The 57,671-nt window shown below is 61.7% G+C and carries 45 protein-coding genes, 1 tRNA gene and 1 pseudogene (2 of these 47 running past the window's edge); 21 read left to right on the top strand and 26 right to left on the bottom strand.

Translation table 11 applies throughout. The features are described from left to right. Positions 1-591, bottom strand: partial view of a DNA polymerase III subunit gamma/tau gene (dnaX, locus tag ACTQ05_RS00505; RefSeq protein WP_441537694.1) — the 5' portion only. The gene continues 1,905 nt to the left of window position 1, outside the view; only the first 591 of its 2,496 coding nucleotides appear in the window; it begins with the start codon at positions 589-591; the stop codon falls past the left edge of the window. A gap of 115 nt (positions 592-706) precedes the next feature. Between dnaX and ACTQ05_RS00510 the strand changes: the two genes are divergently transcribed. The 7 genes from ACTQ05_RS00510 to pknB all read left to right on the top strand — a co-directional run bounded on the left by ACTQ05_RS00510 (position 707) and on the right by pknB (position 11,761). Next, the gene (locus ACTQ05_RS00510) at positions 707-1,432 is read left to right on the top strand and encodes a hypothetical protein (protein WP_427719328.1); all 726 of its coding nucleotides are present in this window, start codon (positions 707-709) and stop codon (positions 1,430-1,432) included. Between the two features lie 144 nt (positions 1,433-1,576). Then, positions 1,577-3,430, top strand: coding sequence for a serine/threonine-protein kinase (locus ACTQ05_RS00515; protein ID WP_441537695.1), 1,854 nt, complete (start codon positions 1,577-1,579; stop codon positions 3,428-3,430). Beyond that, positions 3,427-4,434, top strand: coding sequence for an FhaA domain-containing protein (locus ACTQ05_RS00520; protein ID WP_427719325.1), 1,008 nt, complete (start codon positions 3,427-3,429; stop codon positions 4,432-4,434). Before ACTQ05_RS00515 ends, ACTQ05_RS00520 begins: the two co-directional genes overlap by 4 nt. A gap of 6 nt (positions 4,435-4,440) precedes the next feature. Then, positions 4,441-4,857, top strand: a complete 417-nt coding sequence (locus ACTQ05_RS00525; RefSeq protein ID WP_055250779.1) for an FHA domain-containing protein — start codon at positions 4,441-4,443, stop codon at positions 4,855-4,857. Continuing rightward, a complete protein-coding gene (locus ACTQ05_RS00530) occupies positions 4,854-6,791 on the top strand; it encodes a Stp1/IreP family PP2C-type Ser/Thr phosphatase (protein ID WP_441063848.1) in 1,938 nt (645 codons plus the stop codon). The genes ACTQ05_RS00525 and ACTQ05_RS00530 overlap by 4 nt, the downstream gene beginning before the upstream one ends. 16 nt (positions 6,792-6,807) lie before the next feature. After that, the gene (locus tag ACTQ05_RS00535) at positions 6,808-9,678 is read left to right on the top strand and encodes an FtsW/RodA/SpoVE family cell cycle protein (protein WP_441041749.1); all 2,871 of its coding nucleotides are present in this window, start codon (positions 6,808-6,810) and stop codon (positions 9,676-9,678) included. Positions 9,679-9,811: 133 nt separating this feature from the next. Further along, entirely contained in the window at positions 9,812-11,761 is a 1,950-nt protein-coding gene (gene pknB, locus ACTQ05_RS00540; RefSeq protein ID WP_427795137.1) for a Stk1 family PASTA domain-containing Ser/Thr kinase, read from the top strand. Positions 11,762-11,931: 170 nt separating this feature from the next. Here the strand turns inward: pknB and ACTQ05_RS00545 are convergent. The 7 genes from ACTQ05_RS00545 to ACTQ05_RS00575 form a co-directional block, all read right to left on the bottom strand. Next, positions 11,932-12,007, bottom strand: a tRNA-Arg gene (locus ACTQ05_RS00545). A gap of 135 nt (positions 12,008-12,142) precedes the next feature. Continuing rightward, complete coding sequence (locus ACTQ05_RS00550) at positions 12,143-12,541, bottom strand: DUF956 family protein (protein WP_427719318.1); 399 nt, start codon at positions 12,539-12,541, stop codon at positions 12,143-12,145. 122 nt (positions 12,542-12,663) lie between these two features. Continuing rightward, a complete protein-coding gene (locus ACTQ05_RS00555) occupies positions 12,664-13,584 on the bottom strand; it encodes a PTS system mannose/fructose/sorbose family transporter subunit IID (RefSeq protein WP_154518429.1) in 921 nt (306 codons plus the stop codon). Positions 13,585-13,600: 16 nt separating this feature from the next. Then, positions 13,601-14,419, bottom strand: a complete 819-nt coding sequence (locus ACTQ05_RS00560; RefSeq protein ID WP_055285302.1) for a PTS mannose/fructose/sorbose transporter subunit IIC — start codon at positions 14,417-14,419, stop codon at positions 13,601-13,603. A gap of 18 nt (positions 14,420-14,437) precedes the next feature. Continuing rightward, positions 14,438-15,427 (bottom strand): PTS sugar transporter subunit IIB, encoded by a 990-nt coding sequence (locus ACTQ05_RS00565; protein ID WP_154518426.1) that lies wholly within the window; start codon positions 15,425-15,427, stop codon positions 14,438-14,440. Between the two features lie 378 nt (positions 15,428-15,805). Beyond that, positions 15,806-16,225: a hydrogenase maturation nickel metallochaperone HypA/HybF gene (locus ACTQ05_RS00570; RefSeq protein ID WP_441537696.1), complete on the bottom strand. Its 420-nt coding sequence runs from the start codon at positions 16,223-16,225 to the stop codon at positions 15,806-15,808. A 197-nt stretch (positions 16,226-16,422) separates the two neighbouring features. Further along, positions 16,423-19,200 (bottom strand): FAD-dependent oxidoreductase, encoded by a 2,778-nt coding sequence (locus tag ACTQ05_RS00575; protein ID WP_441537697.1) that lies wholly within the window; start codon positions 19,198-19,200, stop codon positions 16,423-16,425. A 189-nt stretch (positions 19,201-19,389) separates the two neighbouring features. Between ACTQ05_RS00575 and ACTQ05_RS00580 the strand changes: the two genes are divergently transcribed. The 3 genes from ACTQ05_RS00580 to ACTQ05_RS00590 all read left to right on the top strand — a co-directional run bounded on the left by ACTQ05_RS00580 (position 19,390) and on the right by ACTQ05_RS00590 (position 22,842). Continuing rightward, entirely contained in the window at positions 19,390-20,052 is a 663-nt protein-coding gene (locus ACTQ05_RS00580; RefSeq protein ID WP_427727359.1) for a TetR/AcrR family transcriptional regulator, read from the top strand. Between the two features lie 62 nt (positions 20,053-20,114). After that, a complete protein-coding gene (locus ACTQ05_RS00585) occupies positions 20,115-21,122 on the top strand; it encodes a DUF5692 family protein (protein ID WP_154518417.1) in 1,008 nt (335 codons plus the stop codon). Positions 21,123-21,354: 232 nt separating this feature from the next. Further along, complete coding sequence (locus ACTQ05_RS00590) at positions 21,355-22,842, top strand: hypothetical protein (protein WP_441537698.1); 1,488 nt, start codon at positions 21,355-21,357, stop codon at positions 22,840-22,842. 132 nt (positions 22,843-22,974) lie between these two features. On the opposite strand, the gene ACTQ05_RS00595 is transcribed toward ACTQ05_RS00590, so the two are convergent. The 7 genes from ACTQ05_RS00595 to dnaK all read right to left on the bottom strand — a co-directional run bounded on the left by ACTQ05_RS00595 (position 22,975) and on the right by dnaK (position 33,691). Further along, a complete protein-coding gene (locus tag ACTQ05_RS00595; RefSeq protein WP_441537699.1) occupies positions 22,975-23,178 on the bottom strand; it encodes a hypothetical protein in 204 nt (67 codons plus the stop codon). A gap of 133 nt (positions 23,179-23,311) precedes the next feature. Then, positions 23,312-25,939, bottom strand: coding sequence for an ATP-dependent chaperone ClpB (gene clpB / locus ACTQ05_RS00600; RefSeq protein ID WP_441537700.1), 2,628 nt, complete (start codon positions 25,937-25,939; stop codon positions 23,312-23,314). Positions 25,940-26,555: 616 nt separating this feature from the next. Further along, positions 26,556-28,856: a hydratase gene (locus ACTQ05_RS00605; protein WP_441537701.1), complete on the bottom strand. Its 2,301-nt coding sequence runs from the start codon at positions 28,854-28,856 to the stop codon at positions 26,556-26,558. Positions 28,857-29,391: 535 nt separating this feature from the next. Next, entirely contained in the window at positions 29,392-29,808 is a 417-nt protein-coding gene (locus ACTQ05_RS00610; RefSeq protein ID WP_427719306.1) for a heat shock protein transcriptional repressor HspR, read from the bottom strand. 72 nt (positions 29,809-29,880) lie between these two features. Next, positions 29,881-30,846, bottom strand: a complete 966-nt coding sequence (locus tag ACTQ05_RS00615) for a DnaJ C-terminal domain-containing protein (RefSeq protein ID WP_154518131.1) — start codon at positions 30,844-30,846, stop codon at positions 29,881-29,883. A gap of 107 nt (positions 30,847-30,953) precedes the next feature. Continuing rightward, positions 30,954-31,796: a nucleotide exchange factor GrpE gene (locus ACTQ05_RS00620; RefSeq protein ID WP_441537702.1), complete on the bottom strand. Its 843-nt coding sequence runs from the start codon at positions 31,794-31,796 to the stop codon at positions 30,954-30,956. Positions 31,797-31,798: 2 nt separating this feature from the next. Continuing rightward, positions 31,799-33,691, bottom strand: coding sequence for a molecular chaperone DnaK (gene dnaK / locus ACTQ05_RS00625; protein WP_154518137.1), 1,893 nt, complete (start codon positions 33,689-33,691; stop codon positions 31,799-31,801). A 590-nt stretch (positions 33,692-34,281) separates the two neighbouring features. Between dnaK and ACTQ05_RS00630 the strand changes: the two genes are divergently transcribed. Continuing rightward, positions 34,282-34,533, top strand: a complete 252-nt coding sequence (locus ACTQ05_RS00630) for an indolepyruvate ferredoxin oxidoreductase subunit alpha (protein WP_158564522.1) — start codon at positions 34,282-34,284, stop codon at positions 34,531-34,533. Positions 34,534-34,770: 237 nt separating this feature from the next. Here the strand turns inward: ACTQ05_RS00630 and ACTQ05_RS00635 are convergent, their stop codons facing one another. The 5 genes from ACTQ05_RS00635 to ACTQ05_RS00655 all read right to left on the bottom strand — a co-directional run bounded on the left by ACTQ05_RS00635 (position 34,771) and on the right by ACTQ05_RS00655 (position 43,706). Next, positions 34,771-35,316 carry a transcription repressor NadR gene (locus tag ACTQ05_RS00635; protein WP_441537703.1) on the bottom strand — a complete coding sequence of 182 codons (546 nt, stop codon included), beginning with the start codon at positions 35,314-35,316 and terminating at the stop codon, positions 34,771-34,773. Next, on the bottom strand, positions 35,316-36,176 hold the full coding sequence (nadC, locus tag ACTQ05_RS00640; protein WP_427719300.1) for a carboxylating nicotinate-nucleotide diphosphorylase: 861 nt from the start codon (positions 36,174-36,176) through the stop codon (positions 35,316-35,318). The genes ACTQ05_RS00635 and nadC overlap by 1 nt, the downstream gene beginning before the upstream one ends. A gap of 3 nt (positions 36,177-36,179) precedes the next feature. After that, positions 36,180-37,556, bottom strand: coding sequence for an L-aspartate oxidase (locus ACTQ05_RS00645; protein WP_441537704.1), 1,377 nt, complete (start codon positions 37,554-37,556; stop codon positions 36,180-36,182). 56 nt (positions 37,557-37,612) lie between these two features. Then, a complete protein-coding gene (nadA, locus tag ACTQ05_RS00650; protein ID WP_441015368.1) occupies positions 37,613-38,638 on the bottom strand; it encodes a quinolinate synthase NadA in 1,026 nt (341 codons plus the stop codon). A 265-nt stretch (positions 38,639-38,903) separates the two neighbouring features. Beyond that, complete coding sequence (locus ACTQ05_RS00655; RefSeq protein ID WP_441537705.1) at positions 38,904-43,706, bottom strand: MBG domain-containing protein; 4,803 nt, start codon at positions 43,704-43,706, stop codon at positions 38,904-38,906. A 242-nt stretch (positions 43,707-43,948) separates the two neighbouring features. On the opposite strand from ACTQ05_RS00655, the gene ACTQ05_RS00660 reads away from it, so the two are divergent. Then, a complete protein-coding gene (locus ACTQ05_RS00660; protein ID WP_427727330.1) occupies positions 43,949-44,671 on the top strand; it encodes a LytR/AlgR family response regulator transcription factor in 723 nt (240 codons plus the stop codon). After that, positions 44,671-45,948, top strand: coding sequence for a sensor histidine kinase (locus ACTQ05_RS00665; RefSeq protein ID WP_441537706.1), 1,278 nt, complete (start codon positions 44,671-44,673; stop codon positions 45,946-45,948). The genes ACTQ05_RS00660 and ACTQ05_RS00665 overlap by 1 nt, the downstream gene beginning before the upstream one ends. 60 nt (positions 45,949-46,008) lie before the next feature. On the opposite strand, the gene ACTQ05_RS00670 is transcribed toward ACTQ05_RS00665, so the two are convergent. Continuing rightward, positions 46,009-46,584, bottom strand: a complete 576-nt coding sequence (locus ACTQ05_RS00670; protein WP_441041769.1) for a hypothetical protein — start codon at positions 46,582-46,584, stop codon at positions 46,009-46,011. Between the two features lie 136 nt (positions 46,585-46,720). On the opposite strand from ACTQ05_RS00670, the gene trxA reads away from it, so the two are divergent. The 8 genes from trxA to ACTQ05_RS00710 all read left to right on the top strand — a co-directional run bounded on the left by trxA (position 46,721) and on the right by ACTQ05_RS00710 (position 54,212). Beyond that, positions 46,721-47,041, top strand: a complete 321-nt coding sequence (gene trxA, locus ACTQ05_RS00675) for a thioredoxin (protein WP_427719294.1) — start codon at positions 46,721-46,723, stop codon at positions 47,039-47,041. A gap of 220 nt (positions 47,042-47,261) precedes the next feature. After that, positions 47,262-47,510, top strand: coding sequence for a hypothetical protein (locus tag ACTQ05_RS00680; RefSeq protein WP_006235225.1), 249 nt, complete (start codon positions 47,262-47,264; stop codon positions 47,508-47,510). Position 47,511: 1 nt separating this feature from the next. Beyond that, positions 47,512-48,018 carry a nickel-responsive transcriptional regulator NikR gene (gene nikR / locus ACTQ05_RS00685; protein ID WP_441537707.1) on the top strand — a complete coding sequence of 169 codons (507 nt, stop codon included), beginning with the start codon at positions 47,512-47,514 and terminating at the stop codon, positions 48,016-48,018. 117 nt (positions 48,019-48,135) lie between these two features. Continuing rightward, positions 48,136-50,793 (top strand): carbamoyltransferase HypF, encoded by a 2,658-nt coding sequence (gene hypF, locus ACTQ05_RS00690; RefSeq protein ID WP_441537708.1) that lies wholly within the window; start codon positions 48,136-48,138, stop codon positions 50,791-50,793. A gap of 134 nt (positions 50,794-50,927) precedes the next feature. Further along, a complete protein-coding gene (locus ACTQ05_RS00695; protein WP_441537709.1) occupies positions 50,928-51,188 on the top strand; it encodes a HypC/HybG/HupF family hydrogenase formation chaperone in 261 nt (86 codons plus the stop codon). Continuing rightward, a complete protein-coding gene (gene hypD / locus ACTQ05_RS00700; protein ID WP_441537710.1) occupies positions 51,188-52,303 on the top strand; it encodes a hydrogenase formation protein HypD in 1,116 nt (371 codons plus the stop codon). The genes ACTQ05_RS00695 and hypD overlap by 1 nt, the downstream gene beginning before the upstream one ends. Positions 52,304-52,384: 81 nt before the next feature. Further along, on the top strand, positions 52,385-53,419 hold the full coding sequence (gene hypE / locus ACTQ05_RS00705; RefSeq protein ID WP_441041778.1) for a hydrogenase expression/formation protein HypE: 1,035 nt from the start codon (positions 52,385-52,387) through the stop codon (positions 53,417-53,419). A 124-nt stretch (positions 53,420-53,543) separates the two neighbouring features. Then, positions 53,544-54,212, top strand: coding sequence for an HAD family hydrolase (locus tag ACTQ05_RS00710; protein WP_441537711.1), 669 nt, complete (start codon positions 53,544-53,546; stop codon positions 54,210-54,212). A 147-nt stretch (positions 54,213-54,359) separates the two neighbouring features. Here the strand turns inward: ACTQ05_RS00710 and ACTQ05_RS00715 are convergent, their stop codons facing one another. From ACTQ05_RS00715 to ACTQ05_RS00735, 5 genes and pseudogenes are all read right to left on the bottom strand, one after another. Beyond that, positions 54,360-54,917 carry a hypothetical protein gene (locus tag ACTQ05_RS00715; protein ID WP_441537712.1) on the bottom strand — a complete coding sequence of 186 codons (558 nt, stop codon included), beginning with the start codon at positions 54,915-54,917 and terminating at the stop codon, positions 54,360-54,362. A gap of 233 nt (positions 54,918-55,150) precedes the next feature. Next, entirely contained in the window at positions 55,151-55,687 is a 537-nt protein-coding gene (locus ACTQ05_RS00720; RefSeq protein ID WP_427719835.1) for a PTS sugar transporter subunit IIA, read from the bottom strand. 263 nt (positions 55,688-55,950) lie between these two features. Further along, positions 55,951-56,355, bottom strand: a pseudogene (locus ACTQ05_RS00725) (family 1 glycosylhydrolase); the annotation flags it as partial. 284 nt (positions 56,356-56,639) lie between these two features. Continuing rightward, a complete protein-coding gene (pyrE, locus tag ACTQ05_RS00730) occupies positions 56,640-57,323 on the bottom strand; it encodes an orotate phosphoribosyltransferase (RefSeq protein WP_006236284.1) in 684 nt (227 codons plus the stop codon). A 126-nt stretch (positions 57,324-57,449) separates the two neighbouring features. Further along, positions 57,450-57,671 carry the final stretch of a LuxR C-terminal-related transcriptional regulator gene (locus ACTQ05_RS00735; protein WP_441537713.1) on the bottom strand. 1,323 nt of this gene lie beyond the right edge of the window, so 222 of the gene's 1,545 nt are visible here — the last part of the coding sequence; its start codon lies off the right edge, out of view — the gene reads right to left on this strand; the stop codon is at positions 57,450-57,452.

The raw sequence follows: 57,671 nt of genomic DNA on the forward strand, positions 1-57,671 counted from the left end.
CACGTAGGACAGACGATGCTCGATATCCACGTTGCCGATGCGGTGGAAATCGAAGCGCTGGCAGCGCGAGAGGATGGTCTCCAGAATCTTTTGCGGATCGGTGGTGCACAACACAAAGATCACGTGCGCCGGCGGCTCCTCGAGCGTCTTGAGCAGCGCGTTAAACGCCGCCGTCGTGAGCATATGGACCTCGTCGATGATATAGATCTTGTACTTGCCACGCACCGGGGCAAAGTTAACGGAGTTGATGATCTCCTCGCGCACATTGTCCACGCCCGTACGGCTTGCGGCATCGAGCTCGTAGACATCGGGGTGGTTGCCCTCGGCGATGAGCTCGCACTCTTCGCAAGTGCCATCGGGCATGCAGCCGCTTGCGCCCTCGGCGCGCGCCGCCTCGGCATTGCGGCATAGCAGCGCCTTGGCCAGAATGCGCGCCATGGTGGTCTTGCCCGTGCCGCGCGGTCCGCAGAACAGGTACGCGTGGGACAGGCGTCCCTCGGTGATGGCGTGCTCGAGCGTCGAGACGATATGCTGCTGGCCCACCACGGAGTCGAAGGTGAGCGGGCGATACTTTCGGTACAACGATTCCATGGGTGCTCCCCCGGGTATACTGAGTTTTGTTGCCGCGACGGCCATGCGGTCGCACGGCATACTGCACTCATAATAACCCGTACGGCGAGCCCGCCGCGATAGGAGTCCAAAGAGCATGGCAGACGCAGAGAGCAACCTCGTTCCCTCCGAAGCAGCCGACCAGGTCGAGGTCGCGCTCGAGAAACAGGCAGCAGCCGACGACGGCATCCTGTACCTCAACGAGTATCAGTACGAAAACGACCTCGTCACCGACTTCGCCCGCTTGGTCGCCTCGCCCAGGCGTCGCGGCTCGCTGTATGTCGCCGCGGCAATTGCCGCGCTGCTCGGCATCGGCATGTTGGTGGCCGGCGGCAACTGGATCAAGTTTGGCGTCGTCCTGATCGTGTTCGGCGCCTTTTTGGCCTGGTGGAGCAAAAACCTGCACCACACGCTCGCCCGCGACTTTATCGACGCCGTCGAGGCCGACAAGTCCATGGGTGGCCGCTATCGCCGCGTCGCCGCCAACGAGGACGGCTTGATGGTTTGGGGCAAGAGCGGCAAGTCGCAGTTCTTCCCGTTTGAGAAGCTCGACCATGTACTCGACGGCGAGCGCATCTTTGTTGCCATGTTCGCAGACCAGGGCGTGACGATCCCCAAGGACACCTTTGTTCGCGGCGACGCCGAGCAGTTTGGCTCCTTCCTTAAGGCGCGCATCAACAAAAAGCTCCGCATCGAAACCAAGAAGAAGAAAATGAAGGCCGAGAAGGCTGCAGCCGAGGCCAAGCAGGGAGACAAGGCAGACAAGCCCCAGGACAACAAGGGCAAGCAGTGCAAGCAGAAGAAGGGCAAGAAGAAGCGCTAAGGCCAAGTCAGACAGGCAGCCTCGCATCCCGCTATCCTCCCCATGCACCAGAGCGTGCTACACTAGCAGCATCTATGCCACCGCGAATGGCTCGGCCCCGCGCCCGCCGCTCGCAAACGAACTTTAAACGCACGAGGGTTGGCCATGCCGCTTTTCTCGCAACATACCGCCCGGTTCTCGCCGGACGTCCCTTTGGAGGGCACCAGCTCTCGCGAGCTGCTCAAGCGGTACCAGCCGCTCGAGACGCTTGCGACCGGCGGTTTTGGCTCCATCGAGATTTGCCGCGACACGCACCTGCGTCGTCGCGTGGCCATTAAGCGCATCCCTCTTATCAACGGCTCCGGCATGCCCGCCAGCGACATCATGGATGTACTGCGCGAGGCGCATACCGCCGCCATGCTTCAACATCCCAATATCGTGCAGGTTATCGACTTTACGCATGACACCGCCTATGCCTACCTGGTCATGGAGTATGTCGACGGCATGTCGCTGGCCGAGTTTTTGCATCGCGTGGACGGCCACTCGCTCACCTTTGACGAGGCAGCGACCATTGCCGACGCGTTGGGTCAGGCGCTCACCTTTGCCCATGCAAACGGCGTGCTTCATCTGGACATAAAGCCCGCCAATGTGCTCATTGACCACTCGGGCAATGTAAAGCTCACCGACTTTGGCATGGCGCGGCTGTCATCTGCCGGCGGCTTTGGCGGATCGCGCGGCGGCACCATCGGCTACATGCCGCCCGAACAACTCGATATCGAGACCGGCACGGTCGACGAGCGCGCCGATGTCTTTGCCCTTGCCTGCGTGATCTACGAGGGCCTGTGCGGCAGCGCCCCCTTTATGGCGGCAACGCCTGCCGACTCGCTCGACCGCATCATCGGCGGCGCCACCTACCCCAGCGAGCTGATCCCGCACTTTCCCCCGGGAGCCGAGGCAGCGCTCATGAGCGCCCTCTCCCCTATGCCGCAAGACCGCCCCGATAGCATCGAGGCATTCTGCGACCAACTCCTTGCCGGCTTGGGGAGCGTGCGCGAAGGCCGTCGCAGCTTGGAGCAGATGGTAAGCGAGCTATCGGACGACGAGCACGCGGCAGACGATATGGAGTCGCTGCCTTACGAGGATAACGCCATCGAAGTCGACCCCGCGCTCGGTTGGGCGGGCACGCGCTGGAGCTGCGCGCGCGATTACACCATGCGCGGCATCTCGGCGCTAACGTGTGCAACCTTCAGCTTTTTGTTTATGCAGACAGCGGGCGTCGCGGCGCTTCCCGGGCTGGTCGCCGCGGCCATCGCTATTGGCGCGGCGGCAGGCTTGGCACCGCAGATCGGCTCGGCTATCTCGGCCGTAGGCTTTTTGGTGCTCATGGCCAACGCCACCATGCAGGCGCAGGGCATCCTGTCGATGCTGCCGGTCGCGGTCATTTTTGCCGCCGCCATGTCCGGATGGTGGATTGCCTGGGGACGCACCGAAGCGGCCGCGAGCGCGGCACTCACCTGCACGCTTGCGCTAGGTTGTCTAACCGGCGACGCCATCCTTGCCGCCGGGGCCGCCGCGGGCTTCGCGGCGTTTTGGCTCGGCCCGGCAAGCGCCGCTGCCGCCACGGGTATAGGCGCGCTTTTTGCCCGCCTGGCCGCAGCTGCCCTCCCTACGGGAGGCGTGCTGGGGCTTGGCAATGTCGCCGCAGCGCTGGGCGACGCGTTCCTCTGGGCCGCCTTCGCACTGATTGCAGCAGCAGCCGCGGCAACGTCGCTGCTGCTCAATGCCCATGCCAAGCGCGCCGAGCAGGGGTCAAACCTCGCCGCCATCGTCGCAATTGCCGTCGCCGGTATCGGCTCGGCCGTATCGTTTTGTCTTGCACACCATATGGAAATTGCCAGCCTTGCGGGCACGGTCGTCGCCAAGGCGGCGGTTGCGGGAATCCTATCCTCTATAATCGTTGGGATATGCCTGTATTTGCTCGGATACCAAAGAACCTATACGGAGAGTGATCTTTCGTGAACTTCCTGAACATCTTCGAGGACCACGTGGCCGGCATCTTCGGTGCCACCCGTGCCCCGTTCTCCTTTAAGAAGCTTGCCAAGCAGGCTGCTCGCGACATGGAGGATCAAACTCTGGTGATCAACGGCGTCAACACCGCGCCGGCGCTCTATACCATCCTGATCGCCACCGATGACGATCCCATGCTTGCCCCGTTCTATCCCGAGCTTTCGCGCGAGGTGCGCGAGTTTGTGAAGGCGCAGGCCGAAAAACGCCGCTACGTCTTTGTCGGCGAGCCCCTTGTTCGCTTTATGATCGACCCTCAGCTGCGCGCCGGCAAGTTCTCGGTCTTTGCCGAGAACGTCGACGCTCCCACACTCGGCCGTCTGTACGAGGAAGAGCGCGCCTATCAAAATGGCCTGGGACAGAACAGCTCGGCCACAAGCCGTGCCGCAAGCGCCCCCCGCGCCGGTCAGCAGCAGTTTGCATCGCCGCAGCAACACCCGGCCGCCATGCCCCAGCAGCAGCCGACACCCCGCGCTGCCACTCCCGACCCGCTCGCTGTGGCCGACCCCTTTGCACCCAATGTCCCCGATCCCGCAGCCCCCATCCCTGTGCCGCAAACCGTCTCGCGCGACGCACTTGCCGGTATGGGCGGAGCGGCTGCCACTGGCGCCGCCGTGGGCCTTGGCGCTGCGACCAGCATCGCCTCCAACATGGCAAGCCCCCGCGCCCCGCAGCGTCCGCTCGCCCAACTCGTCGACGTCGTGAGCGGCGAGAGCCACAACATCACCTCCGCGCAGGTGACCATCGGTCGTGAGCGCTCGGTATCCGACATCGCCCTGCGCGATCCCAACGTGTCGCGCCGTCATGCCCAACTCACCTTTACCGGCTCTGACTGGTCGATCGAGGACCTCAACTCCACCAACGGCACGCTCGTCAACAACCGCCGCATCACGCGCTGCCCGCTGCGCAACGGCGATCTGCTAACGTTTGGCCTGAGCACCTTTGAATTTAGGGGTTAATCGCTTATGAACATCGATATCGTCCTTTTTGCAGGCCGCATCGTACTGGTCGTCCTGCTTTATATCTTCTTGTTCGCCGTCATGAAGACCGGCGTGGGGCTCGTGCGCGGCCAGCGCCGAGACTCTGCCATCTGGACGATCGATGTGGACAAGGGCCCGCGCGGCATCCGCGGTATTCACGTGGATATGCTTGGCCCCGTCATCGTCGGTCGTTCGCCGTCATCTGACATCTGCATCAACGAGCCGTTTGTCTCTGCCTCGCATGCGCGTTTTTCGCTGCAGGGCCCGGCACTTATTATCGAGGACCTCAACTCGCTCAACGGCACCCTTGTTAACGGCCGCCAGCTGGTGGAGCCCGCAACGCTGCGCGAGGGCGACGAAGTCCAGATTGGCGACGTGGTCATGAAGGTGAACCGTCGATGATCGACGAGGAGAACAAGTCCACAACCATGTCCGAGGCGCTGGCTGCCCCCGCGGCCGTGCCGGCTCATGCCGCCCCGGCGGGCCCTGCGCCCGTTGAGCCCGAGGACACCGTGTTCTCCCTGCCTCTTTCGCATGTAACGCAAGACCATCCAATGCCCATCGATGGCCAGGATGAAGATAATTCCACCGATGCCCCCATCGGCGCGCACGCCGTTGCCGATCAACCTTCGGCACCGGAAACTACACCTGCGCCGGCCCACTTTGCCGAGTCTGTCGCCGCGGCAATCGATGAGAGCGCCGCGGTGTTTTTGGCCCCCGAGCCCACGGCACCGGTGTTTCCCGTAGTTCCAGCACCCACCGCAGCGCCCGAGCCCGCATCTACACCGGCACCCGCGGCGGCATCCTCCCCCGCGGCCGCATCGGCGCCCGAGGCCGTGCAGCCTACGGCCGAAGAGATGCCCGTCACAGCGACGGAGGACGCCTCTCAGCCCCACAGCACGCCCGCGCCCGCGCACTTCGCGGCACCCGAGCCCGCAGCCGTCGCCCCGCAAGACGAAGAGCCTGCCGACAACACAACCGAAGTGCCCGCCACGTCTAAAGTCGACGATCCGAGCAACGAGGCCAACGCCGTCTCGCCCGGCGACACGGCTGAGATTGATGTCGCCGCCGTGGAGGCCAAGCTCAAGGACCCTGGTTCGACCATGAGTTTTGAGCCGCTGGCCGACGAGCGCATCGAGACCGATTCGACCTACGATGCCGGCACCACCACGCAACTCATGTGGGGCGCCCGCTCCGATGTTGGCTGCGTGCGTCCGCACAACGAGGACTCCTACCTGGTACAGTCGCCGCTCTTTTGCGTGTGCGACGGCATGGGTGGTCACGCCGCCGGCGAGGTAGCCTCCTCCATCGCGGTCGAGACCATCGCCAAGACGGCGCCACAGGCTGCCGACGCCGCGCGCCTAGCCGCAGCCGTCGAAGCTGCCAACGCCGCCGTCATCGAGGCCGCACTCAACGGCCTGGGCAAGCCCGGTATGGGCTGCACGGCAACCTGCGCCTATATCGAAAACGACATGCTCGCCATCGCCCACGTGGGCGACTCGCGCGCCTACCTGCTCCACGAGGGCACGCTCATCCGCGTGACCCGCGACCACTCCTATGTGGAGGAGCTCGTGGACGCTGGCGAAATTACGGCCGACGAGGCGCGCGTCCATCCCAACCGCTCGGTTATCACGCGTGCGCTGGGTTCGGACCCCGCCATGTATGCCGACCACTTTACCCTGCACATCGAAGAGGGCGACCGCCTGATCCTGTGCTCGGACGGCCTTTCGAGCATGATTCCCGATAGCGAAATCGAAAACATCGCCACGCAATCGTCTACGGCGCAGATTTGCGTCGACAACCTGGTGGACGCCGCGCTCGCTGCCGGCGGCCACGACAACGTGACGGTAGTCGTTGTGGACCTGGTCGACGACGGCGTCATGCGCGAGGCAAAGCGTGTTCGCCGCCGCAACGTCACCATTGCCGCCATCCTGGGCATCGCTTTTGTGCTGGCGGCAACCATCTGGGCCTACGCGGGCGTCACCGGCTCGTATTACCTGGGCACCTACAAGGACACCGTCGCGGTCTACCGGGGCATTCCCGGCAAGCCGCTCGGCCTTAAGCTGCACTGGCTCGAGAGCACGACCGCCATCAAGCTATCCGACCTACCCGAAGACACGCAGAATCGTCTGAAAGCAGGCATTCCGCAAACGAGTGTCGACGACGCGCAGGACACTATCTCCAAGTACCGTCATCAGATCGATGAGGAACAGACCCGCCAGGTGATCGACGCGCAAACGATTCGCGACAACACCGACCAGGAATCGACTTCCAAATCGAATTCCGAAAAAACCGCCGAACAGTCCGCCGAGGCCGAAGCCTCCGATAAGAATTAGAAAGGGAGTGCCGCTTATGAGTCGCCGCAACACCGAAATGCTCTTGCTCATCGCCTCGGCGTTCCCCGTCATCCTGCTGTATGCGATGTACGTGCTCACCGCAGGCGCTTCCATCTCGTTTGAAACGCTCGCCGTGCCGATCGGTCTTTTTGCCGCCTTCGCCGCGGCGCATATCGCCGTGCGCATCCTGGCGCCCGGTGCCGATCCGGCCATCCTGCCCATCGTCTTTGTGCTTTCGGGTATCGGCATCACGTTCGTAACGCGTCTGGCACCCGCCCTCGCCATCTCGCAGCTCGTCATTCTGTTTGTCTCGGTGGCACTGATGGTGGGCACGCTCGCGATGATCAAGAATCTCGATGTGGTCATGCGCTACAAGTACACCTTTGGCATCATCGGCATCATCTTGCTGATGCTGCCCATCTTTATCGGCACCACCATCTCGGGCTCCAAGCTGTGGATTCGCATCGCCGGCTTCACCATCCAGCCCGGCGAGTTCGCCAAGATTTTTATCGTATTGTTCTTGGCCGGATACCTAGCCGAGAACCGCGAGCTACTCTCCATCTCCAATCGCAAGATCTTGGGCCTCAAGGTCCCGCGCCTGCGCCTGCTGCTACCGCTGTTCGCTGTGTGGGGTGTATGCCTTCTGGTCGTTGTCTTCGAGCGCGACTTGGGCTCCGCCGTGCTGTTCTACACCATCTTCTTGCTGATGCTCTACGTCGCCACGGGACGTTTCTCGTATGTCGTCATCGGCCTTGCGCTTTTGGCAGTGGGTGCCGTGGGCGCCTACAAGTTCCTGTCGCATGTCCAGGTACGTTTCCAGATCTGGGCCGACCCCTTTAAGGATGCCCAGGGCCAGGGCTACCAGATTGTGCAATCCCTTTTCTCGTTGGCTGACGGCGGTCTTATCGGCGTTGGCATCGGTAATGGCATGGCCAATAACATCCCCGTCGTCGAGTCCGACTTCATTTTCTCGGCCATCGGCGAGGAAATGGGCCTTTTGGGCGGCGGCGCCGTACTCGTCCTGTTTATGCTCTTTGCCGTGCGAGGCCTGACCACGGCCGCCCGCGCTAAGTCTGACCTTGCCGCATTTAGCGCCACGGGCCTCACGGCCGCCATTAGCTTCCAGGCCTTCTTGATCGTTGGCGGCGTTACCCGCCTGATTCCGCTGACCGGCGTCACCCTGCCCTTTATGAGCCAGGGCGGCTCCTCGCTGCTGGCGAGCTTTATCATTGTCGCGCTTTTGCTGCGCGCCGGCGATGAGGCCACCGGTCGCGAGGCCGAGCTCACCGGCACCGGCACCATGGCCGCCATCACTGACGACCAGGTCGCTTCTGCCGCGGCGCATGCCGGCACGCGCTTCGCTTCTTCGTCTTCCTACGGCCGTGGCAGCCACTCCACCGGCTCGCGCATGCGTCGTCGCCTGCTCGATACGCCCGAATCTGGCGTGCTCGGCCGCGTGGCGCTCGCTAACCGCCTAACCCGCGCGGTATTTGCCTTTACGGCCCTGTTCGCCATCCTCATCGGCAACCTCACCTATGTCCAGGTCATCAAGGCCAAGGATTACCAGGATATGCCGACCAACAATCACACCATCGCCCGTTCCAAGTACATCCAGCGCGGCTCCATCATCACGTCCGACGGCGTGACGCTGGCCGAATCGCTGCAACAGGAGGACGGCACCTACGTACGCTCCTACCCTAACGGCAACCTGGCCGCCCATGTGGTTGGCTATGTGAGCCAGCAGTACGGCACCGCCGGTATCGAGAGCGTGATGAACGACACGCTCACCGGTTCCAAGGATTACTCCAGCTGGAACAACGCCATCGCGTCGCTCGCGGGCCAAAACCAGCCGGGCAACACCGCCAAACTCACCATCGACTCCCGCATCCAGACGGCTGCCGAACAGGCTCTCAAGGGCTTTAAGGGCGCCGTTGTGGTCATGGACCCGCGCACTGGCGCGGTGCTCGCATGTGCCAGCTCGCCCACCTACGACAACACCAACATCGACGCCCTGCTGCAATCGGGTGGCGGTGAGGACGGTTCTATGTACGACCGCGCCATGGACGCCCTCTATACTCCGGGCTCCACGTTTAAGGTCGTCACGCTTTCGGCGGCGCTCGAGTCCGGTGCAGCGACGCTCGACACCACCTATAGCGCTCCGGCCGAGATGGAGATCGGCGGCGCTGCCGTCACCAATGCCGACGACATCGGCTACGGCACCATCTCGCTCCGCCGCGCGTTTGCCGTGTCGTCCAACGTCGCCTACGGCCAGCTGGCCCGCGACCTCGGCGCCGAGACGCTCGTCAACCAGGCGAACGCCTTTGGGTTTGGCCAGTCGCTCGGCCAAGACTTCTCCACCACGCCCTCCATCATGCCCGACCCGTCGGTGATGACGGAATGGGAGCTCGCCTGGGCCGGCGCCGGCCAGCCCGTCGGCATGGACCACACGCCGGGTCCGCAGACCACCGTCATGCAGAACGCCGTTATCGCGGCGGCCATCGCCAACAGCGGCGTCGTCATGGACCCGTTCTTCGTTGCCCAGGTGCTCGCCCCAGACGGAACCGTGGTCAAGACCACGCAGTCCCGCTCACTGGGCCAGGCCGTCAGCGCCACCACGGCCGAACAGGTCAAACAGGCCATGCTCGACGTCGTTCAATCCGGCACCGGCACCGATGCCCAGATTCCGGGCGTCAAGGTTGCCGGCAAGACCGGCTCTGCCGAGATCGTCGGCACCAAGGTCAACTCGATGTTCGTCGGTTTTGCGCCTTACGATTCACCCACGGTCGCCATCTCGGTAGCCTTGGAGGATTACGACAAGCACGACGTCGAGGCGGCAAAGATCGCCGGCATCGTCCTGACCGCGGCGCTTGCCGCCCAGGGAGCGTGATGCCCGTGATTGATGCGCAAGCATGGGGCGTGCCGCGGCCGATAACACTAGCGGCAATGCGCCACACGGCCCCAGCGGCCTCAAATTTGGTACTACACACATCGTTGAGCGAATAGTCATGTTAGGAGCAGGAATGGAACAGAGGGTCCTCGGGGGAAGATACCTCCTCAAGGATAAGGTAGGGACAGGCGGCATGGCGACCGTCTACCGTGCACAGGACCAGGTCCTCGACCGCACGGTAGCTATCAAAATCATGCTGCCGCAATATGCCGGCGACGCCACCTTTGCTGCACGCTTTAAGCAGGAGGCCCAGGCAGCCGCCGGCCTCTCCTCCCCCTATATCGTCGGCGTCTACGATTGGGGCAAGGACGGCGACACCTATTACATCGTCATGGAATACCTGCGCGGCACCGACCTTAAGAGCGGCATCAAGAGCCACGGCGCCCTTGATCCCAAAAAGGTCGCTCAGATCGGCTCGCAGATCAGCTCCGCACTTTCGGTCGCCCACAAGCACGAGATCATCCACCGCGATATTAAGCCGCAGAACATCATGGTGCTGCCCGACGGCAACATCAAGGTCATGGACTTTGGCATCGCGCGCGCCAAGAACAGCCACCTTACGCAGGACAACAACGTTTTGGGCACCGCCCACTACGTAAGCCCCGAGCAGACCCGCGGGCAGGATCTAGGCCCCACCTCGGACATTTACTCGCTGGGCGTCGTGATGTACGAGTGCGCCACCGGCCGCGTGCCTTTCGACGGCGACGATGCCATCTCGGTCGCACTCAAGCAGGTCAACGAGCTGCCCGTGCCGCCGAGCCAGATCAACTCCGGTGTCGATGCCGATCTTGAGCGCATTATCCTCAAGTGCATGGAAAAAGATCCGGCTAACCGTTTCCAGACGGCCGACGAGCTGCGTCAGGTGCTCAACAGCTACCTGTCTGGTCGCGCCGTCAACGTGCCGGAGCCTACGCGCGTTATCGGCGCCGTTGGCGACCTGGGTGCCACCAAGACCCGAGAGCTATCCGACCAGACGCGCGCCATGGTACGCCCCGTCTCGGGCGTGAGCGGACAAAATAACGCTCGCAGCTCCGTCTCGGGTTCAACCGGCTCTTACGCCACCGAGCAGCCCAAATCCAACAAGAACAAGATCATCGCCGCCGTAGTTGCTGCGGTAGCCGTAATCGGCGTCATCGTGGCCTTTGCCACCGGACTCTTTGGCGGCGAGCAGGTCCCGGTTCCCGATGTGTTGGGTAAGGACCAGGAGACCGCCGTCGAACTGATTAAGGATGCCGGCCTTGACGTCGGAACCATTGACCAGAGCTACAACGACGACGTCGACGAGGGAAAGGTTGTCGAGCAGACTCCTAACGGTCACACCAAGAAGCCCAAGGGCACCAAGGTGAATCTGGTAATCTCCAAGGGTCCCAAGCCCTCCGAGAAGGTTGATGTCCCGCAGCTCGTTGGTCTGACCAAGGACCAGGCAGAGGCGGCGCTGGCAAGCGTCGGCCTTAAGGGCAATGCCACCGAGGAAGCCAACGAGGCCGAAAAGGGCGAAGTCTTTGAACAGGGCACCGATGCGGGCAAGGAAGTCGAGAAGGGCACGACCATTTCGTACAAAGTCTCGAGTGGACCCGACACCACCTCCGTTCCCGATCTGACCGACATGACCGAGGCTCAGGCACGCAACGCCCTCGATATGGCCGGCTTCGGCGTCGATGTGACCTACCAGGAGAACGATTCCGTCACCGAGGGCACCGTCATTAGCTGGAACCCCAGCGGTAAGCAAAAGCCCGGCGCCACGATTACCGTCGTCATCGCCAAGAAGTCCGGCAAGGCAAACGTTCCGGGCAACCTGTACGGCAAGAGTATCTCCTCCGCCGTCACCGCGCTCAACAACGCCGGATTCTACAACATCGCATTCTGCGATCAGAACGGCAACCCCGTGAGTGGTAACGAAAACGCCACCGTGACGGGCGTCTCCCCCACTGGCAAGCAGTCCACCGACAGCACGATCACGCTGACGGTTTCGATTTCTGGCTCTGGCACCGATTCAGGCGACGATTCCGGCACGACCAACTAGTCATCGAGACATTGCCCACAGCGGCTGATGCCGCAAACATATTCGCTCACAGGCGCCCGCTTGCTCCCCCAGCAAGCGGGCGCTTTCTTTATCCGAAGCAGCGAAAACTACAGCATGCCTTTAAACCAGAAGAGCCCGGTACCGCAGCGGTACCGGGCTCGATATTACTCTGGTGCCCCCGGGCGGATTCGAACCGTCGACACCCGCTTTAGGAGAGCGGTGCTCTATCCCCTGAGCTACGGAGGCATGTTGTACTAGTGTAGCAGATTTACTGCATCGCCATACGCCCCATGAACAGACTTCAAAGTTGCGATGGAATAGTTCCTGCCTGATGCGTCTAAAGCCGCATTTAGGAACTTTTCCACCGCAACTTATGAGGAGCTAGTTGCCTTTGTGGAAAAGGCCTTTGATGACGGAGGGGATGCTCTTGGCGCCCTTGGCCGTCACATCGATAAAGTCGGGCGAACGCACAAGCTTATCCTCGTCGACGTACTTGCGAACTGCACGAAGCGTCTCTTTGTCGTCGCGCGTCGAAAACGTAAAGTGGCCGTTATCCTTGGTAAAGATAGCAAAACGCGTGATCTTCTTGGTGCCACGCAAAACCTCGGCGGCAATATAGTCGACCTCGTCCCACGGAATTTGAATAAAATCCTCGGGATTGCGCTCGTTATAGTACTCAAACGCCTTATTGCCCACCATCACGTTACCGTGGCTAGTAAGCCCCATCAGGCAGGTCGCCGGCGTTGCAAGATCGACCGTGCTGTTCTGAGATTGCGCCATACGCGCCTCGCCCTCCAATAAAAACAAAACCGGACCGCATCCAGTGTACCCACCGGGTGCGGTCCGTTTCAATGGCTCAAAAGCCCTTGCCTAGCAACTCTCGGTCTTAAGCCGAAGCGTGCTTACATGAAGCCGCAGACGCGACCGATGATGCCGACGGCGAAGAGAGCCAGGATGATGACGATCGGGCTGACCTTCTTCTTGAGCAGCTTGCAGACGAACAGCGTCAGGCACACGGCAGCAAGGCCGGGGATGAGCTGATCGAGGTTAGCCTGAAGCGTGGTGACCTTCACCTGATCAAGGGCGGTAGCACCGACGGAGTTGTACATCGTCAGCGCTTCCTTGATGCCCTCGGCACCGGAAGGCAGGTTAGCCCAGTCAATGAAGGCGCCGGCAGACTGCGTGACCTTGGAGACGACCGGGGTGAAGGAGATGGACACCCAGCGCTCGACCAGGGCGCCGATGATGAACATACCCAGGATGGAAGCACCCTCGGTGACCTTGCCCATCAGACCGCCGGAGAGGTCCTTGGCGATGGAGGAGCCGACCTTATAGCCAAACTCCTGCGTGTACCACAGGAAGGCGTAACGGATGATGTTCCACGCGAAGAAGAACAGCAGCGGACCGGCGATGCTGCCGGACAGGGCCAGGGAAGCGCCCAGAGCGCCCAGGATCGGGCGAAGGGTGAACCAGAAGGCGGGGTCGCCGACGCCGGCGAGCGGGCCCATCATACCGACCTTGACGCCCTGAATGGCGACGTCATCGATCGGTGCACCGTTGGCGCGCTCCTCCTCGAGAGCGAGGGTAACGCCAATGACGGGGGCGGAAACATAGGGATGGGTGTTATAGAACTCCAGGTGGCGCTTAAGCGCGGAAATCTGGTCGTCCTTGCTGGTGTAGAGCTTCTTGATCGCAGGGATCATTGCGAAGCACCAGCCGCCATTCTGCATACGCTCGTAGTTCCACGAGCCCTGAAGGAACTGATGACGGAAGCAAACCTTCTTGCGGTCAGCCTTGGTGAGCTGAATCTTGTTCTCTGCCATATGTATCACTCCCCTCCTACTCGTAATCGTTCAGAATGTCGCCGAGCGGGTCACCGGAGCCACCGCCCATGCCGCCACCCTGCTTGGCCAGATCCTTGAGGCCAAGGTAGATGAGGGCAAGGGAGATGCCAATGAGACCAAGAGCGATCAGCGTGAGCTGAGGGATGGCAGCAAGGACAAAGCCGAGGATGAAGAACGGCCAGGTCTCCTTGGTGGCCATCATGTTGATGACCATGGCGTAACCGACGGAAGCGACCATGCCGCCGCCGACAGCCATGCCGCCGGACAGCCAGTCGGGCATAGCGTTAAGCGCGTTGGTAACCGCCTCGGCCGGGATGATGCACAGAAGTACTGCCGGGATGGCGATACGAAGGCCCTGCATGAGGATGGCGGCGTACTGCCAGCGCTCGATGCCGGAGAAGTCGCCCTTCTCGGCGCAACCGTCCATGGCGTGAGCGATAGCGGTAGCCAGGGTACGGCAGATCATGGTCAGGAACAGACCAGCGACCGACAGCGGGACGGCGACGGCGATGGCGGCGGTAACGGCCTTGGCCGAATCGGTGGCGCCACCGTTGAGGGCGAGCACCATGATAATCGAAGAAGCGACCGAGGCCAGAGCGGCGTCAGGCGCGACGGCAGCGCCGACGTTAGCCCAGCCAAGGGCCATCATCTGGAGCGAACCGCCCAGGAGGATGCCCTCCTGAAGGTGACCGGTTACGAGACCGATAAGCGTGCATGCCACGAGCGGCTGATGGAACTGGAACTCATCCAGAATGCCTTCCATACCGGCAAGCAACGCGACAATCGCAACAAGCAGAATAGTGATTGCAGACATGTATCGGACCCTCCTTTACTATGCTTGAGCGGCCAGTTCGGCCTTAGCTTTCTTCAACATGGCGTCGAGATCCTCGGAGGAATCCGAAGGAACCTTGCGGACCTCGAACTTGACGCCCTTGGCCTTGAGGGCCTCGAGAGTCTTAACGTCGTCATCTCCCATAGCGACGGCGTTGGTGACGACGACTTTGCCCTTGGAGTGAGCCATGGAACCGATGTTGACTTCCTTGATGTCGACGCCGGCCTCGATAGCCTTGAGCAGATCCTGCGGGTTCTCAAAGAGCAGCATGGCCTTGGTGTCACCAAAGCGCGTGTCCTTGACAACCTCGGCCATCTTCTTGATGGGCACGACGTTGGCATGGACTCCCGGAGGGGCAGCCTGCTCGATCATGGTCTTGCGGAGCTCGTCGTGAGCAACGCCGTCGGAAACCACGATGATGCGGTTGGGGTTGATCTGCTTGGTCCACGTGGTGGCCACCTGACCATGCAGCAGACGGGTGTCGATACGGACGTGGGCGATCTTGATGTGCCCATCGCCGATGACCGTTCCCGGAGGGATGGCGCCTGCAGGAGCAGCGGCGGCCGTGGCCGGCTTCTTCTCCTCGGGCTCCAGAGACTCGGGCTTGACGCGCACGCCAGCCTTAGCCTCAGTCACGAGATGTTTTGCGATCGCATGTGCAGTGTTCTTTGCGTCAAAGCGCTGCGAATATGCCTCGATGAGCATAGGCAGGTTGACACCGGTGACGATAGCCCAGGAATCGTGGCCCTCGATGAGACCGCTGATCTGGTTGAACGGCGTGCCGCCCCACAGATCAACGAGGAAGAGCACCTGCTCCTGGTCCTCGAAGGAAGCGATTGCTTCCTCGACCTTGGCACGGAAGTCGTCGGGGCCCATGCTCGGCTCGAGCGAGACCACGGCCACAGACGGCTGATCGCCAAAGACCATCGAGCCCGTCTGCTTGATTCCGGCTGCCAAGTCCCCGTGGCTAGCAAGAACAATACTTACCATCACATAACCTCCTCTTTGTCTACGTATTTCCTACACGACATGAAAGGAGTATACCTGTTCGTCCTGTAAAATTATAGAGAAAAATGCGAATGATTGGATAATTTGTTTAAACGTCTAGGTTTGTTACAAGTTGATTACGTTACTGCTTTTTGACGGATTACGCGCCAAGGCGTCACTTATCAAGCCATTCATTTTACAGATACAAGCAGGCTGGTCATTAATATCGATTTTAGGCAAGCGCGAATGCGCTTGTACTGCAGTTATTTTGTTTAAACAGACATAACTTGACTATTAGCGTGACTTATGCACTAACGTAAGTAGTCATTGGGGACGTTCTTAAACGACTAGTCAAACAAGAACGTCCCCAACGACTAGGGGCTAGGCGATGTGGAGAGGGTTGGCGGCGTCGACGGCGTCGGAGGGGTCATCGGGAACAGTGTCTGCCGGGTCCTCGTCGGGGGTCTCAATCTGCTTGATCATGACCTCCTGGCCCTGCAGCAGGTATGTCTCGCCGCTACCGCAATGGGGGCAGATCTTGCCGTGCTCGACCGTCGCATAGTCGCGGCCGCACGCCTCGCAATGCGTCACGGCCTCGACAGGCTCCACGATAAGCTCCGCGCCCTCGGTGATAGGCTTTTTATCTGCCGCCCAGCGCCAAGCGTCGAGCAGCAAGTCGGGAACGACGCCCGAGACCTCGCCCAGCAGCAGCGTGACGCTCGAAACGCGACTCACGCCATTGGCGCGCGCCACGTTCTCGACATCGCGAATAATGTGATAGACGATTCCCAATTCATGCAAGGTAGAAACCTTTCAGCAACGGTTGATGCGATGTCAGCCAAACGTCAGCGAGCGGCGATCCAGGTGCCCCAGGTTGCCCCGAAACAAGGCGTCCGCTGGGCTTTTGCCCGCGGCGCCGCAGTTGAGGGGCAAGATGGGGTATCTGGGCGCCGCGCAGCGTCGGCAGTGCCGCCGTTCGTTAGAACGGCGGAACCTCATTACTTCTTCCCGAATTTGATCTTGATGGCACGCTTGAGCGCGTACTTGCCCAAGCTGGGGAGCTTTTGCTCGTATTTAACCATCGTGGAGCACTCGGGGCGGTCGCGATCCAGATGGATGGCGTCGAACGCGCACTTGGTGGTGCACAGACCGCAGCCGATACACTTGTTGGGGTCGACGATCGAGGCACCGCAACCCAGGCAGCGGGCGGTCTCGGCGCGTACCTGCTCCTCGGTAAAGGTCTCGACGTACTCGCTAAAGGGCGCGGCCTTCTCGCGCTCGCGGTCGACATGTGCCACCTCGCGGCTCGCGTTATCGTAGCTCTCGATCACGACATCGTCGCGATCGAGCGCGATGTAGCGGCGCTGGTTGCGGCCGATGGTGAGCGTGGAGCCCGGTTGCACAAAGCGGTGGATGGACACGGCGGCCTCGTGACCGGCAGCGATGGCGTTGATGGCAAAGCTCGGACCGGTGTAGACGTCGCCGCCCACAAAGATGTCGGGCTCGGCGGTCTGGTAGGTCTGAGGATCGGCAAGGGCACCCTGGCCACGGCCAAGCTCCACCTTGGAGCCAGCCAGCAGGTCGCCCCACACGATGGACTGACCGATCGACATGACCACGCGGTCGGCGTCGACACGACGCAGGTCGTTCTCGTCGTACTCGGGCGCAAAACGGCCCTCGTCGTCAAAGACACGCGTGCAGCGCTTGAAGGTGATACCGCACACACGACCGGCCTCGTCCAGATGGACCTCCTTGGGGCCCCAGCCGCAGCTGATGTGGGCGCCGTCCTCAACGGCCTCGCGACGCTCCTCCTCGCTGGCGGGCATCTGGGCCTCGCTCTCCAGGCAGAATATCTCAACGTGCTCGGAACCCAGACGGCAGGCGTTGCGCGCGACGTCGATAGCCACGTTGCCGCCGCCCACCACGATGGTGCGGCCGGACAGCGCGTCGATCTTGCCACTGTTGACCTTGCGCAAAAAGTCGACGGCCACGGTCACGTCCTCGGCATCCTCGCCCGGAATACCGGCGAGGCGGCCGCCCTGGCAGCCAATGGCAACATAAAAGGCCTTAAAGCCCTGCTCGCGCAGCTCGTCGAGCGTCACATCGCGACCGACCTCCACGCCATAGCGGAACTCGGCGCCCATCAGGCGAATGACCTCGACCTCGGCCTCGATAACATCCTTCTGCAGCTTAAAGCTGGGAATGCCATAGGTGAGCATGCCACCCGGGCGCTCATTCTTCTCGAACACGACGGGCTTGTAGCCCTTCTCGGCCAGGTAGAAAGCGCAGGACAGGCCGGCCGGACCGGCACCGATGATGGCGATCTTCTGGTCGAAGCCGCCGGCACGCGTCGGGGTCACCACAGGTGGGACATAGCGGGTCGCGGCATCCAGATCGCGCTGGGCGATAAACTTCTTGACCTCGTCGATGGCCACGGCCTCGTCCACGCGACCGCGAGTGCAGGCATCCTCGCAGCGGCGATTGCACACACGGCCGCAGATAGCGGGCAGCGGGTTCTCGCGCTTGATGAGCGCTAGCGCCTCGTCATAGCGGCCCTGCGCCGCGAGCTTCAGATAGCCCTGAACGGCAATGTGCGCGGGGCAGGCCGTCTTGCAGGGCGCGGTGCCGGAATCGTGTGTCTCGATGCGGTTGTCGTTGCGGTAGTTGGGCGACCACTTGGTGTGGTCCCACTTGGTGGCATCGGGCAGCTCCTGGCGCGGATACTCGGGCACCTGTCCGCCGGCCTTTTTGCTGCAGAGCTTCTGGCCGAGCTTGACGGCACCGGCCGGGCACACCTCAACGCAGCGACCGCAGGCCACGCACTTGTCCTTCTCGACCTTGGCGACATAGGCCGAGCGCGACAGGTTGGGCGTGTTGAACAGCTGCGAGGTGCGCAGGGCGTAGCACACGTTGACGTTGCAGTTGCAGATGGCGAAGATCTTGTTCTCGCCGTCGATATTGGTGATCTGGTGCACAAAGCCGTTGTCCTCGGCCTGGCGCAAGATGTCATAGACCTCCTCACGCGTCACATAATGGCCGCGGTCGGTCTCAACCACATAGTCGGCCATATCGCCCACGGCAATGCACCAGTCGGCGGGGTCGTCGGCGCAGCCCTCGCCCATCACACGACGGCTCGCGCGGCAGCTGCAGGTGCTGGCGGCATATTTGCCCTCGTATTTGTCGAGCCAATGCTCGATATGCTCGATCGGCACCGAGGTGCTCGAAGCATCGATAGCCTTCTCGACCGGAATGACGTGCATGCCGATGCCGGCGCCTCCGGGCGGCACCATCGGCGTGGCTTTGGACAGCGGCCCCTTGGACGCCTGCTCAAAGAACTTGGCATAGACCGGATGCTCCTCGAGCTGGTTCACGCGCATGTTGAGGAACTCGGCGGAACCCGGTACCAGCATGGGCAGCACCCACTGCTTGGCGCGCTCGGGATTTTCCCAGTTGTACTCGAGCAGACCCGTGTAGCTCATGTCGTCGAGCATCTTCTCGATCTGGGCCTCGGGCATGCCGGTGAGCTTGGCCATCTCGGGCAGCGTATAGGGACGGCGCATCTTCATCTTGCAGAGCACTTCGGCCTGCTCGTCGGTTGCGGCCTCGGCAAACGACCAGTACTCGTAGCCCAGCAGCTCGTTGCGATGCAGCAGACGGTTGGTGCAATGCTCGCACAGCTTGACAATGGCCTCGCGCGGATGCTCCGGCAGCGGCGGCACGAACTCCGAACCGATGTCGGGCTCGGTGTAGCTAATTCCCGGTCCGTTGAGAATCATGGTTGTCCCTTCTCTTGCCGCAGCCCGACGAGGCCGCAGCGCCCCTCTTTTTTGCAGGCCGGGCATGCCCCCATGCCGTTCACCCGCCATTGTTGACATTATGTCAAAAATAGTATTGACGAACCGTCAACACTATTCAAGACTATTAGGCGAACGGTCGGGCCCAAACGGATGAAAGGCAGCAAGCGCATGAGCGATAACGCAGCGAGCACCCCTGTGGCCGACGCCGTCCCCACGCCCGACAGCGCGGCAAAGCGCCTGACAGGTGACGAGCGCCGTCGCGAGATTCTCGCCGCCGTGCGCGCCGTGAGCTCCGAGCTGGGCGTGTCCCATCTATCCGTCTCGGCCGTGACCAAGCGAGCCGGCTGCACGCGCTCGCTGTTCTACCACTACTTCGTCGACATGGACGCTGCCGTCACCGCCGTCATGGACGAGGCAATCGACGGTTTTATCTCCGAGCTCGAGCAGTGGAATGCCAGCCGCATCGTCGGTGATATCGAGGGCGCACTCGACACCGTCGCCCCGCTCTTTAAGCGCCTGGTTGTGAGCGGCCACGAGCTGCCGAGCACGCTCACCTCGAGCAGCGGCGCGCTCTACGGCGGCTTTCTGCACAACGTGGTCCAGCGCGTGGCGCAATACATCTGCGACACCACCGTGGTGGACTTTGTCGCCCATCATGACCTGCGCATCGACCATGTCTACGAGACGTTTTACACCCTCATCATGGGACTGTTGATGTACATCCGCACGCACCCCGATGTGCCCGACGAGACGGTTAAGGAGATTATCGCCTCGACACTCCACATCGAGGGCTACACCGCCAAGTATTCCGAGCGCAAGCCCAGGAACTGATGACATTTGGCCAAACTGCCCGCGACGGAAGAGGGGCCGCGGGCGTATGAAAGGAGAGCAGCATGCTGTTCGATGTTTGGGGTAGCGATACCCTTATCCACTGGGCCGGCTGGGCGATGGTCTTTATCGGCTTGATCGTACTCAACGAGGTCGGCCGCCGTACCAAGCTCGGCGCGGCCATCATCTTTGGCGTGGCTCCGCTGGCCATGACCATCTACTGCATCGCCATCGCCGTCGGCGTTTCGCAGGGTGCCGAGTGGGCGCTCACCAACCCCACCCATGTATACCAGAACAGCTGGTTCCATTACGCCAAGGTATACGCGGCGCTGGCCGGCTGCTGGGGCTTCATTGCCATTAAGTACCAGTGGGGCAAGATCGGCAAGGCGCATTGGTTCCGCGCATGGCCGTTTGTGATCGTCGCCATCAACATCTTGATCGCCGTCGTGTCCGACTTTGAGAGCGCCTATCACTTCTTTGTCCTGGGCGAGTCCACCTGGGTCACCTCCGAAGGTGCTACGCAGCTGGCCGGCTGGAACAACGTGTTCAACGGCATCGCGGGTATCATCAACATCTTCTGTATGACCGGTTGGTGGAGCGTCTACGCCTCCGAGGACAAGACCGACATGCTGTGGCCCGACATGACCTGGGTCTACATCATCGCCTACGATATCTGGAACTTCTGCTACACCTACAACTGCCTGCCCACCCACTCCTGGTTCTGCGGCTTTGCGCTGCTGCTGGCGCCCACCGTCGCCGCCTTTATCTGGAACAAGGGCGGCTGGATCCAGAACCGCGCCTTTACGCTGGCCATTTGGTGCATGTTTGCCCAGGTGTTCCCCTACTTCCAGGAGGAGTCCATCTTTGTGACGCACTCCACGCTCGACCCCGGCGCCGCCACCGCGGTCTCGATCGTCGCGCTGGTCGCCAACATCGCCGCGATCATCTACGTCGCCTACCGTGCCAAGAAGCTCGGCCGCAACCCCTACAAGCAGGATGTCTTTGAGGGCACCAGCGATTGGGAGAAGGCCACTGCCCGTCGCGCCAAGGTTGATTACGCGCACGCCGAGTAACGCGCCTGACGCAAACATCGCTTGAGCACGAAGCGGCATAGCCGGCTCCGCGCAACTCAACGCACTGCAGAGCCCCCGGAATGTGATTCGTTCGCGTTCCGGGGGCCTTTTGCTGCCGCGAGGATGCGGCTGAACGATACGCTCGGGTTAAATCGGATCTTATATTTCGCATGCGCTTTATATGACTCCATTTTTGGGTACAGTGTTGAGCCGATATTGCATTGGGGGATATATGAGCGATGAGACACGTGGCCGCGAGGATGCGGCCCAGGATGCGGAAGCATGTGCCGAGGCCCTGGAGAGCCTTGACCGGATTGCTCTAGACGAGCTCTCGTTGAGCGATTTGGCCGTCGACGCGCAGGACGAGGTGTGCGAAGGCACTGAGGGCGAAGGCAGCGACGCCAAAGACGCTTCTGACGAGGCCGAAGCCGAAGAGGACGATAGCAAGGACGACGTCCAGTCGGAATCCGCCTCGGGAGAAGAGACCGCCCTGCTTGGCAGCTTGCCTGCCGATGACTCGCTCACCCGCGAGCTTCCTGGCCTGGGTTCTGCGCCGGCCGTCGACGAGACCATCGCCATGGGCGATATGCCCCTGCCGTCCGTTCCCTCGGCACGCGAAGCCGAGGCTCGCCATCACAAGATGTCGCCCAAGCGACGCAATTTGATGGTTGCCGGCGTCGTTGCCGCCGCGCTCGTTGCCGGCGGCGCGGGCTATGCCGCTTGGAACGGATACCAACAAGAACAGGCCGCCGTCGCTGCCGTCAACGCCCACACCATGATGTCGGTGCAGATTGGCGTACATGCCGCAGGGCTCGACTGCTCCACCGGCTCCAAGATTCCCATGCAGGTGAGCGGGCAAGACTCTGACGGCTCCTCCGTGAGCGAGACGCTCTATGTTGATGAGCACGGTCGCGGTATTAAGCTGCTGCCTGGCGACTATACGCTCTCCATCGCTGGGTCCCCCATCGCAGCTGACGGTACCATTTACACCGTGCCGGCCACCAAGGCGCAGGTTAGCGTAAAGAGCGACGGGCAGGACCTGAGCGCTCAGGCATCCTTTAAGCTTAAGGTACCTTCGGCAGACACGGTGACCGACGACCAGATCGATGCCGCGGCCAAGTACGCCGAGGAGGGTGGCGCGAGCTCTGCCGCGGTCGCAAAGGTGCTCCAGCAGGCGGCAACCGCGCGCCGTGACGCCGCCGTCAATGCCATGAGTTCCCGCGAGGCGCAGGCGGCCCGCGACGCCGATGCTCGGCATAAGGCAACGAACCTGTATCAGCTCGATATTCCCGTTGAGTGGTACGGCAAAGTCGCGACTTGGCAAAACGGCAATACGCTGTGCATCTATCTTGCCAGCGACAGCAATACACCGATCGTGACGCTTGTCGCAGTGCGCGACGGCGAGAGCTTTACACCCGATAAGGGCGATACGGTTTTGGGTGCGGCAAGCCTTGGCAACGGCTACACGGTCTACGCCAGCGGCCCCGTCTATCCGTATGTGGTGCCCCAGACCATCAACGGGCGCACGCAAGACCCCGTGTCGACCTACCCCATGGACACGGCCATCGATCTTGTCGAGCTTACAACCGGCAACCGCTATACCTATAGCCAGATCAAGAACGTACTGGTCGGCAAAGACGGCAAGGCAGACGCCGCCACCAAACTCGAGACCGACTACCTCGCTCAGATTCTGATGCCAAGCATCAAGGCCCAAGACTAGCCGGCCGCAGCGAGGGTAGCTAATTTGGGACGGGGCTTTTTTAGCTGCCCCGACCGTTAATCGACTAAACCGGCACATTACCAGCCGGGGCAGCTAAAAAAGCCCCGTCCCAAATTAGCTACCCTGCAGGAGTTAGCGCCACGGATCGGCTTCGAACATCGGCTCGCGCTCGGGGCGGCGATCGCTGTAGGGATCGTAGCCGTCGTCGTCCTCGTTCTCGGCACGGATGTAGGGGTCGCGCGGCTTGGGTGCGGGTTTGGGAGCAGCCTTCGGTGCGACCGGCGCGGCGGGCGCTGACTCAGGCGCCGGTGCGTTCGTCTCGTTCTCGTCTTTCATCTGCGTAGCTCCTTGCCATGTACTCATGTTCAACATCATCGATTGTCGCACGAAAAAGGGCGGCGGACCCAATTGGATCCACCGCCCTTGGCGTTTGGCTCAAAAAGTAGATTTTAAGGCATGGCCCAACAATCTACTCGGCGTCAGGCACCTCGTAGGTGGCAGACGGCGTGTTATCGCACACGACGGTAAAGGCACCGTCCTTGTCGACGTCAACCGTCACCTGATCACCCTCGCGCACCGTACCGTCGATGATAGCGGCGGCGATAGCGTCCACGACCTCGCGCTGCACCAGACGCTTGAGCGGACGGGCACCAAAGACCGGGTCCAGACCGCCCACGGCGAGCATCTGCTTGGCCGCCGGGGTGATGGCAAGCGTCATGCGCTCCTTGGCCAGACGTGCGCGGACGTCGGCGAGCTGAATATCGACGATCTTTTCGATCTGCGCCATGCCGAGCGGATGGAACACCACGATATCGTCGATACGGTTGAGGAACTCAGGGCGGAAAGTCTGAGCCATGGCCGCGTCGATCTGATGGCGCATCTCCTCCTCGTCCTTGCCCGAAAGATCGGCGATAGCCTTGGAGCCCACGTTGGACGTCATGATGATGATCGTGTTCTTGAAGGACACCTGACGACCCTGACCGTCGGTCAGACGGCCGTCGTCAAGTACCTGCAACAGCACGTTGAAGACATCCGGATGGGCCTTCTCCATCTCGTCGAGCAAGATCACGGAGTACGGGCGACGGCGCACGGCCTCGGTGAGCTGCCCGCCCTCGTCGTAGCCCACGTATCCCGGGGGCGCACCGATCAGACGCTGAACGCTGAACTTCTCCATGTACTCGGACATGTCGATACGCACGAGCGCGCGCTCGTCATCGAACAGGCACTCGGCCAGCGCCTTGGCGAGTTCGGTCTTGCCCACACCGGTGGGGCCCAGGAAGAAGAAGCTGCCGATGGGCTTGTCCGGATCGGAGAGGCCCGCACGGCTGCGGCGCACGGCCGCGGCGACGGCGGAGACGGCCTCATCCTGGCCGATGACGCGCTTATGCAGCTCGCCTTCCAAGCCCTTCAGCTTGTCGAGCTCACCCTGCATCATCTTGGAGACGGGCACACCGGTCCAGGCGCTCACGACCTCGGCGATCTCGTCGGAGGTCACCTGCTCGTTGAGGCCTTCACCGTCCTGCTGCTTTTGTGCCTCGAGCGCGGCCTCGGAATCCTGAATCTGCTGCTGCAGACCCGGAATCACGGAGTAACGCAGCTCGGACGCACGGCCCAAGTCTCCGTTGCGCGTCGCACGTTCCTCTTCGCTCTTGGCCTCATCGAGCTGGCCCTTGAGCTCCTGCACATGGTCGATGGCGTTCTTTTGGTTGAGCCAGCCGGCCTTTTGCACGTTGAGCTTTTCCTGGACCTCGGCGATTTCCTGGCGCAGGGTCTCCAGACGCTCCTTGGAGGCGTCGTCGGTCTCCTTCATGAGCGCCTGCTCCTCGATCTGCAGCTGGGTGAGCTGACGCGTGGTGGCGTCGATCTCGACCGGCATGCTGTCGAGCTCCATGCGCAGGCGGCTTGCCGCCTCATCGACCAGGTCGATGGCCTTGTCGGGCAGGAAGCGGTCGGCGATGTAACGATCGGAGAGGTCGGCGGCGGCCACGAGCGCGCTATCGGTAATGTGCACGCCGTGGAAGATCTCGTACTTCTCCTTGAGGCCACGCAGAATCGAGATGGTGTCCTCGACGGTAGGCTCGGAGACCATCACAGTCTGGAAACGGCGCGCGAGCGCCGCGTCCTTCTCGATGTACTTGCGGTACTCGTCAAGCGTGGTCGCGCCGATCGCGTGCAGGTCGCCACGGGCGAGCGCAGGCTTGAGGATGTTGCCGGCGTCCATGGAGCCCTCGGTGGCACCCGCGCCCACAATGGTGTGGAGCTCATCGATGAACAGGATGACCTTGCCTTCGGACTTCTGCACTTCCTTGAGCACGGCTTTCAAGCGGTCCTCGAACTCGCCGCGGTACTTGGCACCGGCGACCAGCGCGCTCATGTCGAGCTCGATGAGGTCGCGGTCGCGCAGCGTGCTCGGCACGTCGCCGGCCACGATACGCTGGGCGATGCCCTCGACGATGGCCGTTTTACCGACACCCGGCTCGCCGATGAGCACAGGGTTGTTCTTGGTGCGACGGGACAGGACCTGGATAGTACGACGGATCTCGTCGGTACGGCCGATAACCGGATCGAGCTTGCCGGCACGGGCCAGGTCGCAGATGTTGCGGCCGTACTGCTCCAGTGCCTCAAACTGTGTCTTGTCCTCGGCGGACGTCACGCGGTCATCGCCGCGCAGCTCCTCGTAGACCTGCTCGATACGCTCCTTGGTAACGCCGGCGTCGCGCAGCACGCGGCCCGCCTCACCTTTGTCCTCGGCAAGCGCCATCAGCAGATGCTCGGTCACTACAAAGCTGTCGCCCATCTTGGTGGCCTTCTTCTCGGCCTTCTCGATGACGCGAACGAGCTCGTTGGACAGGCCCATCTGCTGGCCCTCGCCCGAAACCTTGGGTGCGCGGTCGATGGCATCTTGCGTGGAGTGTGCAAGCTGGGCTGGGTCGGCGCCGATGCGCTCGATAATCACGGAGATATTGCGCTCGCCGGCACCGAGCAGGGCGGACAGCAGGTGAATCGGCTCCACCGCGCCGGCCTGTGCGTCGGCAGCCGTGCTCATGGCGGTCTGCAACGCCTCGCGCGACGTCATTGCTAGCTTATCGATTCTCATGGAATCACCTCTCTTGGGGCGGCCGCCCTACGGGGCGGCTTCACGTTGTCCGAGAAGTATTGTTGCCAGCTTTGTACGATCTTATACACAAATCTAAGTCTCTATATATAAGATTTTCTGAGTGATTAAGAGATAGGGGGCAGGCACGCTCACCCGCTGCGGTCTCGTCCCCTTACTATCTCAATCTGTAACATCTAGCGGCTGTTTATGGCTCCAGATGTTATAAATCAAGATGAAATGACCAGCGGCACCCGTTTGTCTCAATCTGTAACATCTACTCGGCAAATAGAGCTCTATCTGTTACAAATCGAGACGAACAGAAGACACCCGAATCGAAAATCTAAATCTGTAACACCAGGCCCACTTTTAGCGGCCAAGATGTTACAGGTCGAGAAAAACCGAGAACCGCCACAAAGGTGCCTGTCCCCTTTGTGGCGGTTCTCGACAAAAAAGAAGCCGCCCCATTAACAGAGGCGGCATCAAGCAAGTCTATTTATTAGCGTCCCTCAAGACCCAACGAGAACGTCGCGGTAGCCCCGGACACACCTTTCCCTCGGGCGACCCTCGCGAAGCGCGTGAGCACGAGGGAAAGGTGTGTCCGGGGCGTACAGCAACGTTACTCGGCAGCGGCCTTGAACTTGTTGTAGTTGATCAGGCAGCCGGCCTTGACGATGGCACGCTCCTCAGCCGTCATATCGGCAATGTAGAGCTCAATCTGCTCGACCGCACCATCGGCGCGCACCACGTAGGCGGCGATGTCCTTTAGGTCGCCGTCGAGCGCAGCGCGGATACCCGGCACGAAGACGTAGTCGCCCACCTCAAAGTTGGGCTCGGCCTCCATCTGGAAGGGCACCATGCCCCAGTTCATCACATTGGAGCGATAACGCTTGGTGGCGTACTCGTGGACGATGTTGGCCAGACCGCCAATCACGCGCTGGCAGCTCGCGGCCTGCTCGCGGGCAGAACCGTCACCGGGCTTCTTGGCATAGAGCATGGAGCCGTACTCGGTCGCCTTGGCATCGGCCACGACGCCGGCGCCGGCCAGCGCCTCAAACACGCCGGCAAGCTCGGCATCGAGCGCGGCCAAGTCGCCCGCGGCCTCGCCGGCAACGCGGCGCTTCTCCACCGCGTCGACCTCCTTGGAGCGGCCCACGTAGGCCGGATCGCGGCGGCTGAGCGTAAACTCTGCCAGGCCCAGCGGATTGGAGCGGAAGGAGCTCGTCTCGCCCGAGGGAATGAGCTCGTCGGTCGTGGTGACCGGGTCCATGATCTTGGAGCACACCTTGAGCAGGATATCGTCGCCGAGAGGCTCCATCGCGGGCCATGGCTTGATGTTGGGTCCTTCGACCAGCTCGTCGGCAGGCTCGGCCTTGCCAAAGCCCCAGTACACGCGCTTTTTATACGGCGCGTCGTCAAAGGTGTACTCGCAGGCCTCGTCCCAAGTCTCCTCGGGCAGGTCGGTCGCCGGCGTCAGGACGCCGCCGTTGGCGGCCGTCGCCGCAATGGAGCGAGCGTCCATTAGGGCCACGGCGCTCAGCTGACCATTGCCCGGCTTGGAACCCTCGCGGTTGGGGAAGTTGCGCGTGGTGTGGCGGATGGACAGGCCGTTGTTGGCAGGCGTGTCGCCGGCGCCAAAGCACGGACCGCAGAACGCCGTGCGCACGATCGCGCCGGCCTCCATAAGGTCGTAGATATAGCCACGGCGCGTAAGTTCGAGCGCCACGGGCTGGCTCGTGGGATAGACCGACAGCGAGAACTCGCCGCAGCCGGTATTGGCACCCTTGAGCACGCGGGCAGCCTGGACCACGGAGTCGTAGTTGCCGCCCGAGCAGCCGGCGATAACGCCCTGTTGCACATGCAGCTTGCCGTCGACGATCTTGTCGAGCAGGCTAAAGTGCGTCTTGCCCTCGCCGATCTTGGCGGCCTCGAGCTCCACCTCATGCAGGATGTCCTCGAGGTTCTCGTTGAGCTCCTCGATCTCAAAGCCGTTGGAAGGATGGAATGGCAGCGCGATCATGGGCTTGATGCTCGACAGATCGACCTCGACGCAACCGTCGTAGTAGGCGACATCGGCGGGCTTGAGCTCGCGGTAGTCGTCGCCGCGACCGTGCATGGCCAAAAACGCGTGCGTGTCCTCGTCGGTGGCCCAGATGCTCGACAGGCAGGTGGTCTCGGTGGTCATGACGTCGACGCCGTTGCGGTAATCGGTCGTCATGCTCGCGATGCCGGGGCCCACAAACTCCATGACCTTGTTCTTGACATAGCCCTTGGCAAAGACGGCACGGATGATGGCGAGCGCCACGTCGTGCGGGCCGACGCCGGGACGCGGGGCGCCCGTGAGGTAGATAGCGACGACGCCGGGATAGGCAACGTCGTAGGTGTCGCGCAGCAACTGCTTTGCCAGCTCGCCGCCGCCCTCGCCCACGGCCATGGTGCCCAGGGCGCCATAGCGGGTGTGCGAGTCGGAGCCCAGGATCATCTTGCCGCAACCGGCGAAGTTCTCGCGCATAAAGGAGTGGATGACGGCGATGTGCGGCGGAACGAAGATGCCGCCGTACTTTTTGGCCGCGGAAAGGCCAAAGACGTGGTCGTCCTCGTTGATGGTGCCGCCCACGGCGCACAGCGAGTTATGGCAGTTGGTAAGCACGTAGGGCAGCGGGAACTGCTCCATGCCCGAGGCGCGCGCCGTCTGGATGATGCCGACAAAGGTGATGTCGTGGCTCGCCATGGCATCGAAGCGAATCTTGAGCGCCTCGGGGTCGCCGGACGTATTGTGTGCCTGGAGGATCGAATACGCGATGGTGCCGCGCTTGGCATCCTCGGGCGTCTGCGTAATACCGCGCTCGGCAGCCTCGGCCGCAGGCACAACCTCGCTGCCGCCGCGCAGGTAGATGCCGTCCTCGTACAGCTTGACCATACTGTCTCCCACTCTGCCCAAAAGATTTGGGCGCATAGCATGCATTCGTTCAATATCGTGCCATAGAACGGTTGCGAATGGGTTACGAATCTGCACGTTCACTTTATCTCGGTAAAGTACAGGACGAGCCCGATGTGGGTCAGCAGATTTGGTGCAAGAGCGTCCCTTTCGACTAGTCATTTAAGAACGTCCCCAATGACTACCCATAACAACGCCGCTGCTTTGGCAACGACAGCGAGCGGGTCCCAATGACTACCAACGACTACCGCATCCGGAACAAGGCAACGCCGCAGGTAGAGGATGGACAGCGAGCGGGCCGCATTTCCAAAGTGAGGAACGTCCCCAAGTGCCGCATCCGGACCATGGCAACGCCGCAGGTAGAGGACGGACAGCGAGCGACGTCCAGAGCGAACAAGTTGGCATGAAAAAGGCAAGGCATAGACCTTCTGGTCATGCCTTGCCTTTTGAATGACAAATTGTCGCCCTGGGCGGCGCGCAGCGTCGACCGGTCCGCCGTTCGTTAGAACGGCGGAACCTAGAGATCCCCGCCGGCGCCCAGCAGCTTGCGCATGACCTGTTCGGGATTAACCGAGCCATCGCGCGGGGCCAGGGAGGTGATCTTCTTCTGCATCTTGTACTCGTGCAGCTCGTCCTCGAGCTGGCGCATGCGGGCGCGGAGCTTTTCGTTCTCGCGCTCGCGCTCCTCGGCACGCTCCTTCATATCGAGGATGCGCACCACGCCGGCAAGGTTGATGCCCTCGTCGGTCAGCTGGTTGATGAGCTCCAGGCGCTCGATATCGGCACGCGAATACAGGCGCGTGTTGCCGCCCGAGCGCTGGGGGTTCACCAGGCCCTTGGACTCGTAGACGCGCAGAGTCTGCGGATGCATGCCGGTCAGCTCGGCCGCCACGCTGATCATGTACAGCGGTTTGTTCCTATTGTCCTCGGCCATGCTACCTGACCCCTTTCCGTCTCGTTATCGTCCATCATAAGCCCGCAGGCGTGGGCGTGCACCGCGACCGCCCTAGAACGTCGCCTTGTAACGGTTGACCTTCTCGCGGTAGTCGCGCGTGTCGGCCTCGCGCAGCTTGGTCATGGCATCGCGCTCGTCATCGGATAGGTTCGTGGGAACCTGTACCTTGATCTCGACGAGCAGCGCGCCCGTACGGCCACGGTGCTTAACGTCGGGCGCCCCCATCTCCTTAAAGCGGAACTTCTTGCCCGTCTGGGTACCCGCAGGCACTTTCAAACGGACCGTCGCACCGCCGGGCGTGGGCACGTCCACCGTGCAGCCGAGCGCCGCCTCGTAGACCGAGACCGGTACCTCCATGGTCACGTCGGCGCCTTTGCGCTTAAACAGCGGGTGCTCCTCCACATGCGTGGTCACGACCAGGTCGCCGCGCTCGCCACCGGCGACGCCATACTCGCCGCGACGCTTGTAGCGTAGCTTGCCGCCGTCGACCGCGCCCGCGGGCACCGAGACCGTAATGGTCTGCTGCTCGCCTGTCGAGGGAATGCGATAGGTGACCTTGTGCGTCACGCCGCGAAACGCGTCCTCGGCCGTCACATCGACGGTCAGCGACAGGTCGCCGCCCTTGCGAGCGCGGCTGCGACCCGCGCCGGCACCGGCAGCGCCCGCAGCCCCGGCAAAGCCCGAGCCCCAATCGCTGCCCCAGGCGCCGTTGCCGCTAAAGATGCTGTCGAAGATGTCGCCCCAGCCGCTGGCACCCGCGCCGGCACCGTAGCCGCCGCCATACGCGCCGCCTGCGCCCGGCATGCCGCCAAACATGAGCATCTGGTCGTACTCTTTGCGCTTCTTCTCGTCCGAAAGCGTCTCGTAGGCCTCGCTGATCTCCTTGAACTTGGCCTCGTCGCCGCCGGCGTCAGGGTGATATTTTTGCGCGAGCTTGCGAAACGCGCTCTTGATCTCTTTGTCGGAGGCGCTCTTGGATACGCCCAGGATGTCATAGAAGGTTTTGCCTGCAGCCATCGTAGCTCCTCTCCTGTTTTATCCGTCGCCCAGCGGGCGGCGGTTCATGCTTTCATATGGCACTAGGCCAGAAAGGGCCCCGGGTGTTGCCCCGGGGCCCTTCTCAATTACTCCTCGGCGCTCTCGGCCGTATCGGCCGCAGCATCCTCGGGCGCCGCTTCGGGCTCCGGTGCGGGGCGCTTTTCGCCACCGTAGGTCACCGTCACCATCGCGGAACGCAGGATGCGGTCCGCCATGCGGTAGCCCTTCTGGTACACGTCGTTGACGGTCTCGTCGTACTGCGACGAGTCCTCGACGCGACCCACAGCCTGGTGCTCGAGCGGATCGAACGCCTCGCCCTTGGGGTCGATGGGCTCAACGCCCTCGTGCGCAAACACATCGAGTAGCTTGGCATGCACCGCGTCGACGCCGTCGACGAACTGCTTAAAGTCGTCGGCAAGCTCTTGGCTGCGGGCATGGTCGATCGCGCGCTCGATATCGTCGACCACCGGCAGCAGCGCAGTGACAAGCTTCTCGGTCGCGCGCTCACGCTCGGCGATACGCTCGCTGGCGGTGCGGCGACGGAAGTTCTCCCAGTCGGCCTGCAGACGGGCGGTGCGCTCGGTGGCGTCCTTCGCCTTGTCCTCGGCAGCCTTCTGAGCCTCTGTCGCAGCATCGAGCTCATTGCGCACGTCGGCAAGCTCCTTCTGGGCCTGCTCGAACTTGAGCTTAAAGTCGTTGTCGGCGGCTTCCTCACCGGCGCGGATAGCGGCTTCCACCATCTCGTCCTCGGTCATCGTCGCCTCCTTGTTGGAATCCTCTACCTGGTTCTCGACAGCCTCGGCGGCCTCGGCCTCGTTGGCCTCGGTATCGTCGACGGCCTCTACGGGAATCTTCACGTCCTTCTCCTCAGAGTCAACGGGGGCGGCTCCAACGGCAGCCGCCTCCGTGCGAGCTTTACGGGCGGACATGATTACTTGTCCTCGTCGTCCACAACCTCGTAGTCAGCGTCGACGACGTCATCGTCGGCAGGCTGGGCGCCGGCGGCACCGTCGGTCTGCTGCTGGGCGTCGGCGTAGACAACCTGAGCCAGCTCGTAGGCCACGGACTGCAGGGACTCGCCGGCGGCCTTGATGGCCTCGACGTCAGAGCCCTCGAGCGCCTTCTTGGCATCGGCGATAGCGGCCTCGGCCTTGGACTTCACGTCGGCGGAAACCTTGTCGCCCAGCTCGTTGAGGGTCTGCTCGGTGGAGTAGCACAGGCTGTCGGTCTGGTTGCGGACCTCGACCTCTTCCTTCTGCTTCTTGTCCTCCTCGGCATGAGCCTCGGCGTCCTTGACCATACGATCGACTTCTTCGTCGGACAGAGCGGTGGAGCCGGAGATGGTGATCTGCTGCTCCTTGCCGGTGCCCTTGTCCTTAGCGGAGACCTTGACGATGCCGTTGGCGTCGATGTCGAAGGTGACCTCGATCTGCGGCACGCCGCGGCGGGCAGCCGGGATACCGGTCAGCTGGAACTTACCGAGCGACTTGTTGTCGCGGGCAAGTTCGCGCTCGCCCTGGAGCACGTTGATCTCGACGCTGGTCTGGTTGTCGGCAGCGGTGGAGTAGACCTCGGTCTTGGAGGTCGGAATCGTGGTGTTGCGGTCGATCATCTTGGTCATGATGCCGCCCATGGTCTCGACGCCCAGCGACAGCGGGGTAACGTCGAGCAGCAGGATGCCCTCGACGTCGCCGGTGAGCACGCCGCCCTGGACGGCAGCGCCGTCGGCAACGACCTCGTCGGGGTTCACGGACATGTTGGGCTGCTTGCCGGTCATGGTCTTGACGAGCTCCTGGACGGCGGGCATACGGGTGGAGCCGCCGACGAGGATGACCTCGGTCAGATCGGAGAGCTTAAGGTTAGCGTCGCGCAGGGCGTTGGTGACAGGCTGCTTGCAGCGCTCGAGCAGGTCGCGGGTGATCTTCTCGAACTCGGCGCGGGTCAGCGTGTAGTTGAGGTGCAGCGGGCCGGACTGGTTCATAGTGATGAACGGCAGGTTGATAGTGGACTGCTGGGCGGCGGAGAGCTCCTTCTTGGCGTTCTCGGCGGCCTCCTTCAGACGCTGCAGGGCCATGGGGTCCTGACGCAAGTCGACACCGTTCTCCTGCTGGAACTTATCGGCCATCCAGTCGATGACGCGCTGATCCCAGTCGTCGCCGCCCAGGTGGTTGTCGCCCGAGGTGGACAGAACCTCAAACACGCCGTCGGCGAGGTCGAGGATGGAGACGTCGAAGGTACCGCCGCCCAGGTCGAAGACCAGGATGCGCTGGTCGGAGCCCTGCTTGTCCAGGCCATAGGCCAAAGCGGCAGCGGTCGGCTCGTTGACGATACGCTTAACGTTGAGGCCGGCGATCTTACCGGCGTCCTTGGTGGCCTGGCGCTGGGCGTCGTTGAAGTAGGCCGGGACGGTGATGACGGCGTCGGTGACGGTCTCGCCCAGATACTTCTCGGCGTCGGCCTTCATCTTTGCGAGCGTCATGGCGCTCACCTGCTCGGCGGTGTATTCCTTGCCCTCGATGTCGACGACGGCACGGCCACCCTGGCCCTCCTTGACCTCATACGGCACTGTCTTGAGCTCGGAGGTGCACTCGGAGTACTTGCGGCCCATGAAGCGCTTGATGGAGAACACGGTGTTCTTGGGGTTGGTGACCGCCTGGTTCTTAGCGGCCTTGCCCACGACGCGGTCGCCGTCGGCACGGAAGCCCACGACAGACGGGGTGGTGCGGTCGCCCTCGGCGTTCACGATGATGGTCGGAGAACCGCCCTCGAGAACGGCCATTGCGGAGTTAGTAGTACCAAGGTCGATACCAAGAATCTTGCCCATTAGAAATTCCCTCTCTCTTGTGCGTTTGCACCGACTCGGCGGTCTGCCAAGCGGTCTTTCGGTTTGTCTTTCAGGATGTAGTGTATCCCCTTATGGACCGGAATATACAAAATCTAAGTCAATTCATATAAGATTTCTTATCACTTAGAGTTTAGGTTCTCGAATGCGCAGGTAGATGCGCTGATTGAGTTCTCGGCAAATCTATCGAGATCTATGTAGAGATGGCTGAGGTTTGGGCCGGGGGTGCCTGGGGCTGCTTTACGGAAAGCTCGTCCCGGTTTGAGTGTGGATTCCGGGTCGTAGTTTCCGTCTGAAGGCTCAACCGGAAACCATATCCCGTTTTGAGAGCTGATACCGGGTCGCAGTTTCCGCTAGCGGGCCCAACCGGAAACTGTGACCCGTTTTTCGACCAGATAACGGGATGCGCTTTCCGAAAGCCCACTCAATTGCTCAATAATTCGAGTCACCTTTAGCTAACATCTGCACAGCTCACCAGCCTCACCTGTGCGTTTCTTAGTAAGCCGTGGCATACTCGGCGAATGGTATGAAGATGCCGGCCAGAGGGTATTGCAAACGGTCGCTCACGTGGTATGTTTTTGCCCGAATCAAACCGGCGCGCATCGCCTGTAGCGTCGGTCAACAGAGAGGAAACTACCATGGCTCATCCCGTAATTGATGCCGACGAGTGCATCGCTTGTGGCGTTTGCGTCGACTCCTGCCCCGCTGGCGTTCTGGAGCTCCAGGACGTCGCTACCGTTGCTGACGAGGACTCCTGCGTCGCCTGTGGCGCTTGCCAGGACGCTTGCCCCGCCGGCGCGATCACCGAGATCGTCGAGGAGTAACAACTCCCCCACTTGCACACTCACGAGTACACCGTGCACAAAAAAGGAGGCCTCCGCATCGCCGCAGAGGCCTCTTTTTTGTGCGGATAGCTAATTTGGCACCGTCGCAGGTTGAGCATAAGTCAGCGAAAACGCCCCTAAGCGAGCAAGGTGACGTGAAAGAGAAGGGAAGCGTACTTTTGTACGCGACCGACGATTGAACGTCAGATTGCCGCTTAGGGGCGTTTGCAGCGTCGGCTACGATAGATCGTCTTCGTAGGGCATCAGGTCTGCCAGATAGCCCCTCTCCTTGAGCATAGCCTCGATCTCGTCGAGGGTTTGCTCATCCTCTGCCGCGATGCGATGGAAGTGATAGCCGCTCGTCACCGTTAGTAGTGGAAAGCTCTTGCCGCTCTCGATATCGTGCAGGTAGCGCTCAACATCGCGACGATTGCGGATGTCCAGGTCGGCCGTGATTTTACCGTACACGCGGTGGTTGACGATCACGTTGAGCACGGCGCCTCCGGCGTCGACGATACTCGTGAGCTCATCGCCTGCCTGCTCCACGCTATGGCGAACCTTGACCAGGCGCGTGGGCACGGCGGGGCTGCTGGGGGCCTCCTGCAGCACGTAGCCGCGATTGGTCGCCACGATATCGTGCCCATCGGCGCGCAGCAGGGCGATGTCTTGCACGACAACCTGGCGGCTCACACCCACCTCGCGAGCAAGCGTACTGCCGGAGACGGGGTCTTTGGCTCGTTCGAGCACGCCCATGATGGCACGGCGACGCTCGCGGGCGTCCATTATTTACCGTCCAGCAGACGCAGGTGCTTAAGCGAGAGGTCGAGAATCGGCGCAGAGTGCGTCAACGCCCCCGAGCTAATAAAGTCAACGCCCAGGTCGGCAAGCGCACGGATATTGCTGGCATCCACGTTGCCCGAACACTCGGTCTTGGCGCGACCGGCAATAAGCTCAATCGCGGCAGCCATGTCATCGTGGGTCATGTTGTCGAGCATGATGATGTCGGCGCCGGCCTCCACGGCCTCGCGCACCATGTCCAGGTTCTCGCACTCGATCTCGACCGTCGCGGTAAACGATGCATGGGCGCGCGCCATCTCGATCGCACGCGTCACGCCGCCGGCGGCATCGATGTGGTTGTCCTTGAGCATGACGGCCGTCGACAGGTTGTAGCGGTGGTTGCTGCCGCCGCCGATCTCGACCGCGGCCTTCTCGAAGACGCGCATACCCGGCGTGGTCTTGCGCGTGTCGACGAGCACGGTCTTGGTGCCCTCGAGCGCCGCAGCCATCTGGTGCGTATAGGTAGCGATACCGCTCATGCGCTGCAGGTAGTTGAGCGCCACGCGCTCGCCCGAAAGCAGCACGCGCGCATCGCCGCGTACCTGGCCCACATGGTCGCCGGCGTGCACCTCGTCGCCATCGGCAACGTCAAACAGCACCGAGCTCTGCGAATCCAGCAGCTCAAAGGTGCGAGCGAACACATCCAGGCCCGCGATGATGCCATCGGCCTTGGCGATGAGCTCCACCGTGGCGGGACGCGCCGTGGGGCACACGCTCGCCGTGCTCACGTCCTCAAACGTAATGTCCTCGCGCAGAGCCTGCAGAATCAGATCATCGACGACGAGCTTCATGGTAATGGGGTTCATGGTCTACTCCTCCACGGCCTGCGTGCCGGCGGCACGGGCCAAATCATCGATTGCCAGGGTGTCGGCGCTCAGGGCGCGATGACGGCCATCGAGCGCGGGCTCGCCCGCCTGCTCCACGGCGAGCGACTCGCCGGTACGCATGTGCCACGCGGCGCGACGACCCCAGACCAGCGCCTCGAGCAGGCTGTTTGATGCAAGGCGGTTCTTGCCGTGAACGCCGTTGCAGGCCGTCTCGCCGGCGGCGTAGAGCTCGGGCATCGAGGTGCGGCCGTCCTTGTCGACCCACACGCCGCCCATAAAGTAGTGCTGCGTGGGTGTGACGGGAATGGGCTCGTCCAAGATGTCGCGGCCGTCCTCCAGGCAGCGTGCGCGAATGTTGGCAAAGTGTCCGGTCACCACGTCGCGCTCAACGGGGGCAAAGCTCAGCCACTCGTGCTCGGTACCATCCTGCTTCATCTGCTCGCGAATAGCGGCAGCGACCACATCGCGCGGCTGAAGCTCATCGGTAAAACGCTCGCCGGCGGCGTTGAGCAAAATCGCGCCCTCGCCGCGGCAGCTCTCGCTGATCAGGAAGGTGCGGCCCGGCTGCGGCGAGAACAGTCCCGTGGGGTGAATCTGCACGTAGTCCAGGTGCTCCATCTTAATGCCATGCTCCTGGGCAATGTAGCAGGCATCGCCGGTGAGCTGCGGGTAGTTGGTCGAGTGGTCGTACACGCCGCCGATACCGCCTGTAGCCCACAGCGTGTGGCGGGCATGGATCTTAAACGGCTCGCCGGCATGCACGCCCTCGGCGGCATTTGCCAGCTCGTCGGCGGGGCGAACCGAGTTGTCCTCGTCCACGGGAACGGCGACGACGCCGAGGCACGCCGTGGCGCCATCACGCTCGCCCGCCAGAATGTCGGTCATGGCCACGTGCTCCAAAATCTGCACGTTATCCAGCTTGCGAACGGCCTGGAGGAGCTTGGTCGTGATCTCCTTGCCCGTAATGTCGGCATGGAAGGCGATGCGCGGGCGACTGTGCGCACCCTCGCGGGTAAAGTCGAGGCTGCCGTCGGCCTTGCGCTCAAAGTCCACGCCCATGGCCAGCAGGTCGTTGATGACCGAGCGGCTCGAGCGGATCATGATGTCGACGCTCTCGCGGCGGTTATCGTAGTGGCCGGCGTGCATGGTGTCCTCAAAGAAGGCGTCGTAGTCAGAGCCTTCGGGAAGCACGCAGATACCGCCCTGCGCGAGCATCGAATCGCACTCGTCGACAGTGCCCTTGGAGAGCATGATCACGCGCGTGCTCGTCGGCAGATTGAGGGCCGCGTATAGGCCCGCCACGCCGCAACCGGCAATGACGACGTCGCACTCCATGTCGGGGCATTGTTTGGTTTCCACAGGAATCCTCTCCCTTGCAATGTGGCATAAGGGATGGTCCCTCATGTCACATCGTTCTAGCGCGCCGCGTATTCGAGCATGCGGTCGAGCGTGAGCTTGGCCTGGTCGGCGGCCTCATCCGACACGCCAATCTGCACCTCGCCCTCGCCCGTCTCCAGGCAGCGCACGAGCTTTTCGAGCGTGATGAGATCCATGTTGACGCAGGTGGGCTGCACCGCGGGGAAGTAGAACTTCTTGCCGGTGCCCTGGCAACGCCGCTCGAGCTCGTAGAGCACGCCGCGGACCGTCACGATGATAAACTCGCTCGCGTCCGACTCCTCGGCATACTTGATGATGCCGGCAGTGGAGCCGATGTAGTCGGCCTCGGCCAGGACGTCGGCCTTGCACTCGGGGTGCGCCAGCACGAGCGCGTCGGGGTGCGCCTCCTGCGCGTCGACGATCTGCTCGACGGTGATGATGTGATGGCGCGGGCAGTAGCCGTTGTTGAGGATGACGTGCTTTTGGGGCACCTGCTCGGCCACAAAGCGGCCCAGGTTCTGGTCGGGAATGAACAAGATGTGCTGCTGCGGCAGCTCGGAGACGATCTTGACGGCGTTAGAGCTGGTAACGCACACGTCACTCCAGCTCTTGATCTCGACCGTCGAGTTGACGTAACACACCACGGCCAGGTCGTCGCCATATTCGGCGCGCGCTGCGTCGACCGTCTCGTGCTTGACCATGTGCGCCATGGGACAGTCCGCGCCCGGATCGGGCAGCAGCACGGTCTTGGTGGGGTTGAGCAGCTTGGCGCTCTCGCCCATAAACTCCACGCCGCACAGCACGATAGTCTGCTGCGGCAGGCTCTTGGCAAGCTTTGCCAGGTAGAAGCTGTCGCCGACGAAATCGGCCACAGCCTGAACCTCGGGCGCCACATAATAGTGCGCCAGGATCACTGCGTCACGTTGGGTTTTTAGCTGATGAATGGCCTCGACGAGCTCTGCGGGCACCAGTGCCGCGCGCTCCGTTGCCGTCGTTGCCGATGCCAGGCCGGCCGCGATATCGCGTGCAAGCTCCGATGCATCCATGTTCGCGCTCTGTGCCATCAAGGCCCCTCTCTTTTGGCGAATCTTGGGGCTTTAGTATGACACCTGGCTTTACAGCTGACAAGACAGCTGTAAAGCCAGGTGTAAAGTTGGAATAAGGATTCAATCTTGGGGCGGGTCCATTTTCGAACTGGCAAGCTGAGGACAGTCGAAAATGGATCCGCCACACGGTTCGAGCGGCCCGTTTTATCTTAGTCCGAGAGGCGGTGGGCATAAAAGCGGGTCTGGATCGCTCGATCCGGACCCGCTGGGAGCTGGTGCGCGGTTAAGCGCGGCGCTTCATGATGGCCCACGCCAGCAGCAGGACTGCCACACCGGCAGCGAGCACGGCACCCGCAATGACATAAGTGCTGTCGCCGGACTCAGGCAACGCCTCCTTGCTAGCCCTCTTCTTAGGCTTGGAAGTCGTAGTCGTGGTGGTCTGGCCAGGAGCGGGCTTGGCAGCCTCGGCAACGGTAAAGGTCGTCTCGGCCGTGCCCGTGGTCGAAACCACGCTCAGCTTGTGTTCGCCCACGCCGAGCGTATTCAGGAAGCTCGCCTTAAGCGTCACGATCGTAGAGCCCTCGGTGAGCACGTAGTTCTCGGGCGCGACCTCCTTATCGTCGACCAGTACCTTCTGGAAGAACGCGAGCGGTGCGCTCGAACGGAAGCTCAGGTCCTTGGCGGCGTCAACCACCATCGTCTGACCCTTACCGTCGATGATCTCGGGTACCAGAATCGCAATTTCCTCGGTTGCGCCCTGATCGCCGCAGACGGTGCACTCCTGGTGTTTCTTGCCCTTGGCCTCGGTAGTCGCCGGTTTGTCGACAACCCACTTAAAGGTATGCGCGGCCTTGTCGATGATGTCGTCGCAGCGGCAGTTATGCCAGTGGTTCTTGGCATCGCGTGCCCAGCCGGAGCCGTCGGGCTCGTGCTTAAGCACGCCCTCGACTGTCACATTCACATCGCCCTCGACGTCCTTGAGCTCATAGGTGCCCTTGGCGGAAAGCTTAACGGACGTGCCGTTGACCTTGACGGCGTAGTCCTTGCCCGCAAAGTACGCGCTGTCGATGCCCATGGTGAGTGTTGCAGTCCCGTGCCAATCGAGCTCGGTTGCCGTCGAGGTGAGCGCGTAGCCCACCTGATTGCTCGGCAGCGTCACGACCAGCTTGGGACCGGCCGCCACGGTAACCTCGGTGGCGGAAGAAGCGTCGTAGTTGGCCTTGGCCTGGTAGCGCACCTCATACGTGCCGGCGGCAAGACCCGTAAGCTCGGTCACGCCCTCGTCCACCGCCTGATACTCGTCAGCACCCTTGGCACGCCACTCCATCGTCGCGTCGACGCCCGTGATCTTGCCGTCACGCTTGCCGCTCACGGTCTCGGCCGTGGCCTGGACTTTCGGCGCACCCTGGGGCGCCTTCTTGATGGAGAACTCGCACGTCAGGCCTTCGGCGGGAAGCTTGTAGTTACCCGCGTCGTCGCCCGTCAGCTCGGTGATTTTCGCCGTGTAGGTGCCGGCCTTGACCTTGGCGCCGTCGACGTACGCGGAGATATCGTCACCTTCGATGACATTGTGGAGCTTCGCCTGGGGGCAGTGCTCCTCGCCGTCGTAGGTGAACCCAGTAGTGGTGTCCCACGTTACGGCAAGCTCGCGCTTACCGATCGTAAAGGTGCCGTCCTTGAACGTGATCTTGTAGTTGGAGTTGGCGCCCTCAGGCTGCGTCAGGTGCAGAGCATAGCCACCGTCGTGCACGCTGTCGTCATCATCGCGCTCAATCTCAATACCCTGAAGGCTCTCGCCCTCAACGAGTTCGCCGGATGTGATCGCCCACGTAAACACGGGGTCGGCCTCGCCGTAGGTCTTAGAAGCGGCCTGGGCGGTGACCGTAATCGCGCGCGGCTTGACCTCGAGCGTGACCTCGCCCTCGGCGGTCGCACCGTCAATCGTCACCTGGTAAGCAACGGTCAGCGTGCCGACGTCCTTAATCTTGGGGGCCTCGAGGGACCATTTCTTGCCGTCGGTGCTGTACTGGGCCGTCGCGCCCTCGGGCAGACTCGTCGCATCAACCGTGTGATACGCACCGTCGTACTCGTCGGAGTAGCCCTTGATGCCGAAGGCGGGAATCTCGACAGACTCGCACTCGTAGCCGCACGTCTTGCAGCGCTCGTGCTTGGAACCGGGCTTATCGGCCGTGGCGTCCTGGTCGACGACCCACTCAAAGTCGTGCTGGGCGCGGTCAACGTCCTCCTTGCCGCAGGTGCAGGTGTTCCAGTGCTCGGCGTCGTCGTGCTTCCAACCGCTACCGTCGGCCTTCTTGGGGCCGTCCTTGACCTCAACCGTCAGGGCCTCAGAGGCGTTATGGTTACGGTCGGCCTTAAGACGAACGCTGTATTTGCCAGCGGCGAGGCCCTTAACCGACGTCTCGCCTTCGGCAATCCACTGATAGTCGCCGGCGGCCTCGGCTTTCCACTCGTAGGTGTTATCAATCCCGTCGATGCTGCCATCCGCCAAGGCATGTCCGGTCGCGGCCGTCGTCTTAACGTCCTTGGGAGCAGCCTGTTCGGCGGGGGTGATTTTTATCTCGAGCTCGCCCTCCACCGGCACGTAGTCGGGTGCGGTAATACGGTACTTAATTGTCTCGGCACACACGTTGTAATAGATATCGCGCGTGACATTGGTATAGGAGGGGATTTGGTCTTCGTACAGCGAGCCACCATCGACGCTATATTCGATCTTCATGCCCTCGGGGGCGTTGTCGACCGTCACCGACGGCGAGTGAGCCTTGCCATCATAGGTGCCGTCAAAGCCCTTGGCCTGAACATTCTCGAACTGGGTGCCGTAGATGCTCCAGTAGAAAAACTTGCAGGAGTAAATTGACTCGTAGGATGAGAAGTTTCCCAGGCCCCAGAGCTGGCTCCGGTACGCACCTGGATCTTTCTCCGAAACCGATTCGCCCCAAGCGAGGCGTTCGAAATCGACGCCCTCTTTAAGCTCAATCCATTCGTCGCCAAGCTTATACGTCACCTTAATGCGAGGCGTTATCTCCTCACCCGTCCACTCATAAGACGGAACGTCGTTGAGCACGTCACCGTTGCTGAACCTGACGTTATCCTTCAACTTGTCGTAGCCAATGATTTCGACCTTGCAAAGATCCTTGCGGCTGGAGTCCTTCTCCGCAAGCGAGGCGGGGTTAATCTTGAACACGCGCTCGAGCGTAACATCGCTCTGTCCCTCGATGGCAACCGTCGCCACCACGCGATAGGTACCCGCATCGCACGGCTGCGACCCTTCCATCTCGATGCCCACGGTGTCATTCTCATCCACGAAACGGTAAAAGCGTGCGCTCACAATCGTTACCTTGCCCTGGGCTACAGCGTTGTCCTTTTGAGACGGCTTAGTCGTAGCAAGCACGGCATCGCGCGGCTTGCCGTTGTAGGTAAAGCTCAGGTCGCCGCTCTTGGACGACATCAGCGAGATCTTCTCGCCATCCCCGGAGTAGACACAGTGCGAGGCCTCATACTGTCCGTTGCACGTAGCCGCGATGCTGTACCCATCCTTGTTGGTGGAATAGATCCACTCGTGCTCGTGCTTGCGATGGATAACCTTGACCTTGCCATCGGTAACGTCGTATGCAAGGTTTTCGTTGGCGAGCTTGAGCCTGCTCGCGAGATCCTCCTGCGAAAGATCGCTCGTGACAAGGTCCACATACTCATAGTAGTAATACTGCTTATTGGACTCGGGATCGAACTTGGTATCGTCGATAGACAGGACGGCTGTGCCCGTAAAAGACTCATCGACGTGAACCTTACCGTAGCTACCGACATCGGACGCGACATCGGACGCATCGACGCCCTTCGCCTTGGCCGTAGTGACCTTCGTGTTGCCGGCGAGCGTCACAGAACCAAGGGCGTAAACCGCGCAGCGCTTCTCGTCCTGACCGCTTATGTCGCGACCGTTGAATCTATCAGAGGGGAACACGAACGAATCGTCGATAACCGTACCGTTTATGGTGCACGACGCATCCTTTGCCACCGCAATGGCACTCGTCATGTGCATCTGATATTGAATACCCCACACATTGAACATATAAGAGCAGGGTCCATTCCATGACGTGTTATTTGTTGAACGGATACTGCAGTTATTCAGGGCGACTATGGCATTTTTGACGCCAATATTGCCCGCATGCACATGACCGCTCTCAACCTTCATCTCGTCGCACGCAATCATTCCCTGACTGTTGTTTTCGAACGTGCAGCCGTTCAACGTAACTTTTGGAGTCTTCGACCGCCCGACCACGCTCAAGGCGCCGACGCAGTCATCACTATTATTCTTAAACGTACAGTTGACAAACGTTGCATCCACCGCGACCTGGCTGCCTCTGATAGTTACAGGCGCCGGCGAGGCTTCGTAAATTTCATTACCCTTGTCAACCTTGAATGCGCTGTTCTTGCAGCATTTCCAACCGCTGACACTCACGTTCGTGAAGCTGGCCGTCTCCCCCGCACCCATGGTTCCATAGAGCGTGATTGCCCGATCGGTATCTTTGTTCTCGGTCCTTGAAACAAGCTTGAGGTTTTCCACGGAAAGGTTGAGGCTCTTGCCCGTATTCGGTTTATCGACACCTCCACGCGCTTCGTAATCATTGCTATCGCTCAAAAACGTTTTTCCATCGCAGCGTACCTCGGTCGGGACACCCGAATCACCGATAAACTCGACATAACCGCCCTTGAGCACAAAGAGCGGGTGTTGCGAATATGTAAGGTCACGCTCGACGGTCAGCGGACCGCCCAGAGACGAGCTGTCAGTGAAATATAGGCGGGTCGGGTTCTCCTTGGTGCCACCCTCGACCTCATAGTGGTCGATATCAACCGTGCCGGCAAACCGATAGTCTTTGCCGCCGGAAAGTTGGATTACATCACTTTCGCCATACGAAAGCTCGCTTTTCAGGTGTTTCGGTTTGATCGCGGCGGACGGATACGCCTCGGCTACCGTAGGCGTGGCGAGCGTCGTCGCCACGCCCCCAAGCGCCAGCGCTGCAGCCAGCACGCAAGCAGCAAGTCTGCGCATCCCCATCTTCTTCTCCCTCATCACGGCTCCCCTTACCCCTATGCTTTCGCAATGTTCGCTATCGCTTGGCGCCGGCGGGCGGCCTGACTCCCCGTCCGACCGCCGGCATCGATTGACATGTGTATCCATGGAGTATTGTGCGGCCGTCAAAACTGACGCCCTGCCGCTCAGCGCGAGTTGCGCACCGTGGGGCGCAAACGGGGTGTTCCTCCGCGGGCGGCGCGCACCCAATGTGGCAAAATCGAACTACTAAGGGGGCCCGAATGCTCAAGATCATCGCCTGCGACGACGACGTCGCTTTTCTAGATAGACTGCACCGGATGATCGACCGCTGGTCGACCGAGACGGGCACGGCGGTCGACGTTGCACTCGTCACGCGCGGCGAGGACCTGCTGGCCCGCCATGCCGCATCGCGCGCCGACATCATTCTGCTCGACATGATTATGCCGCTCGTCAACGGCATGGACACCGCGCGGGAGTTGCGCCAATCCGATACAGCCGTGCGTCTGGTGTTCCTCACCTCATCGCCCGAGTTCGCGCTGGAGTCCTATGAGGTCCGCGCCTTCGACTACCTACTCAAGCCCGTAACGTACGAACGCCTGGCGCAACTGCTCGACGAGCTTTCGAGCATGCGACCTGACGCGACCGATGAGCTCGTGACCAAAACGTCCTTTGGATACCATGCTCTGCGCCTGTCCGATATCGAATACGCCGAGGCCCGTAACAAGCACGTGGTATTCCACCTGCGCGACGGGCGCGACATCGAAGCGCTCGAGCCGTTCCGCAACATCGAGGACCAGCTGGCCAAAAACGCGAACTTCTTTAAATGTCACCGTAGCTACCAGGTCAACCTGCGCAATATCGATCACTTTAACCGTACGGATATCGTCATGCGCTCGGGCGCTTGCATCCCGCTGGCGCGCAGTTGCAAGCAGGGTTTCCAGGATGCCTACTTTGCGGCACGGTTCGAGAGCGGGAGGCGCTAATGCTCCCCGCGGCCGAGATGGTACTTTGGGCAATCCACCACGCAACGACCCTGCTTTTTGGCGTTTTTGCCTCGGCGGCGCTCTGCGGCATCGAGATCAACCGGCGTCATGCGCTTGAGCTGGTGATGGTCGGCGCCGTAACCGGATGCGCATTCGGCCTCGCCAATACCGTCGGCGGCGAGCTTTTCGCCCGTCAGGTATATCCGCTCGTCGTGCATCTGCCGCTCGTCATCTACCTGTGCGCGCGCTATCGCCTGAGCCCGCTGCTCGTTATGCTGGGCGTCACCAGTGCTTATCTGAGCTGCCAGTTCAGCAACTGGATGGGCATCGCCGCGCTCGCCGCCACCGACTCGCAAATCGCGTACTACGCGGCACGCATTATCACCACGGCCGTCGTCTTTGCAATCCTGCTGCATTGGGCCAGCGACATCGGTCCGCGCCTGGCGGTTAAAACCCCCACCGAGCTCGAGATTCTGCTCATCCTGCCGCTCGTCTATTACATCTTTGACTACGCCACCAACGTCTACACCACGCTCTTCCACTCGGGCTCCGTGGTGACGGTTGAGTTTTTGGCGTTTGCGCTTTGCGCGTTCTACCTCATGTTTCTTACTGTGTATCTGCGCGAATACGAGGCAAAGGAAATCGCCGAGCGCGAGCGCTGGATGCTCGCGACCCGCGACAGCGCAGCCATCAAGGAGCTCGAGGCCTGGCGCCAATCTGGACGTGAGCTTTCGGTTCTCCGCCACGACATGCGGCACTTCCTGCGCGGCCTTGCGGCTTTGATCGAGGAGGGCCGCATCGACGAGGCGCTCGAGCGCATCGACGAGCTCTGCGAGACAAACGACCGCACCGCTGTGCGCCGCTACTGCGCCAACGACACGGTCAATATCGTGCTTTCGTCATTTAGCTCCGATATCAACCGAAACGGCATCAGCGCCGATTTGCGCGCCGCCGTGCCCGAGAGCGTCCATGTAGCCGACGTCGATCTGTTTAGCGTACTCTCAAACGCCCTGGACAACGCCATCGTCGCCGCAAGCGCCGCTCCCCAGGGCAAGCGATTTGTCGATCTGGACCTGCGTTGCGAGGACGGACAACTGCTACTTTTGGTCTCCAACACGTTTGGGCGCCCGCCGCGCATGGTCGACGGCATGCCCGTGGCCGAGCACACCGGACACGGCTTTGGAACCAGGAGCATTAAGCTTGCCGTCGAGCGCATGAACGGCAACTGCCAGTTTCGCATTCACGGCGATCGGTTTGAGTTTCGCGCAGTGATGTAAGGGCGCGACAAGTCGGCGCCGCGCTCGACCCATCAGGACCGCCTTGCCGGCGCCAGTCCGCTACAGCGGCGCGGCGGCCGGGGTCAGCTGCTTGATGTAGGCCCACATGCGCTGCTTGGCGGCCTTGTCGGTCAGCGCGGCCTCAAAGCCGTCGAGCGCGAGTACACGACGACCCTGCACGTGGGCGACCAAGCCGGGCTTGAGCATGGCGGTATCAAAGTCGTCGATCGCCACGAGCATGTCTGCGTAGGTCTCGCGCATGGTATCGGCCGCGCGATCATCCAACAGCAGGACCGCCTCGGGGTCCAAGGCCTCGAGCGCCTCGCGGAACAGCTCGCACGGCAGGTCCTCGCCTATCGCAACCGCTCCGTCGCCCGCGCCGGCAACACTTGCCAGCACGCAGAAATCCTCGGGCGCGTAACCGATGGCGCCGAGCGCCTTACGCAACGCGGCGCCGTCTGGACCGGCAGCCAGCTCGCCACCCGCACGCTCGGCATCGTCTAAATCACCTTTTACCAGCACAATCGGCGAGCATGCGTTACCCGCGATACGCACGCCGCGACCCGCGAGCGATGCGAGCTCCTGCTCGGCCGCCTGGGCGATGGCTTCTTTTTTCTGGCTTTGTGACGTGGGCATGCGCTCTCCAATCGTTTGCATGCCCACCATTATATAAAAGAGCCGCCCGCGAGTGGTTGCATTGCGGGCCGTTGGGTATAAGCACGGTCGTACTGAGTTTTACGCGGCCGAGCCGCGTCGCACTATGGAGGTCACTATGGCTGACATTAAGCAGATTACCCCCGAGAATTTCGATTCCGTCGTTAACGGCAGCCTTCCCGTGCTTGTTGATTTTTGGGCACCGTGGTGCGGTCCCTGTCGTTCGCTCTCGCCTATCGTTGACGAAGTGGCCGACGAGCTGGCCGGCAAGATTACCGTCGCCAAATGCAACGTCGACGACAATCAGGACCTGGCCATGAAGTTTGGCGTTATGAGCATCCCCACGCTGATTGTCTTTAAGAACGGCGAGGAAATCGACCGCTCCGTCGGTGCGCTGCCCAAGGCCAGGCTGCAGGCGCTGCTTGAGAAGCACCTGTAATACGCCGGTCATGTGTTGCCGTCCATGAGCGGTTTTGTGCCGCTCGCCGGAGAGCCGGGTGTTGCGCCCGCGACCACGGATAGTATGGTAATCACAAACAGCCCCCAGTGAACGGGTGCGGGTCAGACGGACTCGCACCCGTTTTCTTATGCGGCGATGCGCAAAGCGGGCGTAGTAGAATCTGAACCAATGATTAGACCCGTACAAAAGGAGATTTCCCATGCATGACGTCGGAATGAACATGAGCCAGCTTGCCATGAGCGTCAAACAGGTCGACGACACCATTGAGCTCGCCCACGAGTGGAGCCATCAGCTGCTGCATGCGACCGAGAACTTTGACATGGAGCGCATTGGCGCCAAGCTCGAGGCCGCCATGGCGGCGCTCCACGAGGCGCACGACGCACTCGAGGGCTACGAGGAGGCCATCGAGGCCGACCATAACTCCGTTGGCTCCGTAAAGCTGGTGTAGCGTGGCCGAGCACGAGCACGCCTGCGAGCACGAGCATCCGCACGGGCCGACCGGCGACGTGGGCTGCCGTTGCAGCGGCTCCGCCTCCGAGCTGGTCCGTTTTTCGGTCACCGCTCCCGACGACCTGTTGCGCCGCTTTGACGAGCAAATCGCGCGCCGCGGCGACGTTGCCAACCGCTCCGAGGCCGTGCGCGACCTGATACGCGCCTCCATTGCCAAGGAGCAGATGCGAACGCCCGACGAGCAGGTCATCGGGTCGCTCACCATGATCTATGACCACCATACCGGCGACCTGACGCGCCGTCTGGACGAGGTGCAGCACGACTACACCGACGAGATTGTCTCGACCATGCACGTGCATCTGGACCACCACAACTGCTTGGAGATTCTGGCGCTCAAGGGTCACGGCGAACGTGTCTACGAGCTGGCTGACCGCCTGCTGGGCCTGCGCGGCGTTAAGCACGGCGAGCTCACCTGTGCCGCCACCGAGCAGAGCCTGGGGCTGTAGCGGGATTTCCCGCAGCGCACCTGCCAAAAAGGGACAGGTTTGTTTTGGCAGGTTTAACGTTTTACCTACCAAAATAAACCTGTCCCTTTTTGGCAGGTCTCGATGAAGGAGGGTCGCATGCGACATGCGCATATCCATGTAACGGGCATTGTGCAGGGCGTTGGCATGCGGCCATTTGTGTATCGCGAGGCCATGGCGCATGGCATTTGCGGATGGGTGCTTAACGCGGGCGATGGCGTGCATATCGAGGCGCACGCCCTAAGCGAGGCGCTCGACGAATTTGTCGCCGCGCTTTCCGAGCATGCGCCTGCGGCGGCTCGTGTGGAGCATGTCGAGGTTATGGACCTAGCGCCCGGCGACTGGGACGCCGCCAACGAGCGGGGCTTTCGCATTGTGGCATCGCAGGATCAAACCGCCCACACGACGCTCGTCTCGCCCGACATCGCCACGTGCGACGACTGCCTGCACGAGCTGTTCGACCCCGCCGACCGACGCTTTCACTATCCCTTTATCAACTGCACCAACTGCGGACCGCGCTTTACCATCATCCGGTCGCTGCCCTATGACCGAGCGGCCACCTCGATGGATTGCTTTCCCATGTGCCCCACCTGTGCCGCAGAGTATGGCGACCCGCTTGACCGGCGGTTTCACGCGCAGCCCGATGCCTGCTTTGATTGCGGGCCGCACATTACGTGGCGCGAGGCCGGCGAAGCCGCCGCGTCGCTGACCGTCGGCACCACGCGCGAAGCCAGCGACGCCATTATCGACCGCTGTGTTGAGCTGCTGGCCAACGGCGGTATCGTCGCCATCAAGGGTCTGGGCGGATTTCACTTGGTATGCGACGCCTCCAACGAGAAGACGGTAGCCGAGCTGCGCCGTCGCAAGCGCCGCAGCAACAAACCGCTTGCCGTTATGGTGCGCAACCTTGCAGATGTTGAGCGCCTGTGCCATGTCAACGACGTTGAGCGCGGCCTGCTGGCCGGCAGCATTCGCCCCATCGTGCTGCTGCGCCGACGTGCCGTTTGCGAGAGCGGCGGCTCCCCCAACGCGCTCGCACCGTCCGTCGCGCACGATCTACCCGAGCTCGGCGTTATGCTCCCCTACACCCCGCTTCAGCATCTGTTGCTTGCCGCGGCAGACGCCCGCGGTATGCACGCACTCGTCATGACCAGCGGAAACCTGAGCGAAGAACCCATCGAGACCGATGATACCCTTGCATGGGAGCACCTTGTTGCCGCCGGCATCGCTGACGCGCTACTTGGCAACGACCGTGCGATTCTCTCGCGCTACGATGATTCCGTGGTGCGCGTGGTCGGTGGGGTCGCCATGCCCGTTCGCCGCGCTCGCGGATATGCACCCCAGCCGCTGCCGTTGCCGGCGCTCGACGGCGCTCCGTCCTGCGTGCTCGCCTGCGGGCCACAACAAAAGGCCACGATTGCGCTCACGCGTGAAGGGACGAACGGTGAGGCAACCTGTTTTGTATCGCAGTATATCGGCGTTGTTGAAAACGGCGGGACCTTCGATGCCTGGAACGCCGCGCGCACGCGCTTGGAAGATCTCTTTGACTTGGCGCCCGCCGCCTTGGCCTGCGATCTACACCCCAGCTATCTATCGAGCCAGTGGGCGCGCGAGCAGGCGCGAAAATGCAATCTGCCGCTCGTCGAGGTGCAGCACCATCATGCGCACATCGCGAGCGTAATGGCCGAGGCTATCGCCGCGGGCCAGCTTACAACCGACGCGCGCGTCCTTGGCATCGCCTTTGACGGCACCGGCGCCGGCACCGATGGGACCATTTGGGGCGGCGAGTTTCTTGTTGCCAGCCTTGGCGGCTTTGAGCGCGCCGCGCATTTGCGCACCTGGACGCTCCCCGGCGGGGCGGCCTCCGTGCGCGACGCCCGCCGCAACGCCTTTGCCCTGCTCAGTGAGCTCGGCCTGCTTGAACATCCGGGGGCCGAGCGGCTCTTGGACGGCCTAGACGAGCAAACACGCAGCGTGACGGCAACGATGATCGAGCGGAACATCAACAGCCCACGCACGAGCAGTATGGGGCGTCTCTTTGACGCCGCCGCTGCAGTTTTGGGCATTTGCGGGCAGGCAACCTACGAAGGCGAGCCCGCCATCGAACTCGAAGCCGCCGCCTGGCGCGCGCTCGGCAGCAAAATTACCCATGTTCCCGGCGATAAAGACGGCTGTTCCGCATCTGACCCATTGCGACTGGACAGTTTGTTCAGATTTGTATTAAAAACAGACCCTCTAACCAACGGTTTTGGCTCAGATTACCCCGAAGAGGGCTCTCCAGGCACCTCATTTGCGGTTAATACGCCCGCCGGATACCCCAAATCAACCCATTCGGGGCCCTCGCAGACGATCTATACCACCCATTACCACTCTAAAAAGTACAAATCTGAACCAACTGTCCAAACTACCTCGAGCAGGTCTCTCGTCCTGAGCCCCAGCTCACTTTTTGCGGCGCTTTTGGAGGGAACCAGAGCCAGTGTGCCCGCCGACAGGCTCGCACTCGACTTCCATGTCGCCGTCGCGCGCTCCTCGGCACGCATCGCCAGCGAGATCTGCACCCGTGAAGGCCTCGATACCGTTGCGCTCTCGGGCGGTGTGTTCATGAACCGACTTCTGCTCCAGCTCCTCACCCGCGAGCTCAAAAGCGCAGGTCTTACTGTCCTTATCCCCCATACCGTGCCCGTCAATGACGGCTGCATCGCCTACGGTCAGGCGGCGGTCGCAAGCGCTCGTCTTGCGCAGATCGCATCGCAGTAGCTCGCTCTCGCACACCGCTGTGCCCAGCCGTCTCACAGGCGTAACGCGTTTGCCCGCGAACCCCGCGAGCGCTACCATCAACTGATGGATTATTGAGCGCCTATCCAGCGCAAAACGTCTAAAAGGGGAACAATATGTGCCTTGCCGTTCCCGGCAAAGTAGTCAAACGCGACGACGACCTCAAGGCCACCGTCGATATGATGGGCATCGAGCGCCCCGTGTCGCTGCGACTCGTGCCAACGGCGCAGGTTGGCGACTATATTCTCGTACACGCCGGCTTTGGCATCCAGATCGTCGACGAGCAGGAAGCGCAAGAAACACTCGAGCTCGTTAATGCCATGACCGAACTGACCGAAGAAGACCAACTGGCCAGCAACCCGGCCGAGGCATACTAGTGGCGGCCGGACAGCCGGCTCGCTCCGGTATCGACTTTTCGGCATTTCGCGACCCCAAGCTGGCTCGCGAGCTCATCGAACGCATTCGCGGTCTTGTCGGCGACCGTACCATCAACCTTATGGAAGTCTGCGGCACACACACCGTGAGCATCGGCCGCTATGGCTTTCGCTCCATTATGCCGGCCGGGCTCAAGCTGCTGAGCGGCCCGGGCTGCCCCGTCTGCGTTACCGCCAACCGTGACATCGACCACGCGATCGCGCTCGCCAACATAGACGGCGCCATCATCACCACCTTTGGCGACATGATACGCGTGCCCGGATCGTCCACCTCGCTCGCTGCGCAAAAGGCGGCAGGGCGCGATATCCGCATCGTCTACTCCCCGCTCGATGCGCTCGACATTGCCGAGCAAAACCCCGATCGTCCGGTCATTTTTTTGGGCGTGGGCTTTGAGACTACGACGCCCACCATCGCCGCTGCCATCTTGGAGGCCGAGGCGCGCGGGCTTTTGAACTTTTCGGTCTATTGCGCCCACAAGACCACGCCGCCGGCGTTGCGCGCCATCGCCAACGATCCCGAGACCGCCATCGACGGCTTTATCCTGCCGGGCCACGTCGCCACCATCACGGGCTTGGCGCCCTTTAGCTTTTTGGTCGACGAGTTCGATACCCCGGGCGTGGTCACGGGATTTGAACCGGTCGATATCCTGCAAGGCATCTGCATGCTGGTCCAGATGGCTGTCGAGGGCAGGCCCGCGATCGACAACGCCTACCGCCGTGGCGTCAACGCAGACGGCAACCCCGTGGCGCGACAGCTGGTCGAGCAAGTGTTTGAGCCATGCGACACCACATGGCGCGGGCTGGGGCCAATTGCCAACTCGGGCCTTTCCATCCGCCCTGAGTTCTCGCGCTTTGATGCCCATGCTCGCTTTGACGTGCCCGTTGAGGCGACGGTCGAGCCGCGTGGGTGCCGCTGCGGCGACGTGCTGCGCGGGGCCATTACGCCGAGCGGCTGCCCGCTCTTTGGCCGCACTTGCACGCCCGAGCACCCCATCGGCCCGTGCATGGTGAGCTCCGAAGGCAGCTGCGCGGCGTACTACCGCTACCGCGACTATTAGGTTCCGCCGTTCTAACGAGCGGCGGACTGGTCGACGCTGCGCCTCACCCATATAATTCCACCCACGATTGGAGTTTTGGATATGTCCCATAGCATCACCGATAGCAACGTCCTTTTGGGCCATGGCTCCGGCGGTCAGATGATGAAACGCATCATCGATGAGGTCTTTTTGGATGCCTTTGGGACGCCCGAGTTGCTCGAAGGCAACGACGCCGGCGTCGCCGCGCTGCCCGCGAGCGGGCGCATCGCCATGTCGACCGACAGCTTTGTAGTCTCGCCGCAGTTCTTCCCCGGTGGCAACATCGGCCGTCTCGCCGTGTGCGGAACCGTCAACGATGTCGCGACCTCGGGCGCCAACGTGCGCTACCTATCGTGCGGTTTTATCCTCGAAGAGGGCTATCCCATGGATAAGCTCCGCCAGATTGTGCAGACGATGGCCGAGACGGCGCGCGAGGCGGGCGTGTCCATAATCACGGGCGACACCAAGGTGGTCGAGCGCGGCGGGGCCGACGGCGTCTACATCAATACCGCCGGCGTGGGCGAGGTTCCCACGGGCGTGGCGCTCAGCGGCGCCAACTGCCGCCCCGGCGACGTTATCCTGGTGTCAGGCACACTCGGCGACCACGGGATCGCCATCATGAGCCAACGCGAGGGCCTGGCATTTTCGAGCACGATCGAAAGCGATGCCGCGCCGCTCAACCACCTGATTGCCGACGTTTTGGCCGCAGCGCCCGGCACGCGCTGTTTCCGCGACCCCACGCGCGGCGGCCTGGCATCCACACTCAACGAGTTTGCCCAGGCCAGCGGTGTTGCCATGGAGATCGACGAGGATGCCGTGCCCGTGCGCCCCGACGTGCAGGCCGCATGTGAGATGCTCGGCTACGATGTGCTGCAGGTGGCAAACGAGGGCAAGATGGTTGCCGTGGTGCCGGCCGAGCAAGCCGATGCCGCGCTGAGCGCCATGCGCGCCGCCCGCTACGGCGAGAATGCCGCCATCATCGGTCGCGTGCTGCCGCTTGGATCGGACGCCCGTCCCGCCGTGCGCGTTCGCACCGGCTGGGGCTCGACCCGCATCCTCGACATGCTCGTGGGAGAGCAGCTGCCAAGGATTTGCTAGGGCGGAATCGCACGGTCGGCGTGATGTCACCTGATATCCCTGGAGATGTTCAGATTCCAAGCACACCCAACGCGTAAGCCCAGTATTATGGGGTGCGTTTTGAAGCCCAATGACGGGAGCTTTCATGGCAGCAGCTTTTTCCCATGTGATCTTTGATCTGGACGGCACCATCCTCAACACGCTCGAGGACCTGGCAGCCGCCGGCAACCATACCTGCGAGGCGCACGGCTGGCCCACATTTGCCGTTGACGAGTACCGCTACAAGGTGGGAAACGGCATGCTCAAGCTGGTTGAGCGCTTTATGCCCGCCGAGTACGCGGGCGACGGCCGTATGTTTGAGCAGACGCTTGCCGAGTTTAGGGCTTATTACGGCGAGCACAAGGAGGACCACACCGCCCCCTATGCCGGCACGACCGAGATGCTCGACCGCTTGCGTGCCGCGGGTGTGCAGCTTGCCGTGCTCACTAACAAGGACCACGTCTCGGCGGCCCCGCTTATCGAGAAGTATTTTGGTTCCGAGCGCTTTGCGCTGGTACAGGGCCGTGTCGATGCGTTTCCGCCCAAGCCCGAAGCACCCGTCACGCTGCATGTGATGGAAGAGTTGGGCGCCTACCCGGCGACCACGCTCTACGTAGGCGATTCCAATGTCGATATCCTGACCGGCCACAACGCCGGTCTTAAGAGCGCAGGCGTCAGCTGGGGCTTCCGCGGCCGCGCAGAGCTGGAAGCCGCCGGCGCCGACTACGTGGTGGACAGCCAGGCAGAGCTCGCGGCGCTGGTGCTGGGCGAGTAGCGAGCGGGCACCAGAGCGAACAAATTGGCATGAAAAGAGGACGGCATAGACCTTCTGGTCATGCCGTCCTCTTTGAATGACAAGTTGTCGCTCTGGTGCCCACGCAGCGTCGAGCAGTTGCGGCGTTTGGTAAAACGCCGCAACGAACTAGTTCATCATCGCATTCATCATCTCGGTGGTTGCGGAATCGTCGGCAGACCACTCGTTATCCTCGTTGGCGGAATACTTAAAGGTGACCTTGGTGTCCTTGGTCTTAGCGGCCTTGGTCACGTCGACCATCACCTGGCCGGCCATCTTGTACAGCTCGTCCTCGGAAGGCATCGTATCGAGTGCGGCGATCTTCTCCTGATACTGGGTGGCGAAATCTTCGACGATCTTGTTCATGGACTTGCAGGTGATGGTGACCTCGGCGGTCGCGGTGCCCTTGTCCTCATCGACCGTCACATCACCGATCTTGTAATCAAAACCCTCGAGATAGCTCTTGGCATACTCCTCGGGATCGATGCCCAGCTGCTCAAACTCATCGCCCGAAGCCTCTTCCAGGCCGGAGAGGAAATCATCGCCGCCGTTCTTGATCTCGTCAAACTGACTCGTAAGGTCGTTGGTGATGAGCTCCTCCACCGAAGGCCCTCCGCAGCCGGAAAGCAAAACCACGCACGCGACCAGGGCAGCCATCAGGGGCGCAAGCAGCAGCTTCTTTTTCATGACATTCCTCCAAACAAGCGGCGCTGCGTTTCCCGCGCAGCGCACGTCGTAACAGTAGGTCCATATTAGCGGCTCCGTCCAACCCCCTACGTCGCAAAAGCGTGGGCGGCTCAATTTGACGAGTGAATGGCCCATAAAGCAAGCCCCCTGCAATAAAATGCGCCTACTCGGCCTATTAAAAAAGGGTGGCCGGATAACCCGACCACCCTTGTGCATCTTCTGGATGCCGCAGACTACTTGCGGACGACCTTAACGATGGCGTCACCGGCGGCGACGGCAGACTCGGCCTCGACGGCGAGCTCGACATCGGCAAACTCGGCGGTGTTGGACACGGCCACGACGACGCAGTCCTTGTAACCGGCGGCAGCGATCTTGGCGCGGTCGATCTTGAGCAAGGGCTGGCCGGCCTTCACGACGTCGTCGGCCTTGACGAAGCCCTCGAAGCCGTCGCCATTCATGTTGACGGTATCGACGCCAACGTGCACCAGAACCTCGATGCCGCTATCGGACTGCAGGCCCACGGCGTGACCCATGGTGACGGTCACCTTGCCGTCGCAGGGAGCGTAGACCAGGTCGTCCTCGGGCCACACGGCGCAGCCCTTGCCCAAAACCTCGCCAGCAAAGACGGGATCGGGCACGTCGGCCATCTTGATGACCTTGCCCTTGACGGGCGAACACAACACGTCGGCGCCGGCAGAAGCAGAAATGGAGGCCGGAGCAGCGGCAGCCACGGGCTCAGCCTTCTTCTTGAACATATCAAACAGACCCATACGTTTTCTCCTCTTGATTAAGCGCAACGTTATGCGCATACCTATGGTGATTATAGTGCCAAATGGCCAAAATGCTAAGGCGAGGGCCCGAATCACAAGCCCTTCCAAGCCCTTCCAAAACCTTTTCCCATGGGCACTCATATTGTCGATTGAGCCTCGTTAAGCCCCGGGTGAACAAAAGCGTTCCAGATGCCGTCGTCATCGACGTCGGTGGTCACGTAGTCGGCGGCCGGTCCGGCGTTCGGCGGAACGCCGGAGCTCAATTATTCCAAGCCCTCGGTGCCGTTGGACTTGATGATCTTCTGGTATGCGAAGAAGCTGTCCTTGCGGCGGCGCTCGTAGGTACCGGTGCCGTCGTCGTACTTATCGACGTGGATGAAGCCGTAGCGCTTGCGCATCTCGCCAGTGCCGGCGGAAACCAGGTCGATGGGACCCCACCAGGTGTAGGCTATCAGGTCAACGCCATCGGCAATGGCCTCGCCCATGGCCTTGATGTGGCTCTGCAGGTAGGCGATGCGATACGGGTCATGGATGGAGCCGTCCTCCTCGACCTCGTCGTAGGCGCCCATGCCGTTCTCGACCACCATCAGCGGAATCTCGTAGCGGGCGTAAATCTCGTTGAGGGCGATGCGCAGGCCCAGCGGATCGATCTGCCAGCCCCAGTCGGTGGGGACGTTCTTCAACGACTAATCAAACAAGAATGTCCCCAACGACTAGTCGTTTAAGAACGTCCCCAATGACTACTCTGGCAACGGCAGCGAGCGGGCCGCATTCGGAGCAAGACAACGCCGCAAGTAGAGGACGGACAGCGAGCGACGTCCAGGGCGAACAAGTTGGCATGAAAAAGGCGAGGCATTGACCTTCTGGTTATGCCTCGCCTTTTGAATGACAAATTGTCGCCCTGGGCGGCGCGCAGCGTCGGCCGGTTACGGCGTTTGGTACAACGCCGTAACTACTCCCGAGCTCCGTACTGCTCGTAGTAGGCGTCGATGGCGGTCTTAAGCTCGTCATCGATGACGACCTTGCCATCGATCTCGTGGTTGTAGAGGGTCTCGACGACCTCGGCCATGGAAACGATGCTCGCGACGGGGAAACCGTACTTTGCCTCGATCTCCTTCTGCGCGGTGGTCACGCCGCCCTTGCCGACCTCCATGCGGTTGAGGGACACAATCAGGCCCTTGATTTCGACGTCGGCAGCAGCCTTAACCTTGGGATAGGTCTCGTCGATGGACTTGCCGCTGGTGGTAACGTCCTCGACCATGACCACGCGGTCGCCGTCCTGGGGCTCATAACCCAGCAGGTTGCCCTTATCGGCACCGTGGTCCTTGGCCTCCTTGCGGTCGCAGCAGTATTTGACCTCCTTGCCGTACAGCTCGTGGTAGGCAATTGCGGTCACGACGGCCAGCGGAATACCCTTGTAGGCCGGTCCAAACAGCACATCAAAGTCGTCGCCAAAGTTATCGTGGATGGCCTGGGCGTAATACTCGCCCAGCTTCTTGAGCTGATAGCCCGTCACGTAAGCGCCGGCGTTCATAAAAAACGGGGACTGACGGCCGCTCTTGAGCGTAAAGCTGCCGAACTTAAGAACGTCGGACTCAACCATAAACTTGATGAACTCTTGCTTGTAAGCCTCCATGCGGGCTCCTCTCGTAATCGCATACGTGCTCTACAGTTTAGCGCAGGCGAAGCGTCGATGCGGGTGCGCTTTGGAGCCACATCCCCCCCCCCCGTTAGAGTAAGGAACTGGGCGGCGGCTCATACGCTAGTCCTTGGGTGCCCAGGACCAGAAGAAGTTGATAAGGGCCACACGCGAGGCGGTACCGGTCTTTCTGTTGATCGAGGAAATGTGGCGGTAGAGCGTAGAGCGCGAAAGGAAAAGCGTTGCGGCAATGTCCTGAACGCTCTGATCCGAAACGACCAAGGCCTCAAGAATATCGCGCTCGCGCTCTGTAAGCCCAAAGGTGGTGACGAAGGCATCGAGGCG

This window comes from Collinsella sp. LCP21S3_A9 (assembly GCF_052118785.1).
In the GTDB taxonomy this organism is placed as follows: Bacteria; Actinomycetota; Coriobacteriia; order Coriobacteriales; family Coriobacteriaceae; genus Collinsella.

Excerpts from the sequence above, each read along its gene's own strand:
- ACTQ05_RS00510 (WP_427719328.1), top strand. The coding sequence starts at position 707 with ATGGCAGACGCAGAGAGCAACCTCGTTCCCTCCGAAGCAGCCGACCAG.
- ACTQ05_RS00515 (WP_441537695.1), top strand. The coding sequence starts at position 1,577 with ATGCCGCTTTTCTCGCAACATACCGCCCGGTTCTCGCCGGACGTCCCT.
- ACTQ05_RS00525 (WP_055250779.1), top strand. The coding sequence starts at position 4,441 with ATGAACATCGATATCGTCCTTTTTGCAGGCCGCATCGTACTGGTCGTC.
- ACTQ05_RS00530 (WP_441063848.1), top strand. The coding sequence starts at position 4,854 with ATGATCGACGAGGAGAACAAGTCCACAACCATGTCCGAGGCGCTGGCT.
- ACTQ05_RS00535 (WP_441041749.1), top strand. The coding sequence starts at position 6,808 with ATGAGTCGCCGCAACACCGAAATGCTCTTGCTCATCGCCTCGGCGTTC.
- pknB (WP_427795137.1), top strand. The coding sequence starts at position 9,812 with ATGGAACAGAGGGTCCTCGGGGGAAGATACCTCCTCAAGGATAAGGTA.
- ACTQ05_RS00550 (WP_427719318.1), bottom strand. The coding sequence starts at position 12,541 with ATGGCGCAATCTCAGAACAGCACGGTCGATCTTGCAACGCCGGCGACC.
- ACTQ05_RS00555 (WP_154518429.1), bottom strand. The coding sequence starts at position 13,584 with ATGGCAGAGAACAAGATTCAGCTCACCAAGGCTGACCGCAAGAAGGTT.
- ACTQ05_RS00560 (WP_055285302.1), bottom strand. The coding sequence starts at position 14,419 with ATGTCTGCAATCACTATTCTGCTTGTTGCGATTGTCGCGTTGCTTGCC.
- ACTQ05_RS00565 (WP_154518426.1), bottom strand. The coding sequence starts at position 15,427 with ATGGTAAGTATTGTTCTTGCTAGCCACGGGGACTTGGCAGCCGGAATC.
- ACTQ05_RS00575 (WP_441537697.1), bottom strand. The coding sequence starts at position 19,200 with ATGATTCTCAACGGACCGGGAATTAGCTACACCGAGCCCGACATCGGT.
- ACTQ05_RS00580 (WP_427727359.1), top strand. The coding sequence starts at position 19,390 with ATGAGCGATAACGCAGCGAGCACCCCTGTGGCCGACGCCGTCCCCACG.
- ACTQ05_RS00585 (WP_154518417.1), top strand. The coding sequence starts at position 20,115 with ATGCTGTTCGATGTTTGGGGTAGCGATACCCTTATCCACTGGGCCGGC.
- ACTQ05_RS00590 (WP_441537698.1), top strand. The coding sequence starts at position 21,355 with ATGAGCGATGAGACACGTGGCCGCGAGGATGCGGCCCAGGATGCGGAA.
- ACTQ05_RS00595 (WP_441537699.1), bottom strand. The coding sequence starts at position 23,178 with ATGAAAGACGAGAACGAGACGAACGCACCGGCGCCTGAGTCAGCGCCC.
- clpB (WP_441537700.1), bottom strand. The coding sequence starts at position 25,939 with ATGAGAATCGATAAGCTAGCAATGACGTCGCGCGAGGCGTTGCAGACC.
- ACTQ05_RS00605 (WP_441537701.1), bottom strand. The coding sequence starts at position 28,856 with ATGGTCAAGCTGTACGAGGACGGCATCTACCTGCGCGGCGGCAGCGAG.
- ACTQ05_RS00610 (WP_427719306.1), bottom strand. The coding sequence starts at position 29,808 with ATGGCCGAGGACAATAGGAACAAACCGCTGTACATGATCAGCGTGGCG.
- ACTQ05_RS00615 (WP_154518131.1), bottom strand. The coding sequence starts at position 30,846 with ATGGCTGCAGGCAAAACCTTCTATGACATCCTGGGCGTATCCAAGAGC.
- ACTQ05_RS00620 (WP_441537702.1), bottom strand. The coding sequence starts at position 31,796 with ATGTCCGCCCGTAAAGCTCGCACGGAGGCGGCTGCCGTTGGAGCCGCC.
- dnaK (WP_154518137.1), bottom strand. The coding sequence starts at position 33,691 with ATGGGCAAGATTCTTGGTATCGACCTTGGTACTACTAACTCCGCAATG.
- ACTQ05_RS00630 (WP_158564522.1), top strand. The coding sequence starts at position 34,282 with ATGTTTTTGCCCGAATCAAACCGGCGCGCATCGCCTGTAGCGTCGGTC.
- ACTQ05_RS00635 (WP_441537703.1), bottom strand. The coding sequence starts at position 35,316 with ATGGACGCCCGCGAGCGTCGCCGTGCCATCATGGGCGTGCTCGAACGA.
- nadC (WP_427719300.1), bottom strand. The coding sequence starts at position 36,176 with ATGAACCCCATTACCATGAAGCTCGTCGTCGATGATCTGATTCTGCAG.
- nadA (WP_441015368.1), bottom strand. The coding sequence starts at position 38,638 with ATGGCACAGAGCGCGAACATGGATGCATCGGAGCTTGCACGCGATATC.
- ACTQ05_RS00655 (WP_441537705.1), bottom strand. The coding sequence starts at position 43,706 with ATGAGGGAGAAGAAGATGGGGATGCGCAGACTTGCTGCTTGCGTGCTG.
- ACTQ05_RS00660 (WP_427727330.1), top strand. The coding sequence starts at position 43,949 with ATGCTCAAGATCATCGCCTGCGACGACGACGTCGCTTTTCTAGATAGA.
- ACTQ05_RS00665 (WP_441537706.1), top strand. The coding sequence starts at position 44,671 with ATGCTCCCCGCGGCCGAGATGGTACTTTGGGCAATCCACCACGCAACG.
- ACTQ05_RS00670 (WP_441041769.1), bottom strand. The coding sequence starts at position 46,584 with ATGCCCACGTCACAAAGCCAGAAAAAAGAAGCCATCGCCCAGGCGGCC.
- trxA (WP_427719294.1), top strand. The coding sequence starts at position 46,721 with ATGGCTGACATTAAGCAGATTACCCCCGAGAATTTCGATTCCGTCGTT.
- ACTQ05_RS00680 (WP_006235225.1), top strand. The coding sequence starts at position 47,262 with ATGCATGACGTCGGAATGAACATGAGCCAGCTTGCCATGAGCGTCAAA.
- hypF (WP_441537708.1), top strand. The coding sequence starts at position 48,136 with ATGCGACATGCGCATATCCATGTAACGGGCATTGTGCAGGGCGTTGGC.
- ACTQ05_RS00695 (WP_441537709.1), top strand. The coding sequence starts at position 50,928 with ATGTGCCTTGCCGTTCCCGGCAAAGTAGTCAAACGCGACGACGACCTC.
- hypE (WP_441041778.1), top strand. The coding sequence starts at position 52,385 with ATGTCCCATAGCATCACCGATAGCAACGTCCTTTTGGGCCATGGCTCC.
- ACTQ05_RS00710 (WP_441537711.1), top strand. The coding sequence starts at position 53,544 with ATGGCAGCAGCTTTTTCCCATGTGATCTTTGATCTGGACGGCACCATC.
- ACTQ05_RS00715 (WP_441537712.1), bottom strand. The coding sequence starts at position 54,917 with ATGAAAAAGAAGCTGCTGCTTGCGCCCCTGATGGCTGCCCTGGTCGCG.
- ACTQ05_RS00720 (WP_427719835.1), bottom strand. The coding sequence starts at position 55,687 with ATGGGTCTGTTTGATATGTTCAAGAAGAAGGCTGAGCCCGTGGCTGCC.
- pyrE (WP_006236284.1), bottom strand. The coding sequence starts at position 57,323 with ATGGAGGCTTACAAGCAAGAGTTCATCAAGTTTATGGTTGAGTCCGAC.